Raw genomic sequence first — 57,671 nt, 5'->3', positions numbered from 1 at the left:
CAGGACGAAGAGGCAGAGGTACCGCCATCATACCTGGACGAAGAGCCATTTGAGTTACATACCCATCAGTTGGAGCTCTAACGGTTGTTTCATCTAAATTGAATTGTGCTTGTTCTAACTCCGCACGCATACGAGCAACCATCGTATTTTCACCATTTATCTCAGACTCTAGTGCCAGTTTGGCCTGTTGCTCTTGAGCTTGAACAGATTCAACCGTTGCCTGAGTTGCTTTGTAAGTTTGTTTGCGTGTATCTAATTGTTGTGCAGTAAAAGCGCCTTTTTTAAAGCCTTTTTCATAACGTTTAAATTCACGATACGCTTTATCTTTGTCTGCGATTGCTTTGATCGTGTTTGCTTGCGCTGATTTATAAATAGATTCTAATTGAAGAGCGGCTTGTTCTGCTTCATATAATGCAGCCTGTTTACGGACGACTTCAGCTCGAAATGGAATAGGGTCTATTTTGAAAAGGATATCGTCTTTTTTAAGGAGTTGGTTTGCCTCAATGTTAACTTCAATTACTTTACCTTTTACACTTGGAACAATCGGTGTAGTTACATAAAACTGCCCGCCAAATTGAGTAAAAGGGTGGTTATAATTCATTAATAAAACAAGTGTACCAACGAGAACGACACCACCTAATCCGGCAGTTGGGACTGTCCATTTATTCAACGGAATATTAAAGATTTTAAACACAGCAATACATAATGCGGTGTACGTAAGAATAAGCAATAAATCCATTATATTTGCTCCTCTTTAGTTGATTGCTGAGGTGGTTGCTTTGTTTGATTAACTTCCATTTGAGAAATTTTTTCGGTCAGTAATTCAACTTGGTCATTAAGATGGTTAACACGAGTTTGAAGCTCTAATTGATTATTTTCAATTTTATGGAATCCCCAACCACGGTCTTCACGCCATAATGTTGCCCAAATCCAAAGAAAAGGCCATAAAACATGTAGCGTAAATAAACTAACCCAACCAGCAATGTGTATCGCGTCTGAATGTGGGTGGTCACGCTTGTGAGCAATCTCATAGGGGATATCATGGATGACAATAATCCCGTAGAAAATAACCAATGCTACAAACACTAATAAACCAAGAGCAAAATAATCTAAAAACATAAACGCATCCTTGTGTACAACTATGAAAATTAACAAATTACCTATTTTTTAGTAACTTGAGTGTGACATTGGTTAGGTTAATACGCAAGATATAATCAAAGATTGAAATGAAAAAGCCGATATAACATTAACTAAAAAGTTATATCGGCTAGTTTTATATTTTTTAGGAAGGCTTTATTTATTGGCGAACACAATTCCGTCCGCCATCTTTAGCTCGATATAAAGCTTTATCTGAAGCTTTGATAACTTCTTGTGGCTTTTTGTATTCTGTATTATCAGCAACGCCAATACTAATGGTTACATTCACCACTTTGGTTTTGTTTGCTTTTCCTCTTTTTGCTTCGCCTTCCTTTTTGTCTTTAGGTCGTGTATTTGTATCTCTAATAATTAAATCGTAATTTGCAATATCTTCACGTAATTCTTCTAGATACTCTAAGCTCTGTTCAGCCGTTTTACCTTTAAATAGTACGGTAAATTCTTCACCACCATAACGGTAGACTTTTGCATTACCGCCAGTTTGCGCCATGATACTAGCCACCAGTTTCAATACATCATCACCAGTATCATGGCCATAGTTGTCATTGAATTTTTTGAAATGATCAACATCAAGCATTGCAATCGTGTAACGACGGCCTAAATGCTTCATTTCTGATTCAAGAGCGCGACGGCCAGGTATGCCTGTTAACTGATCAATAAAGGCCAATTCATGGCTGGCTGAGATTATATAAAGTAGTAATAACAAGCCAGCAATAGAGAACATTGTACTAGAGATAAATTCAACGCTAAAAAGAGCAAAAGTTAACGAAGAATAGAGTAAACAGGTGTAAGACGCTAAATCTGTATTGTTACTACGAGTTAAGACAAAAATGGCAGAAAGCCCGCACATAACTAAACTATAAAGAACGATAATAATAGGAAGAGGAGATACTTCAGGGATCGTAAGTAAATAAGTTTCCCAAATTTCAGTCATATCGTTGTCGGCAAAATGGGAAACAATAATCCAGCACCAAAAAAACATGAAAAGAAGGATGCCTAGATAACCAGCGCCATATTTGGAAAAAATCCGACGTTCAGGAAAGATAAAAGTGGCCATCATTGAGATGGGTAATAAAAAAGCGGTTAATGTAAATTCAATTCGGGTACTGCCATAAGAGAGAGGGACTTGTAATCGTTCTTGAATGATCCAATAAGCAATTGCCATTGTAATCGCTATCATCCCTATTCGGCCTTGATTGAAAGGTTGACTTAAAAGCAAAACAATAGAAAGTACGATGTATGGCAGTATGTATGAGAATCCTTGATTTTCAGATGATAATTGGATAATGCCATCCATACCGGTTATTACCGAAACAACAATAATGATAGGCAATAGAAGTTTAAATAGTGGATGGCTCAGAAGGCTAAAAGGCATTGTTTTTTAACGGATCCTTATTAATCTAAAAAAAGAAAGAGTTTGTCACTGAATTGCTAGGACAAGACGCTATTCTATCAATAACATGACTCTATTCATACGGTTGTAACGACACTTAGATGTATTTAATAACAATAAGGCCTTTTTATGGAATCAAGCATTAATAACTATATGGAAGCTCTGGTGGATAAGCGGTTTATTGAACTCGATTTCTACCAAAACTATACACATGATCAAATCACAGATATGAAGTGCATCAGCTTAAATCAACTTCCAACACTCTATATTCGTCATCGCTTAGATATGCTATCGGCAACATCTCAGAAAAGATTAATGGAATATAACAAAATGGTTTCAGTAGCAGTCGAAAATGCAGAAAAAATGGTTTTAAATGATAGGCGGCAGCGAGAAGAAGATGCAGAAAGTATCGTTGTTTATATGTCTAAAGATCGTTTTGAACTAGAGGATGAAGAGTTACCATTTTCAGGTGTGATAAAACTAGATTAAACAATCCCACACAATGCGTATTATTATGTGGGACGTCTAATGTTCAGATTAAGTGCTAAGCCTTAGTATCAGCATTAATCGCGTCAGTGTTTTCTGTTTGTGTTACTTCTGGATCAGGAAAGGCTTGTAATGGCTTTGCCACCATATTACGAGTATCTTCTTTCACTTCAGCAAGAATTACAGTCAGATGGTCACCTAGCTTAAATGTTTCGTGTTTATCAATTGAAACAGACCCTTGATCTGCATTGCATTCAATGCGTTCTTTATTATCTACGATAAGAGATCCAGGAATAAAAGCAGCAGCACCGTTTTCAATTAGGCGAACACGCATACCAGCACGGTTAATATCGAAAATTTCGGCCGTAAATTGTGTTTCTTTTGCTACTTCAGACGCTAATGTTCTGCAGTATAACCAATCACTAACATTACGTTCCGCCATACGGTGGTAACGACGACTTAGTGCTAACTCTTCACCCACGATATCGTCAGGGCGTTGTACTGGCTCTTTACCAAGGATGTGCGCCTTTAGCATTCGATGGTTAATCATGTCGCTGTATTTACGGATAGGAGAGGTCCATGTCGCGTAAATGTCTAAACCCATCGCATAATGAGGTAATGGTTCATTGCCTGTTTCGCTGTAAGTTTGGAATTTACGAATACGAGCATCAAGATATGATGTTGGTTGTTTACCAAGTAGACGACGCAGTTCACTGAACCCCTCAAGTGTTGCAATATGCTCTTCAGTAAATTCAGTATCATTAAGTTGATTTACAATCTCAACGACGTCTTTTAATTTTTCTGACTTGATCCCTGCATGAGAGTTAAATACACCCATGTTAAAAGTATTACGCAATGTTTTACCGGCACAAATATTTGCCGTTACCATTGCTTCTTCAACTAATTTATTTGCGCAACGACGCATATCCGCATGAATAGCAACAACGTCATTTTCAGCGTCTAATTCAAAGCGGTAATCTGGGCGGTCAGGGAAGATAACAGCATGAGTTTGACGCCATAAGGTACGTGCTTGCGCAAATTCGTGCAGCTCCGTAACCACTTGAGCGATAGTTTCGTTTGGTTGCCATTTGTCACATGACCCTGTTTCTAGGAAATCAGAGACATTTTCGTACGCTAAACGGGCATGAGACTTCATTGTTGCCGCAAAGAAATTGATAGATTCTTCATCAATCGTGCCATCAGAAGCTACGCTTACTGTACAACAAAGCGCTGGGCGGACTTCATTTTCGATCAGAGAGCATAATTGGTCACTTAAATCACGAGGCAGCATTGGAATGTTGCGGCCCGGTAAGTAGATAGTATAGCCACGTTTACGAGCGACTTTATCCATCTCATCATCTGGTGTGATGTAAGCGGTTGGATCTGCGATAGCGATTGTTAGCTCAAAAGAACCATCTTCTTGTTTTTTAATGTATAGAGCATCATCCATATCTTTAGTCGATTCACCATCAATAGTTACAAATGGTGTTTCTGTCATATCGATACGAACTAAATCAGCATCATCTTTGATTTCCCAGTTATCAATGCCATCAGGCTCTGAGTTTGGTAAATCGTTTTGAGCTAGTGTTACCCACCATGGCGCTATTTTGTCATCGCTATCAGTGATTTTATGGGTGACTTCGCATAGGAAGCTTTGATCACCTTTTAAAGGGTGTTGCGTAAGCTCTGCAACAACCCAGTCACCTTCTTTTAAAGTTTCTGGGTTTACACCTTTACGGGCCTTTGCTTTTATAGCGTTTTTTAGGCTAGGGTGATCGGGCATCACTTGCAGACGTTTTTTGAACATTTGAATGCGGCCGATGAATCGAGTAATTGACTGCTCAATTAATTGATCGGGTTCGGCTTGCTCTTTGTCATTTTCAGTGCGGATTAAAGCAATGATCTTGTCACCATGCATGACTTTTTTCATTTGTGCAGGTGCGATGAAGATACTTTTCTTCTTATCGTCTGATTCTAAAAAGCCAAAACCGCGGTCGGTTGCTTTTACTGTGCCTTCTTTTTTAGGAAGCTTATCTTGTATTTGTTGCTTTAATTGCGCTAGTAGTGGGTTATCTTGAAACATGAGCCTTCATACTATAAATAGGGAAATAACTCGTTAACTTTACTATTGCCCTTAATCTATTGCTAGAAAAGACCGATGAAATATGTAAAAAAGCATGCGTAATGTACGAAAAACTACCAAAAATAAGAAAATAGAGCTAAATTTGTGAAGTTGCTCAATTTTTTCTGGTAATTCTTGACGTATTAGGGCATCATCCGCGCCCTGAGTTAATCATCTTCTACTATATTAATTAATGAAGTGATAAACCGTCCTGTCCCGAGTGCTTGTGTGTGTGTATGGAACTTGCTGAGCAAATGGGACCTTTTTTATATGTTTAATTATTGGGATCCCAATGTCAGAAACTATTACTGAATTCCGCCAACTGGCTTTAGAAGAAACTTTATTATCTGCACTTGACGAAATGGGCTTTATTGCACCAACGCCTATCCAAGCAGAATCAATTCCTCTATTGTTAGCTGGACGTGATGCACTTGGTAAAGCTCAAACAGGTACTGGTAAAACAGCTGCTTTCTCTTTACCTCTTCTAAATAAAATCAACCTTAAGCAACATAACCCACAAGCAATCATCATGGCTCCAACGCGTGAACTTGCTATTCAGGTTGCTGCTGAAGTTAAAAACCTTGGTCGTAACATCAATGGCCTTAAAGTTTTAGAGATCTACGGTGGTGCATCTATCGTTGATCAAATGCGTGCTCTAAGCCGCGGTGCTCATATCATCGTTGGTACTCCTGGCCGTGTTAAAGATTTACTTAACCGTGACCGTCTAAATCTAGGCGAAGTTCATACGTTCATCCTAGATGAAGCTGATGAAATGCTAAAAATGGGTTTTGTTGATGATGTAACTTGGATTCTTGAAAAAGCGCCAGAAACAGCTCAACGTATCCTGTTCTCAGCTACTATGCCTCCAATGGTTAAGACTATTGTTGACCGTTACTTACGTGATCCTGCTCGTGTTGATGTTGCTGGTACTAACAATACTGTTGAACAAGTAACTCAAAACTTCTGGATTGTTAAAGGCGTAGAAAAAGACGAAGCAATGTCTCGTCTTCTTGAAACTGAAGAAACTGATGCATCAATCGTATTCGTTCGTACTCGTCAAGATACAGAGCGTCTAGCTGATTGGTTATCTGCTCGTGGCTTTAAAGCTGCTGCATTGCACGGTGATATTCCTCAGTCTCTACGTGAGCGTACTGTAGATCACATTAAACGTGGTGTTATCGATATCCTAGTTGCAACTGACGTTGTTGCTCGTGGTCTTGATGTTCCTCGTATTACACACGTATTTAACTACGACATCCCATTCGATGTTGAATCTTACATCCACCGTATCGGCCGTACTGGTCGTGCTGGACGTAAAGGTAAAGCGATTCTTTTAGTTCGCACAAACCAAATTCGTATGCTTCGTACGATTGAGCGTGTAACTAAATCTTCAATGATCGAAATTGAATTGCCACATCGTGATCAAGTTGCAGAAGCTCGTCTAGCGGTTCTTGGTGCTGAATTAGCAGCAGATAAAGAATTCGTTGCATTAGAAGCATTCTCTGACTTAATTACTAAGCTTCAAGAAACACTAGAAGTTGATGCAGCAACAATTGCAGCAATGCTTCTTAAGCGTCAACAAGGTAAGCGTCCTTTATTCTATAAAGGTCCAGATCCTATGATCGCAGCAATGGACCGTGCTAAACGTCGTCCAGAGCGTAGTGATCGTGGTGACCGTCCTGATCGTGGCGAGCGTCGTGATCGTGGTGACCGTGGTGACCGTCCAGAGCGTGGCGAACGTCGTCAATACAACAATGACGATTTCGATACGTACCAATTAGAAGTTGGTCGTGAGCAAGGTGTTCAAGTTAAAGACATCGTAGGTGCTCTAGCTAACGAACTTGGCTTCACTAAAGGTGCTATCGGTGCAATCAAACTTGCTCCGGGTCACACATACGTACAGTTACCTAAGAAAATGTCTGCAGACGTTGCAAGCAAACTTAAGCAACTACGTATTCGTCAAAACGAAGTTAAAGCGGTTGTTGTTGAAGGCGTAGACCTAACAATTGATCGTCGTCCTCGTTCTGGTGGTGCTGACGAAAACCGTGGTGGAAATAGCCGTGGTGGTTACCGTGGTAATCGTGAAGGCGGTAACCGTGAAGGTAACCGTGGTGGCGAACGTCGTTTTGACCGCAACAAAGGTGGCGACCACCGTGGCAGTCACCGTGGCGAGCGTGCTCCAGGCGCAAGCCGTGCTCCACGCACACCTCGTGAAGACTAATCAATAAGATTCAATAATAAAAACCGAGCTCATGTAGCTCGGTTTTTTTATGCCTGTTATTTGTGTTTTATGTGCATTTATTTATTTCTGTTTTTATTGAATAGTGGTATTTTCTGATAATCGCAATATGGATAATCTCGTTTGCGATGACTATTATTTTATTAGTTAATGGATAACTATAATGAACAATGAAATTCGATTACGAGCACTTGAACAAACTGATTTGCGTTTTATTCATCAGTTAAATAATAACAGATCGATAATGTCTTACTGGTTTGAAGAACCTTACGAGTCTTATTATGAGCTTGAAGATTTATTTCGTAAACATATTCATGACAGTACAGAGCGCCGTTTTATTGCTGAAAATAATGACCAACAGTCTATTGGTTTAGTTGAATTGGTTGAAATTAATAGCATTCACCGCAGTGCTGAGTTCCAAATTATTATAGCTCCTGATTTTCAGGGTAATGGTTATGCAAGAGGCCTCATCCATCGTGCTTTAAACTATGCATTTACAATCTTGAATCTTCATAAGGTATATCTGCATGTTGCTGTTAATAATGATAAAGCGATTCACTTATATGAAAAATGTGGGTTTGCTGAAGAAGGGCATTTAGTTCAAGAGATTTTTGTTAATGGGGAGTATTGCGATATTAAGCGTATGTATATTCTTCAAGATCATTATTTAGAAAGCAGAAAATAAGATAGGTTGTAGTAACAATTCTAAATTGAATACAATAAATCGTGTCACATTTTATTAGTAAATGGACTTCTACTCTAAGGAGTCCTTTCATTCTCTAGCCTATTGTCCTATGTTGGTATTTCTTTATGAAAATCGACTTTTTAGTTGGTTTGATATTTGTTATTCTCATAATAATAGAGACTTTTAGTTTAAAAAATATATTTAGGGATAAAAAGAGATGCCAGCGTTATCAGTTTTATTGATGGATAGCTTTAATTACTTCAAAAAGCATATTGTCGCTTTTTGTATTCTTGTTCTACCATTTGCCTTGCTTACAAATGGGATTGCATTGAGCTTTAACGAAGAGGATGGTTCAGGTAAATTTTTACTTTACATGCTATTTATCTTAACTATTTATCCATTTTATAAAGGTGCAATTCTTTACTATATTGCTTATTCGTTTGATGGACGTCGTGTACCATTTAGTCAGCTATATCAAATCCCTGCAACAACGTGGTTTTCATTTGTATTGATGAATATTATTTTGGGAGCCGCTGTTTTAACTGGTTTTATAGCGTTAATTTTACCGGGCTTATATTTAATGGCTCGTTTTTCTTTTACCGAGATTTATTGCGTTCTTTATAAAGAAAAAGCCTTAGATGCAATTAAATTAGGTTGGAATGAAACAAAAGACAATTATTGGATCCTGTTTAAAGGGTTAGTTATTATTTTTGGTTTTACAACCGGGTTGATGTGGGTAATTGAAGCGAGTTTTACTTCTATTGGTCTTGAATCTACCGCCTTATCTTTCTTTTTCTCAGTGTGTGAAGTGGTTTTATCGATGATGAATACTATCTTCATGTTTAGAGTATTTACTGTTAAAGAAAAACGACTGGAAGAAATTCAAAAAATTGACTAAACCTTACTGAATAAGTTAATCACGTAAAAAAGCTCAGAAGTGATTCTGAGCTTTTTTATTGTGTATGAATGGTGTCATGACATAGAGTAAGGCTATGATATTGATGTTTTATCTTTTTCCCAATATGCAAAAAGGCGAGATAGACTAAAGCAAAGAATAAAATAGCAGAGTGCCACAATAATCCAAATTTCAAATATCATTCCGCTAGAGTTTGCAATCTCGGTACCAACAAAGGTGAGTTCTTGTATTGATATTAAAGAGATAATTGACGAATCTTTAACTAAAGAAATACATTGACCAGCCAAAGAAGGAATAATTATTTTAAACACTTGAGGAGCAATGATATAACGGTAGCGGTCCCAAGTAGATAGCCCTAAGCTTCTTGCTGCTTCATGTTGCCCTTGTGGAATAGTATCAAGGCCAGAACGCACCACTTCACCTATATAGGCCGCAGAAATCATTCCTATGCAAAGTACCCCTGCAATTAAATTTTCCCATAAATTGGCAGAACCAAATAGAAAGTATTGCACTGCATTAATATCGCCATTGTGGTCTCGAAGCAATGACTCAAGACCAAATAGGGGAACGAGTTGATTGGCAATGAAGAAGTAAAAGATAAAAATAAACACTAACGGTGGAATATTACGAATAAGCTGAATATAACTGTTTGATATCGCTCTAAAGATAGCAAGAGGTGAACGGCGACCTAAGCCCAGTAGAATACCGAACACCAAAGCAAAGAGCATTCCCCAAAACGTTAGACGTAGTGTTGAGAATATACCATCGAAAAAATAGGGCAGGGAACCGTCGGCTTTACGTGTAAAAAGAAGATCAAGAGCGCGAGACCATTGCCAATGATAAGCAAGGCTACCGCTCTCTTTCACACATAACCAAGTAATAAAACTGACGATAATCGCCAGCAATATTAAATCTAATCGATTTAGTTTTAAAAATACTCTTTGCTGCATTATGTTTAGTTCGCTGTTTGTGATTGCCAATCTAGGCTAGTAAACCAATAATCATAGCGGTCTTGTAACCAACCATCGGCAGTACGAGCTTCAATCCATTCGTCAAAATAGGCTTTCTTATCGTCTTCGCCTAAACGAACAGCAAAGGCTTCATTTCCTTGAGACAAACGTTCTTTGAAAGGAAGGTATAAGATATCCGAGTATTTGATGGTATCGAACTCTGGTTTTGGAGTAGAAGCGGCAACCGCATGAGCATTGCCGTTTAATACTTCTTGGAATGCTTGTGCATCGTCATCAAACTGAAGAACCTTTGCTTTTGGGAAGTGTTCTTTAATTGCCGCTACAGTAATAGAACCACGGCGTGCAGCAAATTTCACACGACGAGAGTTGAATTGCTCACGCGTAAAGCCTTCCGTCATTTTTTTATTTGCAGCAACTTGAACGCCAGAATGAGAATAAGGAATAGTAAATAAAACACTTTTAGAACGTTCATCAGTAATCGTTAAACCACCGATGATGACATCAAATTTTCCTGAAATAAGAGACGGAATAATGCCATCCCAAGCGGTTGGAATAAATTCAATTTTTAAACCAGAATCTTTTGCTAAACGCTTGGCTACATCTACTTCAAAGCCAATAAGTTCCCCTTGTTTGTCTCTCATTGCCCAAGGTACGAAAGTACTTAAGCCGACTTTAAGCGTACCTCTGTCTTTGATTTTATCAACATTTGACGTGCTATCTGATGAGGTAGTCGAAAATACTGAGCTACTAAACAGCAGGCTCAAGCTAAGAAATGACAGTAGTAATTGCTTCATGCGTATGTTTCTCCCTTAATGTGCATTATGCATTCGATGTTCTAACCAGGCTGATAGCCCAGAAAGTGTTAATGTGATAACTAAATAGATAGCCGCGACACTAAACCAAATTTCAAATGGCATCGCTGTATCTGAGACAATATTTCGTCCCTCAGTGGTTAAATCAAAAATAGCCATCACACTGACTATAGAAGAGTTTTTTACTAAAGAAACTAATTCGTTAGTTAAAGATGGAAGTGTATTTCGGATCACTTGAGGCAATACCACATATCGATAGCTATTGAATGGCGATAAACCTAAAGTGTTGCAGGCCTCTAGTTGCCCTTTTGGGAGGTTTACTAGACCGGAACGTAATATTTCAGCGGTATAGGCACCTTGAAATAAAGCCAAAGCAAGAATTGCCGTTGTCGTTCTATCTAGCCCTAAAAATGGGCCGAATACAAAGTACAAAAGATAAATTTGCACTAATAGCGGCGTATTTCTAATTAATTCAATGTAAAACGTAGCGATGCTGCGGCCCACGATAGAATCGGATAAGCGCAGTAGTGCGGTAATGAGAGCAATGAAAAGAGTTGCAATGGCACTAATCGCTGAGATATTGAGAGTGACTAATAACCCTTCGATAAGTTCGGCAGGGAACCACTCTCCATCTTCATAGAAAAATAGATAATCAGGAACGCGATCCCATTGCCATTGATAGTTCATGGCTTGTGCACCGCTGTCTAATATCCAATAAAGAGCAATGCCCAATAAAGTAATTTGCAGTAGTGCTGAAAAAATAGGGGATAAAACAGTTATCAAACGGCGCATAATATTAATAGCTTAAAATTTGATTTAAAAAATGTTGAGTTCGTTGATGTTGTGGGTTTTCAAAGAATTGTTGAGGTTTTGCAATTTCAACGATTTCTCCTTCATCCATAAATACGACTCGATCAGCCACTTTTTTAGCAAAGCCCATCTCATGAGTTACGCATACCATTGTCATTCCATCTTTAGCAAGGTCTGACATAACATCTAACACTTCACTGATCATTTCAGGGTCAAGTGCGGATGTCGGCTCATCAAAAAGCAAAACCTGAGGTTCCATACAAAGTGAGCGAGCAATAGCAACACGCTGCTGTTGTCCACCAGAAAGTTGAGATGGGTACTTATCTGCTTGCTCAGCAATGTTTACTCGGTGTAAATAAGTTAACGCACGTTGGTGTGCTTCTTTTTTTGACAGTTTTAAGGTTTTCATCGGAGCAAGGGTTAGATTTTCTAATACCGTGAGATGCGGAAATAAATTGAAGTGTTGAAAAACCATACCTACTTGTCCCTTCATTAATTGTTTAGAAGAGAGAGGTTGATTAAAAAGAGTAAGAGTCCCGTTTTGGGTTGATTCTAGTGTGTTAATACAGCGAATTAATGTTGATTTTCCAGAGCCTGATGGACCACAAATAACCACCTTTTCTCCTTCTGAGATAGAGAGGTTAATGTTTTTTAAGGCATGAAATTGGCCGTAATATTTATCCACTTTTTCAAAACTAATGATATTGGTTTTTTTAGTATTATTATTAGTCACAATACATCCTCGTACTTAGTTACTAAACTTACTGTAACATATTCATAAAGCTAGAAAAGTGATTATTAATGAGTTGGTTTATTTTTAAGCTAAATTTGTGCTTATGTGTGGTTAAAGTCAAATAAGGGGTGAGATAGATATTTATATTAAATTAACCGTTGCACAACATCACAAGACACGTTACGTTAACAGTATGGAGAATAAACATGCAATATATAGAGTATATGTTGCATAAATAGATGGAAGCATAAAGATGTATCAAACTGATGATGTACGAATTAACAAAGTAAAAGAACTATTACCGCCTGTCGCTGTTTTAGAAAAATTTCCAGCTACTGAGGTTGCGGCAAAAACCGTATTTCAATCTCGTCAAGCTATCCATAATATTTTACAAGGTGATGATGATCGTCTTCTTGTTATCATTGGTCCATGTTCAATTCATGACACTAAAGCAGCATTAGAGTATGGTACAAAACTTAATACATTACGTAATGAGTTAGGTGATCGTCTTGAAGTTGTTATGCGTGTATATTTTGAAAAACCACGCACAACGGTTGGTTGGAAAGGTTTGATTAATGACCCGTATATGGACGATTCATTTAAATTAAATGATGGCTTGCGTATGGGCCGTAAATTGCTTCTTGATCTGACAGATATGGGTCTACCAACGGCTGGTGAATTCTTAGATATGATCACACCCCAATACATGGGCGATCTAATCAGCTGGGGTGCGATTGGCGCTCGTACTACAGAATCACAAGTTCACCGTGAATTATCTTCAGGTTTATCTTGTCCTGTAGGATTTAAGAACGGAACAGATGGTAATATTAAGATTGCAACGGACGCGATTCGTTCAGCAGGTTCTTCGCACCATTTCTTATCTGTGACTAAATACGGTCACTCTGCAATTATTGAAACGGCAGGTAACCCTGATTGTCATATCATCCTTCGTGGTGGTAAAGAGCCAAACTACAGTGCAGAACATGTTAAACCAGTGAAAGAGCAACTTGCCGCTTCTGGATTACCAGAGAAAGTGATGATTGATTTTAGTCACGCAAATAGCTCAAAAGACTTTAAACGTCAGGTAATTGTTTCTGATGACGTATGTGGTCAAATTTCGGGCGGTGAAGATGCTGTATTTGGTGTGATGATTGAGAGCCACCTAGTTGAAGGTCGCCAAGATCTTGTTAATGGCAAAGCTGAAACTTACGGCCAATCAATTACAGATGCGTGTATTGGTTGGGATGATACTGAAAAAGTACTTCGTCAGCTAGCAGACGCAGTAAGCGCTCGTCGAAATAAATAATAATACCAACGTGCTATTAACAAAAAACGCCAGTGACGTAATGTGACTGGCGTTTTTCTTTTATCCTATTGTAGAGTGGTTATCCTTGTCCTTTTGCCATCGTAACCGTTCGTTTTAGTGTCCAACGTAATAGAACAGGGATGCTTTCAGGCCCTAATTCTTCGCTGTGTTGCACTATCGCTAACGCTAGATCGGGTTTAGCGAATTTCTTTAGTGCTTTCATAATGATTTTTTTTGGTGGTACGGGTTGATCTTTTGTTATGTTAGTTAGGGATCTAAATAACGCCTCAAATCCATTATGATAAAGGTAATGTTCAATATCTTTATGAGGCAATTCCGTTAGTCTATGACGTTCATGTTCATTATCGAGCTGATTTTTTACTATAAATGCGTATTTTTTACCTGCAGGATCGCCATCTGTGACGACATGCCATTCAATATGGAGAGCCTTGGCTATTTTGATTAGTGATTTTAAACCCGATTGAGCAAATTCAATGATTTGTACGCCTTCTGCAGCAAGGTTATAACCAAGCATTCGCGCCATTTCATTAAATAACCACACCTCAGTTTCTCCCTCAACAAGTAACCAACAACGTGCAAATAAAGCATTGGTTCTTTGAAAGCGAATGTGAAATGTAATTCTACGTAAGTCATCTCGAGATAAACTGGTTGGTGAGACTGAATAACAAGACGTCGAATCAGATTCTCTTACTAGACGGCGTATAGAACACAATGGAACGGCACTCAGTAATTCACTGCTATTTGTGGTGAGTATTTTTTGCATCGGTATATGGTTGAGTAAAGACCATGCTTGAATCAATTGTGTTGGGTGTAAACGGCCTTCAGGATCTTCAATGATCATTAATGGTCTAGCGGATTTTTTTAATGTATTTGGCCCTTTTGCTCTTAAATAGGTATTTAATAACCCAAGCAAAAGTAGTTTGGTTTGTTTGTTTTTATTTTGGTTAATAAATTGGGATAAAGAGACGCCATCGGTTTTCTGACCAAAAAAGAGGTCATCATGAATTCTATGAGTGGTATTTCTTTTATGATGTTTAAAAGCAAAGTAATGCTCGACCAATGATTGCATTGAATGGAGAGCACTTTTTATTTCACCACTATTTACTTGCCCTGGCGCTGTCATTAAACGGCGACAGGTGTTATTTATTCGTCTCTCAACTCTATCATTCGGAAGTGATTCAATCATTTCCTCGAAGTTAAGACGTCGAGAATCTCTAATCCGAATTACTGGATGGAGTCGCATTAATTCAGTGATGAGATATTCAATTTTATGATAACGGAGAATCTCTCCATCACTGCTTAAGAATGAACTAGATGACGTTATTTTTCCCTCATTATTTGTTGCACTAATACGATAATAAATTCGTTGATAGTCATCATCGGCAGAGCTTTGCCATAAGCTTGATAGTTTTCTATAACGACCAGCCTTGTGTTCATTTTTTTCAGTGGTTTTCCAGCTAATGATGATTTGAATATGTTGGTCTTGAGTATAAGAAATAGAGTGATCTTGGTGGAAGTCTTTTAGAGTAAATTGATGAAGCTCACCAGAAACAGGGAGCGCAATTGATAAAGCATCAAGCAATGATGACTTACCCCACGTATTTTCACCAATTAACGTTGTTAATTGTTCAAAAGAAAGGGATAAGCGCTTAATACCTCTAAATCCTGACACTTCTATTCGTTCTAAGAGCATAATACTTCCTCATTAGAGACACTTATTATAAATAACTATATAGCAACTAAATTAAGTAAAGCATTGTAGGAGTCACATTTATCAATGATTCTCTTATTAAGACATGTCGTTTGAAATGTAAATACTTCGTAAAATCGAACCCTATTAATGAGTTAACTGATAATGAATTCGTTTTAGGTACCGTTTAATAACTTGTTTGATGTGGTTTTAGTTGTAGTTTACTGGTATCGTTTTCAACGTTATATTTGTTTGCTCTAGGAAGGAAAGAGACAATGAAAAACCAAAAGAGCAATAGATTGAGAGTAATGCATATCAATGACACCCATTCTTATTTTGATGAATCAGTAATAGCATTGAACAGTGATGGTTTAGATAAATTTTATATCAAATGTGGTGGTTTTTCTCGTTTATCTCATCAAATTACACTTCTTTCAGAAGAACAAAAACAGCAAGAAGGTGAGGTTGCGTTATTCCATGCTGGAGACTGTTTTCAAGGAACCTTATATTTCTCCTTGTATAAGGGAAAAGCTAATGCTGATTTGCTTAACCAACTTCCTCTCGATGGTATGGTACTAGGTAATCACGAATTTGACTTAGGCAATGATTTGGTCAGTGACTTTATTGCAAATACACAATTTCCTATTTTAATGGGAAACTGGGATCTAAGCCAAGAAGAAGAATCTAAAGGTCATGGCTTAAAACACCAAGAACGGATTTTAGATTTTGATGCAGAGTTACGAATCGCTAATTACATGATTAAAAAAATTGGTTCTGTGGATGTCGCTATTTTTGGCTTAACGATTGATCAAATGGAAGTGCTTGCAAGCCCAGATCCAGATACTCCATTTATGAACGCAGTAGAAACAGCAAAAAATACAATGGCATATCTAGCCGGGAAAGGTATAAATAATGCTATTGTTATCAGCCACCTAGGTTATGAGTCGGATAAAAAATTAGCAATGTCGGTTGATGGAATTGATCTTATCATAGGTGGCCATAGTCATGTTCTTCAAGGAGATTTTACGGAGATAGGTTTAGAAGAGCGGGATAACTACGGTGAAAACATTAATGATACCTATATTGTTCAAGCTGGGTGCCATGCATTAGCTCTAGGATATTGTGATTTAGACTATACAGATGATGGGCAGCTGATTTCTTTTAACGGGAAAAATATTCTTCTGCTAGATGATCTAGCCTATAAAGATAAGGCCTGTTCTCAATTGGTTGAAGAACCTGAATTATCTAAAGTTATTGATAAACTTAACTCTTTTGAATATGCGGTTTTCTGTCAAAAAGATCCGAAGATAGAAACGTTACTTATTACTAAATACAGAAAAGAAGTAGAGCGTTTATCTCAGCAAGTGATTGGCTACAGTATTGAAGATTTATCTCACCGTAGGATCCCAGATGAAAAAGGACAAAGTGATATAGCACCTTGGGTTGTAGAGTCTTTTTACTCCAAAGCGCATCAAATTGATAATCGAGTTCAATTTGCTATGCATAATGCCGGAGGAGTAAGATCCGGGCTTAATCAAGGCGACATTACCTATGCAGACATTGCCGGAAAAGTATTGCCATTCGCGATCCCAATAGTCATTTATAGCCTTAAAGGAAAATATTTAAAGGCGGCGATAGAAGGGGCGATTGATAACGCAACAGATAATGGGGTCATTGGCAGTGGCTCAGGCAGTTTTCCCTACGTATCTCAACTGCGTTATTGTTATGAAGCTTCGAAACCAAGTGGTCAACGTATCACAGAACTTAGTATTTATAGCTCGATAATGGGGTGGCTACCTGTCATTGATGAACAAATATATTATGGAACGTCAACAGCCTATACCATTAAAGGAAAGGAAGGGTATGCCCCTTTAACTCATCGTGAAGAGATGCTGATAACGACCCCTTTTTCGATGGCAGATTGCTTTATTGATTATTTAACGCATTATCCTAATTTAGCCAAACCAACAGAGTGCTTGAATAAATATAAGCGAAATGAAGCGGTGATCTTCTAGTTGGCATAAAATTTGCTAAATCTTGTATGGATTGTTAATTAAGTTAATAGGTTAGTTATGAGTAGTGATTGGTCTGATCGACTTTTAGTCGTGATTTGGTTTTTTGCTTGGGCTGTTATTGCATATTTTGTTCAGTTTTCTGGATAACAAAAAGCTCTCTGATTAGTTAGAGAGCTTGTTATATTATGCTGAATATAGCAATAGTAAAACTTATCTTACTTTTTTGTTAGTGGGTTATATTAAAAAGTTATATGCAGATCTCTAGTGTTAAATATATGTTATTTTGGTTTTTTATTCACCTCGTGTAGCGCTATATGAATAGATAGTTATTTAATTTGCTTAAAGTAAAGCGAAGCATTAGCATTAGAAAAACTAATGTTAGTTTGGAGAAAAAGTCATTTTTTGAGCCGTAAATTTAGTTTTATTATCTCGGCATCAAACATTAAATGACTTTTTAAGTGAGGCAATCATGGCACAAGCAGCAATGAACGTTAATAACATCGCTACTTCTTCTTTGGAAAAGAAGGCCTATTCAGTAACTATCAAAGGATTGATTGCTCATTTTGTTGATGTTTTATTTGGTAAAGGCCAAGTAAATTCGACATATTACTCTTCAGAATTATCAGAACATTTACAAAAAGATCTAGGTCTATATCGTTAAGTGTTTATAAAGTAAAAGCCAGCATTTATGCTGGCTTTTTTTATGATTACGACATTTTAGTAAATACACACTTTATTTTTTCCTGAGCGTTTTGCTTGATATAGTGCTTTATCAGCTCGCAAGAATGTCGCTTTGTAATCTTCATTTTTTATGCTTTTCGTTAGGCCGATGCTTATTGTTAACATTCGGTCATTCAGCGTATTTTTCCAATTATAATCGGCAATGGCAACTCGACAGAATTCAGCAATTTCTTTGCCATTTTCGTCATTATTAGAGTCGATAATAATGATAAATTCTTCACCACCATAACGAGCTATATAGTGTGACGGGTCTATACTCTCTTTTAAAATTTGACCAACTATTTTTAAAACCACATCTCCCGTTAAGTGTGAATATTCATCATTTATTGATTTGAAATCATCAATATCAATCACTAATAATTGATATTTTTTAAGAAATGGTTTTATTTCTTTAATGAAGGTCGTTTCAAACCAGCGACGATTAAATAGTTTTGTAAGGCTATCATGAAAGACATCTTGTTGTAGCTTAGCTACAGTGTCTTTTTGCTGGTCAGATACTTTTTTTAATTTGATATTTTCAGATTCAGAAATATTTAAACGTAACTGCAACTCTAAACGAGTTAAACGCCTTAATGACTGGCTACCTAGCTCGTTAATAGGAAAGTTTCTTATTATATTTACAGTCAGTGTGTGTGCTTCTTTTTCGCAATGTAATGCCTCCGAGAAATTGTTACAACTAGCCAGAGCATCACTTTTCACATCAAGTAATTGACGAATATAATAACCTTGTGAATATTTTTGGGTGATTTTTAATTGATGTGAAATTATAACATCAGCCAATTCACCCCGTTGCAGTTGTATTAAGCAATACGCAGTTTCAATTGAAAATAGCTTATTTAACCACGGATAATTATGGATGTTGGATTGCTCTCTGCGAAATGTAACCAATTGATTTAAAGCGCTTTGTGGTGATTTTTTTAATCTTAATAGTTTTGCTGAATACAGCTTAACTTGAGCGATAAGTTGCCAATCATCTGAAACAGATTGAATGAGTTGGCACTCTGCTAATATCTCTTTAGCTTTTGATAAACGGTTTAAATCTAATAGGCATGCAACGGTATAGAGTCTATAACGTAAAGATAGGTTATTGCTTTTAATACTTGAACTAAGCGCGTCTAATTTTTGGTAGTAACGTAAGGCTTTGAGATGGTCGCCATAAATAGAACATAAATTACCGAGACCTAAAATGGACTGAATATAAAATTCATTATCGCCATATTCAACGGCTAATTTGGATAAAGAATATAAATGCTCAAAAGCCTTCTGATATTCTCCGATGTCGGTGTATCGATAGCTAAGTGCCGAGTATATCTTTAACATTAACTCAAAATCTTGCGGTAAAGATAAAAGTAACAAAGCTCGTTGTAAGTGCAAGATACTGTTTTTTATTTGATTAGATTGCACTTCAAATTCAGAACACATCAAAAGAGCATAGGCTTTCTCTGTGTCTGATTGAGCAAAATGTTCAGCTACGAAACACCAAACGGTTAAAGACTGTTGAGGATTTAACTCTATCAGATTGATATTTTCTTCCGCTATGCGAGCTAAAAGGTTATCCATAAGGGGTCTCTATATGCATGTGAGATAAAATAGGGTGGGTTGATATGTCATGCAAACTAAAATTACGGATTGTTGGTACTGATGCATTTAATGAATATCGATACCATGGATAAGAAGTAAATAAAGCAGATAAAGAGTGTGAAATGTCTTTTGTTCTTTGCTCGTTTTCATTAATTAATAGAACGATTTCTGTATTACTTAAACGAGTAATACTATCGCCGTGCTTGCAGTAATGATGACCGAGTAGAAGAAGATTGTTTATTTTGTCTTCAGAAGGATCCATTATCGTTATCAAGTGATAATCACTGTTTAGAGAGTTAGACAATATAGATTGAATATTTTGGGTCCATTTATCTAAAGGCAGTAAATAGGTCAGCGAAGATATGCTGTTAAACTCTAATTGAATTTCGATACGGTTGATTAATTTTTGGGCACGCAAATCTAATTGTTCTTTAGAGCTGCTTGTTTTGTCGCGACCTAAGCAATTTGATTGCTCTTGAAGTAACATTATTTCGTATTGACGATAACGCTTATAGGAATATAACGCGTGTTCATAATCTTTTGTTAGCTCAGCAATTCGTGATTGCTCAAGGCATATTTGAGATCGAAGTTCACCGTTATCAAATTGTTGAGCGATGACTTCAGCGTCTGTTAATAAATCATAAGCATTATCAAAATGCGATTGCGCAGAAGAAATTCGGGCTAAGCTAATTGCCGAATGGGCCTTCATCCAAATAAGATTATGTTGCAGTGCAATTTGATGAGCAAAACTGCAACATTGTAGGGCTGAGTTTAAATCGTTTAAGCCAAGAAAGGCTAGCCCTCTAAAATCATAAATTTCAGCTTTCCAAGTCAGGTTTGTATTATGAGTAAGTAACTGTTCTGCTTTCAATAGTATAGGTAGCATTGCTTGAAAATCATGTAATAAATAATTATCCCATGCTTGTAAAATGTATGCTTTCGCTTCTAAGTGAGAGATCCGATAATAGTTAGCTCTTTGTGCTGCTATTGAATGAGTTGAATTGGCTTCTGAAAGACGATTCGTCATTCGCCAGATGTTACCAAGACCAATAAGAGATTCAATTTCAATCTCGTTATCACCTAATAGAGAAGCCTGCTCTAATGCTCTTATCCAAAATTGCTGAGCTGAAAATAGCTTTGCCTGTCCCCATGAATGAAGAGCTAGCGTGTGTAAAATTGTAGGGAGTAAATCGTCATTTTCAAGCTCTTGATGGAGATGCAATAACTCTTTGGCTATTTTAAAGCCAGCATGGTATTGCATTAAATGCCAATGTGCTGTTGAGATAATGAGTTTTGAGTAGGCAATACCATCTTTGAAATGAATTTTTTCTGAAAGCAATAAAAATTGCTCGGCATCTTGTTTTACTTTTTCTGTATCAACTTCAATGATTAACTCTAATGCTTTGAGTTGGGAGATGATTTGATCTTTCGATTGTTTCACTATGACTCTTCCTTGTTAGTGACATCAATATAATATGGCTAATCTATTGATGTCACGAACTATTTTCTAGATGTGCGATCTAGTTAATAAGAGAAGTGCCGATAAATATTAAAAGAGGGACTATTCGTTTTCAGCGAGGTTAAGTAACGCCATTGCACAACTTACGCTGGTAGCAAGCACATCGATAACCCCTGTTCGTAATGCCCCCATAATAGAGAGTGCCTTACGACTCTCACTTGCCATTGCAATAACATTAGATATTTGGCGTAGGTCTTCCATTTCAAGCCCAATAACTCGGCCACGCATCAGCGTATCTGCGTTTGTTCCGTCTAACTTAAAGAAATCAAAACCACCAATATCACCCACAATGCCATCATTTAAGCGAGCTTCAACAAATTCTTTTGGTGTAAAAAATCCCAGCTTAACCATATGGCTGTTTTCATCCATATCACCAATTCCAACGAGTGCAAATTCCGCTTTACGAGCTTGGTTTAAGGTTTCTTTTATTGTGCTATGTTCCATAAAAGCAGAGCGTAAACTTGGGTCATTAACATAAGCAGGAGCATATAAGGTTTCACTGCTGCCACCGTATTTTTTTGCTAATCTACGACAAATGTGATCAGCATTAATAATGTCACCGCTGCGGTGAGTTCCACCAATAGCAGAAACAAAACGAGCATTACGGTGAGAGACAATACCTGCATGGTCTGCAACCGCAGCCACATTTTGTCCCTGACCTACAGCGACCGCCATGTCGTCTTGTAAGTTATTGTTTAAATAAGAACTGACTAATGCGGCAACTTGTTTACGTTGTTCGTTAGTATTGGGTTGATCTAAGGTAATAAGAGCTCGTTTTAAATTAAACTTCTCAACCAGTTTTTGCTCTAGTTGAGCACTGTAAACGGGATGGAATTTTACTGTTATTTCTACAATGCCTTCTTCTCGTGCTTTTCTTAACATACGACCGACTTTGGCACGAGATAAACCAAATTTCTTTGATATCTCTTCCTGAGTCGCTCCTTCTTGATAATAAAGGATCGCTATTTCAGTGAGCATATCTGTATTTTCGGTTTGATCTTGAGAAGGCAATAGGGTCATAGCTTGTCCTAACTTAATAATTCTGCAAGAGTGATTGGTTTAGAAATCAACCCTAATTTTTGTGCTGGCGTGATGCCAAATTTATCTTGATGGCATAGATTATGCCATGATCTGAATATATCGAGTAGTGGAAGTAAACTCGCTGGACGTAATTTTCGTCTAGGCTCATCAACTAAACTCGTAAATTGGGTATAGAAGCGGTCTTGATAGTCTTTTGCTGTTGTTGCAGAAGCACGTTTTAACCAATAAACCTCATTGTTCTCAGCCCCATTAAGATGGCAGATCCCTTTATGTTGTTCGTTAACTTCAGTAAATGCCCAACGATCACGCCACCAACCAACTAAATGGATATCAATTTTCTTTCCACTCTCTTCAAGAGGAAATGCGCTATCTTGAGTTACGTATAATAAGTCAATGCTATTTTCTTGAATGCGTTTTAAAAAGACAGACATTGCTGCAGAGCGCAGCATGGGTTCTTGTGGCATATAAATTTCAATAGAATCACAATGTGAGAATGCTTGCTGTATTTCTAAAAAATGAGCGTATGAAGTATAAGGAGGTCGAATTATCGCTCCTTTTGATGGGTAATTTAAAGAAACATAATTGCCAAGAGGATCTTCTACATTTGCTCTGGCTAAAATTTCTTGATACTTATTATCTACTCGTTTAAAGATTGAATTTGAAGCGAGTGTTGGCTGTGAGTTAGCCTCACCAATGAAGGTATTAGGTAAGAATTGAGCTTCATCATTAAAAGGGTCGTGATCCGATTGAGTGCCTGGATTATCGCATTCAGAATAATTAATATGCTGAGCGATAACATAACCCGAATTCATTTCCACTGTCGTATACCAAAAAACACCGTTATTACTTAACGGTTGTAATGGGGTGGCATTGGACGCCAGTTGTATTTCTGTTCTGTCGTGCTGCAATCTTGTGTCAAACAAAGACATATGACGGCGACAACGATTAGCGATTTGATTTATATGATCGTAAAAGGTCTTAGGATTTATATGTAATCGTCGGCAAATTTCACGTACCGAATAACCCGTAAATAAAAAACCTAAAATCTTTTGTTGGATGAGACTTTTTTGATTCTCTCCTGACCACTTGTCAACAAAGGTTGATGCACAAGACTTACAACGATAACGTTGACGGTCACCACTGTAACCAAACGCATGGTAAAGTTCGCGATGAGTTAATACATCAAGACCAAGATGGTCGCAGGCAGGGTTATTACAAGAAGGTAACGAGTGAGACTGCACAGTACGCTGACGTGCCAGTTCATTCAATACTTCATTATTATTGATTAAGGGAGGAAAAGCGCCACATTTCCGGCAAACTAATGCAGGTCGCTTAGGGTTAGTACGTTGAACTAAATAATGTTGTTCATCGCTATTACCAAAATTGTCACACGCCAATGTTTTACAAAAATTGAGTTGTAACCCTTTAGCAGCCAACGGCAGTTTTTCGGTCGGCACTAGACACCCCTTATAGATTTTAAGCGCCAGTTTTATATACTGGCGCAAACATGATTACAATTTAATCGCTGTTTCTAATGCAACCGTCATCATGTCATTGAATGATTTTTGACGATCTTCAGAGCTTAGTTTTTCACCACGTTTAATATGGTCTGAAACCGTTAGAATTGTTAGGGCTTTTGCGCCTAAATCAGCGGCTACACCATAAATCCCTGCGGCTTCCATATCAACACCAAGAATGCCTAATTTTTCCATTTTGTCGAACAGATCAGCTTCTGGAGAGTAGAAAAGGTCAGCAGAGAATACATTACCTACTTTTACAGGTACGTTTAACTCACGTGCTTGAGCAACAGCCGTTTCTAACAAACCGAAATCAGCGATAGCTGCGAAGTCGTGGTTGTTGAAACGAATACGGTTTACTTTTGAATCAGTCGATGCACCCATACCAATAACGACGTCCATTAATTTAACGTCATCATGCACTGCGCCACAGCTACCAACACGAATTACGTTTTTCACGCCGAATTCTGCGATTAGCTCATGAACATAGATACAACAAGATGGAATCCCCATGCCGTGACCCATTACCGACACTTTTTTTCCTTTGTAAGTACCAGTGTAACCAAACATATTACGAACATCACATACTTGCGTAACGTCTTCTAAGAAGTTTTCAGCAATGAATTTTGCGCGTAATGGGTCTCCAGGCATTAAAACTGTTTCTGCGAAATCACCAACTTGTGCATTAATGTGTGGGGTAGCCATAATAAGGTCTCCAGTCTAAAAGTTGAAATTAAATTCAGTATAACTAAAATTGTTGAACGGTTTTGTTCGATATGTAGCTATTTTAAGCCTATATTTTAAGGTGTCATGAGATTAATGTCACATTTTCTTGTTGGAACTACATTATTTTCAATATTGATAACTAAAATTGTTGAAAGTGATTGGGCAATCGCAACCTTTTGTAAGTGGTCTTAGCTTTAATACATAGGTTTAGTTTCCTTATCCTTAATTCTCAATTAGATTGAACTTATTACCTTCTAGGGGGATGATGCCAAAGGTAATTTATTATCATAATAAATAAGTGAGTGAATTTGATGAAAGCAAAAAATAAACAATACGCAGTAATAGGCTTAGGCCGTTTTGGATTAACCGTTTGTGAAGAGTTGCATCAATATGGTTCACAAGTGCTTGCTATTGATATAAATGAAGAGCGAGTAAAAAAGGCCACTGACTTTGTTTCTACTGCAATCGTGGCTAATTGCGCTAATGAAGAAACCATCTCAGAATTAAAGCTTGATGAGTACGATATGGTCATGGTTGCCATTGGTTCTGATATTAACGCGAGTATATTGACGACGTTAGTATTAAAAGAAGCCGGTGTTAAAACGGTATGGGTAAAAGCGAACGATAAATTTCACGCTAAGATTTTAACTAAAATTGGCGCAGACCATATAATTTTGCCAGAAAGAGACATGGGCATCCGTGTTGCAAGAAAAATGTTGGATAAGCGTGTATTTGAATTTCACCAACTGGGTAGCGGCCTTGCAATGACTGAAATTGTGGTTGGTGGTAAGAACATGGGGAAATCGCTCGATCAACTAGATTTCTGCCAAATGTCGGATGTGAAGATTTTAGCCCTTAAACGAGGTCCTGAAATAGAGAGTGCACCAGAGCACAGTAAAGTGTTAGAGATAGGAGACATTCTAATTATTGTTGGCCCTGAAGATAAATTAGCTAAAAAAATTAGAAGCTTATGAGTTATTTACCTAAACGCGGTTTATTTCCAATAAAGAATAGTCAAAAAGCAAAGGAATGGTCTGAACCAAAGATTATTCTTTTTTCATTTTTAGCTATTTTATTACCATCTGCGGTATTACTGACCTTGCCTGTATTTTCAGTGTCAGGATTAAGTTTTATGGATGCGCTATTTACAGCAACTTCTGCTATTAGTGTGACTGGCCTAGGCGTTGTAGATACAGGTACTCACTTTACGATAAGTGGTAAAATTGTCTTAATGTTCTTGATGCAAATTGGTGGCTTAGGGCAGATGACATTATCAGCAGTCTTGCTTTATGTATTTGGTTTACGCTTGAGCTTACGTCAGCAAGCCTTAGCGAAAGAAGCATTAGGACAAGAGAAAAAAGTAAACTTACGCAAATTAATTAAAAGCATTATTTGTTTTGCTTTAGTTGCTGAATTGATAGGTATGATTATCTTATCTTTTCGTTGGATTCCAGATCTTGGTATCGCTAAAGGGTTATTTTATGCGGCGTTTCATTCTATTTCAGCCTTCAATAATGCGGGTTTTTCATTATTTTCAGACAGTCTAATGAGTTATGTCGGTGATCCTTTGGTTATCTTGACGTTATCCTTGCTGTTTATTGGTGGAGGATTAGGTTTTACGGTTATTGTCGATTTAGTAAAAAACAGTTCAAAGGGATTCAGTCGTTTGCAACTGCATACAAAAATAATGATCATAGCGACACCAACCTTGTTAGTCATAGGTACATTATTTTTCTATGTTCTTGAATACAATAACCCAAATACACTCGCAGCCTTATCGACCGGAGATAAGTGGTTAGCGGCATTTTTTCAATCAGCAAGTGCTCGAACTGCGGGTTTTAATAGTGTCGATTTAACTCAGTTCACGCAGCCTGCATTATTTATCATGATTATTTTAATGTTGATAGGTGCCGGATCTACTTCAACGGGTGGGGGCTTAAAAGTATCAACGATTACCGTTGCCGCAGTAGCTACATGGACATTCTTGCGTCAAAAGAAAAACGTAGTCATGTTTAAACGTACGATTGGTTGGCCGATTGTAACTAAATCATTAGCCATTATCGTTGTTAGTGGTGTATTGCTTTCTATTGCAATGTTTTCTTTAATGATCACAGAGAAAGCAGGGTTTGATAAAGTTATGTTTGAGGTTATTTCAGCGTTCGCTACGGTAGGGTTAACAGCGGGCTTAACTGCGGATTTATCTGAGGCAGGTAAGTTTATTATGGTTATTGTGATGGTCATTGGTCGTATTGGTCCACTCACATTGGCTTATATGTTAGCAAGACCGGAGAAATCTTGTGTGAAATACCCTGAAGAGAGTGTGTTAACCGGTTGATTGTCTATCGCGTTTTTCATAGACAAAGGGCATACATATAATGTGATGCCCTTTTTTATATTTGATTATTTGTTATTAACCGTGAGTGGCGTGATTACTCAACGGGTAATTGCTCAATTTTAAGGGATTGAGTAGGGAAGGCGATTTCAGCATCGTGTCGTGCAATGATATCTCCAATCTTAATTAAGACATCTTGCTTTACCTTATGATATTCAATCCAATTGACGGTTTTAGTAAAGGTATACACCAATAAATCTAATGACGAAGGACCAAAGCCATTAAAGTTTACAATTAACGTTTGGTTTGAATCAATATCATTATGTTCAATCAACATTGTTTTAATGTCAGTTACAATAAGTTCTATATTTTTAAGATCATTATAACGAATGCCAATATCTTCTTTAATACGTCGGTTTAGCATTCTTGATGGATTCTCTACAACGATGCTACTAAATACTGAATTAGGAACATAAAGAGGGCGTTTATCAAAGGTTCTTATCACCGTCATGCGCCAACCAATGTGTTCAACTGTGCCTTCTAAAGAACGGTCTGGAGATCGGATCCAATCACCAACTTTAAAGGGGCGATCAAAATAGATCATCATGCCACCAAAGAAGTTAGACAATAAATCTTTTGCGGCTAAACCAACAACTAAGCCGCCGACGCCACCAAAAGTTAATAAGCCAGATAAGCTTAACCCCATCCCTTGCATTAAAGACAGAAGACCTAATGAGATAAATATAAGTCGGCTGACTTTACCTAGAGCAAGTACGGTTGTCTCATCATGTTTAGGATTAGTTAAAACTTGCTTCTCTACTAGCGTGGTTAGTCTTAATGCAGACCAAATAAAACTCCAAACTAGAATGAATACTTGTAATTCAGGTAACCAAGTAATGCTGAAGCGCGTATGGACGGTAAGAAGGATCTTCAATGAAGCAGTTGCCGGCCATAACCAAATAATGAGCGTAATTGGTGAGGAGATGGCTGTAATGACTGCGTCATCCCAAGGGAGTTTGGTTTTAACTGCGATACGATGCAGGCGTTGAACAATAATACGCCAAGATAACCAAAGAAAAGCACTGAATAAAGAGATCACGATTATATTTTGTGCCCAATCGTGATCTTTAAATTCTAATAGGGTATTCCACCAATCAAGGAAACGAGTCATTGATAGTTCTCTTTTATTTAAAAAAGATAGCTTATCACTTCGCTTGCCCAAAAAAAGTAGATAATAAGAAATATCACCGTAAAAATAAGCCATGCAAAAATAGAGTGTTTCATTTTTGGGCTATTTCCAGTGAGTTCAGCATTACCCGTGAGCATGGGTTTGATTAAATTAATGCCTTTGAGTCTATAAAAAAATACCGCGGCAATGTGTAAACCAATAAAGCCAAGAAGAACATCAAAGTTTTGATGGTGTATTTGAGTTAAAAACCCACTTGTATCATAACTAACTAATGAAGCCAAAGGGCCTTCAGAGAGAATGTCATCATTGCTGAATAACCCAGTGATTAATTGTAATGATAGTAGGAAGAATAATCCTAGCACCATGTAACCACCCGCAGGGTTATGTCCAACAGAATGAGATAATGTTCCTTTTTTCTCTATTGATAAGTAATTAATTGCTTTTTTAGGTGACGTAACAAAATGAGAAAATTTAGCAGTATCACTGCCAATCACACCCCAAATAATTCGTGTACCTAATAAGGCCATTAGAAGGTAGGCGAGTGTAAAGTGCCACTCCATCAATCCTTCGTCTGCGGTATACCAAAGAGAGCCAAGTAATACCACTTGGCTCCAATGATAAACCCGGATAAAACCATCCCAGATTTTCATGAAAGTCCTTTATGGCTACTTCGCTTTATAATCAGTATGACACGCTTTACAGTTCTTAACTGTTTTCCCAAAAGCCTTACGAATTGCGGCTTTGTCACCTTTATCTGAAATACTTGCTAGTGCAGCAGCATCTTCTTGAAATTGAGTTAAGCGAGCTTCAAAATCAGGGAAATTCTTCCATACTTCTGGTAGTGCGTTTGTTTTTCCTTTATCTGAGCCTTCAACATAAAATGCATCTAACGGCATTAATGTTAGTTGAGATAATTGATTTGCTCGTTTAGCAAAAATAACATCACTCCATTCTGTTTTGCCTTTTACCATTTCACCCATTTCACTGACATTACCAGCAATCATAGTAAAAGCGGCTTGACGATATTTAATGGCTTTGTTTGCTTCATTAAAAGTATGCGCTAAAACAGAGGTTGAAGCGAAAAGAGTAGAAGCAATAACCAGTGCTTGGATTTTTTTCATGTTGAGACTTCCTTGAATTGTAATTATTTTAAGTCTTTATTATATTAAATGATCGATAAAAGAAGTAGTTAAGTAGCGCAACATTTACACTTTATTTACATTCTGTGCAAAGACGCACAAAAAAAGTGGATAATTTGAGGGCTGCATCAAAAAACAAAGTGCGTATAATGGCGTGGTTATTCTTATAAGTAGGCTTGTTCGTTTTTATGCGCATTTTAAATATTACAACGCATCCAGATATAGATCATTTAGACAATCAAAAAATTCTTCAACGTAATGCAACTCGCGCTATCATATTGAAAGGCGAAGATATTCTTCTCTTATATACAGAGCGTTACCATGATTATTCGTTACCTGGTGGTGGAATAGATGATGGTGAAGATGTCATTGCAGGATTAGTCAGAGAAATAAAAGAAGAAACGGGTGCTAAGAATATTTCGAGTATTGAACCATTCGGTATTTATGAAGAATTTCGTCCTTGGTATAAGCATGAGTGTAACGTATTACACATGATATCTTATTGCTATACGTGTGATGCAGACAAAGAGTTAGGGGACACCAATTACGAAAGTTATGAAATTCGTAATGGAATGAAACCAGTCTGGATCAATATTCATGAAGCGATAGCTCATAATGAAAATATTATTGCTCATAGTGAGAAAAAAGGAATGAGTATAGAGCGTGAAACCTTTCTACTTCATCTTATTGTAAAAGAGCGTCTGCATGTTCAATAAAGAACAAATCCTTAAATTAACTCAAATGAAAATGCCGTTTGGTAAATATGCTGGCCGTGTACTTATTGATCTTCCTGATGAATATCTTTTATGGTTTGAACGAAAAGATGGTTTTCCAAAAGGGGAGTTAGGAGAGTTAATGGCACTGTGCTTAGCAATGAAAATTGAAGGGTTAGATGAGGTTATTCGACCTTTGAAATATAAGCGATAGTGATAATAAAGCATGATTGAATACACTCATGCTTTATTTATATTGTTATTTGAATTGAGATTCACCTGATTTAGCTCGTTGAAAATCGTTAAGAAGTTCATCAGAATCTTTATTGTTTAAGTAACTTAAAGCAGAGCAAAAGCTGAGTGTTTCGTTGTATATTTCGCGAGAATGGTCTATATGACGTTCAGCTGTTCTTCTAACTTGTTCTGTGTTTTGAGAGTTACTGTATTGCACTTGTTGGTCGAAAATTTCTCTTACGTATTTTTGTTTGCAGATATCTTCATTGTCCGGAGTGACAACAACATCTGAAACAGAACTGAATGAAACCAATACGAGTAATAAGGCATAAAAATTTAGCTTTATCATCATGTTATAAACCTTGTATTCAATTTTTATTATTTACGATAAAAGGGATTATAAGAAAATAAAGGTACCTTGTCTTTGAGTAATTACTTTATTTTTATATTTAATACCAAGAGGAATTTAATTGAATCTGTCTTGATAACTTACTCATTATGTTTATTTCTGGATCTATATCACTGTAACTCTAAGTATTGCCCCCTAAGATAGGGGAATACAACGGAGAATATAATGATCAATAAAACAACGATTGCACCACAAGGCCCAGAATTTTCAGAGCTTGTTCAAGGTTATTGGAGACTTTCTGATTGGGGAATGAGCCCACAGCAACGATTAGATTTCTTAAAACAACATGTTGAATTGGGGATCACTACGGTAGACCATGCTGATATTTACGGTGGTTACCAGTGCGAAAGTTTATTTGGGGAAGCCCTTGCGTTAGAGCCTTCTATTCGCGATCAAATAGAAATAATTACCAAGTGTGATATTAATCTATGCACTCCTGACTTCCCAAATAGAAAGATTAATCATTACGATACATCGAAAGAACACATAATTAACTCTGTAAATAACTCTCTTACTCGTCTTAATATTTCAGAAATCGATGTGTTATTGATTCATCGTTTAGATGTGTTAATGAATGCCGATGAAGTCGCTGACACGTTTAATCAATTACAGAAAGAAGGCAAAGTGAAGCATTTTGGGGTATCTAATTTTACGCCAAGTCATTTTGATTTATTACAGTCGCGTCTTGATAAACCGCTCGTGACGAACCAAGTTGAAATTAATCCATTGAACTTTGATGTTGCACACGATGGTACGCTTGACCAATTACAGATGAACCGCATTAAACCAATGGCATGGTCGTGTTTAGCTGGCGGGGAGATCTTCTCTGGCCAATCAGAACAAGCGATCCGAGTAAGAAAAGTGCTAGAAGAGTTGAAAGAAGAGGTTGGTGCGCAAAGTCTTGATCAAGTGATCTATGCGTGGGTACGTAAATTGCCATCAAGTCCATTACCTATTATTGGCTCTGGTAAAATTGAACGTGTTAAATCAGCCATTGATGCGATGAGTATCGAATTGACGCGTGAGCAATGGTATCGCGTATGGGTTGAATCAAAAGGCCACGGTGTGCCATAGAGATGACAGGATCTCAATTCAGCTGATAAAATAGAAACAAAAATGGGATGCTAATTGGCATCCCATTTTTTATCGTAACGAGTTATACAAATAGGGACGTTATTTTACTAACCATTCCACCGCTTCACCCGCACGAATTGGCACAACAAAGTCATTACCAAATGTCATTGTTTCAGGAGCGATCCATGCTTCTTTTACTAACGTGATTGTATCTGTGTTGCGAGGAAGGTTATAAAAATCTGGACCATTAAAGCTTGCGAATGCTTCAAGGTTTTCTAATTTACCTTCGTTCTCAAATACTTCAGCATAAAGCTCGATAGAAGCGTGCGCAGTATACGAACCAGCACAACCACAAGCGGCTTCTTTCTTATCTTTAGCGTGTGGCGCAGAGTCAGTACCAATGAAGAATTTAGCATTGCCACTTGTTGCCGCTTCAATTAATGCTTGTTGATGCGTGTTACGCTTTAGGATTGGTAAGCAATAGAAGTGTGGTTTAATGCCGCCAACTAACATGTGGTTGCGGTTAAACAATAAATGGTGAGCCGTAATAGTTGCTGCTACATTTGGACCTGCGTTTTTAACAAACTCAGCCGCATCTTTTGTAGTGATGTGTTCAAGAACGATTTTTAACTCAGGGAAATCATTAACGATAGGTGCTAATACGGTATCAAGGAACGTCTTTTCACGATCAAAAATATCAACATCGTGCGTTGTCACTTCACCATGAATTAGAAGTAACATACCTTCTTCTTGCATCGTTTTTAAAATAGGATAAACCTTACTTACATCACTAACACCAGAGTCAGAGTTAGTTGTTGCACCCGCAGGATACAATTTTGCAGCAACGATATGACCTGTTGCTTTTGCTTTGCGGATCTCATCTGATGTCGTTTTCTCTGTTAGATACAAAGACATAATAGGAGAGAAGGTATCAGAGTGATTTTCTGCTTGAATGCGGTCGCGGTAGCTAAGGGCTAACTCTGTGGTTGTTACTGGTGGAACTAGGTTTGGCATAATTAATGCGCGGCCATTATAACGGCCTGAATCACGTACAGTATCTGTAAGTACGTCACCATCACGTAGATGTAAATGCCAATCATCAGGACGAGTAATTGTTAAAGTTGTCATTTGCTGCTCCCACCAGAAAAAGAAATAAGAGCCTAAGAATTATCGAGTTAATCGTTTGCTTAGGCGAAAGGATTCTAAAGCAAAACGAATAAAACAAATAGGATTAAGTCAAAATTAGTAACAAATTTGACTTAAAAGACATAAAGAAAACAGAATATGATTGTTTTTTATACTGTAATAAGATGCATATCTAAGCCATTTTAGTTTCGTGATGTAACTTGAGCTGTTTTTAGAGAGGATTGAAACTTCGCGGTGAAATCCCTTGAAATATCAATGCTCCCTTGTTGATTTTATACTCATTCGAGTCAGTAAGAGTGATCACATATTGATTTGGAATGAGGCTCTACTTTCTTTTATTTGATCAAGCGTACGACAAGTGATCCTGGAGCTCGAATGGATTCAATGTTGTGGCTCAGTACGGTTCCATTTGTTGGCGCAGTATAACGATGGATTTCATCACCAAAGCTGTCGTATTGAATTGCGACTAGGTCACCTTCTTCGACGGTATCCATCATAGCAACTTGCGGTAGCACAAAACCCCCAAGCTCGGCTCGGATGCTAATAATGTCAGATCCTTCGATGCATGGGATTATTGTGTCAACATCACCAACCAGTATTTGCTCATCATTCAATATATTTGTAATACCATTTACGGTGCGATTAATGAGATCTTGTTCAGTGTAACGACCCATTCCCACTTCAATGGTAATACTTGGAATGCCGTTGGCGTTCCACACGGTCTCTAGTACCCCAGGGTCACCAGCATCATTCAAAATTGCATCAGGATTGATTAAGCGAGCCATACGCAGAGCGGATTCTAATCTAAAATCAGCAAAAACATACAGAGGATAAACAGTGCCACTGGTTTGGGTATGAAGATCGATGGCAAAATCGGCATTGGGCTGTAATAGGTTATGCCACAATGCATGTAAATAGCGCTGTCCTTCGTTGCCGTTAGCATCGCCTGGGAAGAAACGGTTTAGGTTTGCAGGAGAGCAATCAGGATCGGCTGAGAAAAAGTCACGACTGTGATTAAGCATACCAGTTAGATTTACCGTTGGGACAATTGTCACTGTACCAGCTAACGATTGACCAACGAGTGAACGTGCCGTTTGTTGTGCTGCGAGTACACCGTTGTATTCGTCACCATGAACCCCTGCGGTAATCATCACTTTTTTCCCTGGTTGATCACCTTTGAAAACCAGTACTGGTAAGTATTGCCATTGTGATAGGGCATTAGTGGCTATACGAAACCAAAATTTATGTTCACCAGCAGTAAGATCGCTGACATCAAGAGAGTGAACTACTTGGTGACTTTGAATCACGTCATCTAAGAATTGGGTAGCCATAACGTATTTCTCCAATCGGGAAAATGAAAAAAGGCGAGAAATTATCTCGCCTTGAAAATAAGTGACTTAGGGTATTGTTATGAAAAGCCTAACAGTTGTGCTAGCACAATAACAATACTTGATAAGATAAAGAGTAATAGCATGAAGCGCCAGCAGAATTTCGCCCAGTCACCCCAATCGATACGACACACGCCCAATGTTGCCATTAACGGAGCAGACGTTGGAACGATAACGTTAGTGAAACCATCACCTAATTGGAACGCAAGTACAGCGACTTGACGTGTTACCCCTGCTATGTCTGATAACGGAGCCAGTAGTGGCATCGTGAGAGCTGCCTGGCCTGAACCTGAAGTCACAAAGAAGTTGAATATAGATTGGAATACGTACATCACCCAAGCTGATGCGACAGAAGGCATACCACTGATAAGGCCGCCAGCGCTGTTTAGAATCGAGTTTAGAACGCTTGCTTCTTCTGTTGATCCTCCGCCTAAGATAAGCAGAACCCCTTTAGCACAACCCACAAGTATCGCAGGTGGTAGCATAACGCTCGCCCCGTCTTTGAATGCCGCCGCTGCATCATTTAGTGTCATGTTGTTTAAACGGAAGATAGCCCCGATAATCGCAACAATAAAGCCCATAGTGAAGAATTGAGACGCGATTTCAGGAATGTACCAAGCGTGCATTACCACACCCCATACAACCCAAAGAGTTGAGGCTATAACAGTAAGAATAACAAGAGTATCACCAAGCCCCCAACGTGATTGAGTATCATCCAGCTTTTGTTGACGGAAGTGAGCATCGCTACGATGGCAGTAAGAGAACTCAGGGTTCGCTTTTACTTTTGCAGCGTACATCATGGTAAATGCGATACCAATTAAGGTAAAGAAAGCCCAAAGCCCCATACGAACTGTCATACCTGATAACACAGGAACACCAGCAATACCTTGTGCGATAGCGACAGAGAATGGGTTCATCCAAGATGTGCCGAAACCAATCTGCGTTGCAATATAGGTGACCATTACAGTCGTGATGCTATCGTAACCAAGGCGAACCATTAGAGGGGCAATGATAATAGCAAAAGCAACGGCTTCTTCACCCATGCCGAATACAGCACCGCCAAGTGAGAATAATAGGAAAATAACCGGAATAAATAGTGATTCGTTGCCTTTGGTTTTATCGATAAGACGTAAGATACCGTTGTCGATTGTACCTGTGCGCATAACTACGCCAAATGCACCACCGATAACCAGCATAAACATGATAACGCCAACAGCGCTGCCCCATTTTGAACCTGATACCAAACCTTCAAATGGGAAGTTCATTAGGCCAATGCCACCACCAGATGCAAAGAAGCCAACAGAGTTGTATACTAATTCGCCTTTTTCATCTGTTGCGTAAGCAAAAGAGTTCGGATCAATAACGGTACGCGCTTTTTCTACGCCTTCCATCATGTAAGTCACTTGTTGGCTATCAAACTGACCTGCAGGGATTAAATAAGTTAAGATAGCCGCGAAAATACCCACAATGAAAATGAGAATTAGGGTATCGGGCATCTGCCACGTTTTTTTTGTCGTAGATGGATCTGTTGTGTGAGATTGTGTTTGAGACATAGTAGAAATTTAAGGTTAACGGAAATTGCATGTAATTTCACTAATTTGGCATAAACAATCAAGTGTTTTATTTGGTTAAATCATAATTTTATAGAATGATCACATAGTATGTTGGATTATTGTTGGTATTGTGTCTGTATTTGATTCGTTGTTTAATGAAATGATACGTTAAGAAGGGGGGATTTATACTGTATTCAACGTAAGAGACCAGTATGCAAAAACAGGAAATATCCAATATATTGCTTTTATAATTTAAAATCGTCTCTTGATTAATCATTTTCTGTGGTTTTAGAATTAACACCTTGTATATAAACTTAATTATTATTACTGAACTACGCGTCTCTGGGTGACTTGGCTAGAGGCCTTAATAATCCAGATTAATAAGCGGTTAGTTGCTGTCATATTGATCGATTTGTTTGTATTTCATGCACTTAAATCCATTAATGAAAGAAAATGCTTTTCATTTTTTTAAATTATGGCATATTAGCTAGGTCTTCAAGACATAGCGTACTTCGTATAATGGCTATTACCTCAGCCTTCCAAGCTGATGATGCGGGTTCGATTCCCGCAGTACGCTCCAATCTCTTTTTATCTTCCTCAAGAGATTGTTCCTGTTTATATTCATAAATGCTTATTAAAAACAAACGACTTAGTTGTATTTTCCTTATTTGGAAAATGATTTTTAATCAATAGCTTATTTCCCTCACTTATCTTTAGCTCTATAACTAAAAGTTTGCTTTTCACTCCATACAGCGATAATTTACTCAGAACGTAGTTGATTATAAGTTCATAAAAAATAGTTACCTAAGATAGGTAGGTTCGCACTGTCTATTAGGATAAATTAAAGGTAATTTTAGCATTACATCCGCGTTCGGCATTATTTTCAAGGGTAAAGTCCCAGTCATAGCGATGACACAAATCGCTTACGATCAGTAAGCCAAGTCCATGTCCATCCATATTGGGCTCAGAAGATAACCCTGGACCTTCATCTTTAATTTGCACATCATTCTGAGTCATCTCAATATCAATGTTGCCTTGTTCGGTAACGGCAATGGCATTACGCAGCAAATTACCAATGATCATATTCATTACTGCTTCAGAGGCTTTAACTTTGGGTTCAGAATGAGTGTGTAGATTAATCGTAACCTCTTTTTCATGCGCTTGAGTTGAATTCTGCTTAATAATAGAGGAAAGCTCTTGTTGAGAAAAATCCCTCACAGGAGAGTAATCTTGATTTTTCTCATATTTTACTAAGCTAAGCAGTGCGTCAATGATGGTCGACATTTGATAGGTTGCATGGTTAATTCGATTTAACTGTCGAGTATCAAAGGCATTTTTCTCTGTTTTTTGCAGTAACGTGTTAGATCCTTTAATCACGGTTAATGGTGTTCGTAGTTCATGACTTGTATAGCGAGCAAAAGCTTGTTCTCTTTTTATTAGGTCATTAATTTCATGTCGATAGTGGTTGAGTTGTTGTGACAGTTGGTGAAATTCAGTCGCAGAATGATCTGAAATAATAAAATCTTGATGAGTATTACGTGTGTTTTGATTTAACTGTATTGATAATTGGTTGATGGGTTCAATTAAGCGTTGAGAAAGCCTTGATAAAACCGAACCAAAACTGAAGAGTAAGATAGCCAATAAACTAAATACAAGAGCACTAACAATAACAACCTCTTCTGAGGTTAACTCGAGTTCATCGACTTTTGTTTCGACAACGATAGGGTATTTTTTACCATTTAAAAGGTATTCACTTTTCATCACTAATCGACTATTCGGGTATTCCCCTATCTCATTTAAGAAGGTGTCTTTTTCTGAGATTTCATTGTTAATAAAATCGGGAAGTAAAGAAAGATCATTGTATGCGTTACTTAATGTATCCAACGTAATTTTACCATTTTCTCCTGCCATAAAGCGATGGCTCGCCGCATTAAGGTCAATTCTAATGCGCTGAGCGCTTAATCTATCCTCAGAAACATGCAATGCGGCGAAAAAAATAAGATAAGAATATACTGCCACCACAGTGGATAGTGATATAAAAAATAGGGCCAATCGGCCGGTTAAACTTTTTGTGTTATTTAAAAATGGAGTCATCATATCTTTTGCTCCAACCGAAAGCCGATTTTTGGAACGGTAACCAATAATGGCGAAGCGAACGGTTTATCAAGTTGAGCTCTTAGTTGATAAATATGACTGCGAAGTACGTCATTATCCGGTTCATTCTCTTGCCATAATTTATAAGAAATCTCTTCTCTTGTGACGACCTCAGGCGCCTTTATACAAAGCAGTTCTAATATGGAGTATGTTTTAGGGTTAAGTAATAGGGTTTTACCTTGGCGAGTGGCTGTGCGTTTTTTTTGATCTATTTCTATATCAGCATAAGTGATGGTTGTTGACGTCACGGTTCCACGATAGCGTCGAGTCAGCGCATTCATTCGAGCTTCAAGGATATCTAAATCAAATGGTTTAGTTAGATAATCATCAGCACCATGACTGAATCCATTAAGCATGTCTTCTCGGTTGTCGAGTGCGGTGAGCATTAAAATAGGGGTATTGTTACCTTGTTCTCGCAACTTATTACAGACGGTTAATCCATCCATTCTAGGAAGCATTAAATCGAGTAAAATCACATCAAATGTATGTTCTAAAGCTAACTTTAAACCAAGCTCTCCATTATCTGCGTAATCTAGATCAACGCCTAAACACTCAAAATAATCAAACAGCATGTTTGCGATGTCACGGTTATCCTCTACCAGTAATACACGTTTCATTGTCAGCCTCTAGTATATGAAGATGTTGATTATCAATAAGTCATGTCGAAAAAATGTCAATTTAATAAAACAGGGTAAATTCTAACATTGACAACTTTTTCACATGATAAGAAATACCATACTCAGTATTGAAATACTAATAAAGAGTAACGTGTATGACAACTTCTTCGCCTGTTTCAGTGATATCTAACCGGTTACATTGTATTGATGATGCAGTGCCATTGACCCTTTCTGTCATTATCCCTTTTTATAACGAAGCCTCTGTCATTACTGAGTGTCATGAACGATTGATTGCGGTACTTAATACCATTAAAGGACATTGTGAGATTATCTATGTTGATGATGGGAGCACTGATGGAAGCCGTCAATTGGTTGAGCAATTTTCAGAGGATAACGTTAGCTTAAGATACATTGGACTTAGTCGTAATTTTGGTAAGGAAGCAGCGATGAGTGCAGGATTAGAGTATGCACAAGGAAGCGCGGTTATTTTACTTGATGCGGATTTGCAAGACCCACCAGAGTTAATTCCTAGCATGTTAGATAAATGGCAGGAAGGCTACGATGTGGTCAATATGCAAAGAATAAAGCGACAAGGAGAAACGTGGGTTAAACGTTTTTCTGCGAAGTGTTTTTATAAAGTATTAAATGCCCTTAGTGATATAGACGTGCCTAGTAATGTGGGTGATTTCCGATTATTAAGTCGTGAAGTCGTTTTACATATTAATCAAATGCCAGAAAGAAATAGATACATGAAAGGTATTTTTTCATGGCCAGGATTTAATCAAACCACATTACCGTTTGTTCGCGATGCGAGATTCAGCGGTGAAACGAAATGGAATTACGTTAAATTATTTGGGTTAGCGGTGGATGGAATAACCTCTTTTTCAATAAAACCATTACGCATAGCGACCATTCTAGGATGTGCAATTGCGTTGTGGGCGTTTATTTATGGAATGGTCATTATTATAAAAACCATGATCTTTAGTGAGGTGGTCAGTGGTTACCCGTCAATGATGGTGGTGCAGTTAGCGTTGGGGGGGATTCAGCTCCTTTGTATGGGCGTCATGGGGGAATACATAGGACGGATCTTCATAGAAGCAAAGCATAGACCATTATATCTAATTCAAACCGTTATTGACCAACCTGCAGTTCAGGCTGCTCAAATTTATGAGAAATCAGCATGATCATGAAACGACATCATTTATGGCTATTACTTGGCTTTGCTTTGGTTATCAGACTGGTCTCATTGGCTGCATATCCTTTAATGGACACAACAGAAGCACGGTATGGGGAGATGGCGCGCCTCATGGTTGAAACGGGTAATTGGTTAACTCCGCAATTTGACTATGGTATTCCATTTTGGGGGAAGCCTCCGATGTTTACTTGGATGAGTGCTTATGGACTAATCTTATTCGGGTTTAATGAGTTTGCAGTAAGAGCCCCACATTGGCTTGCGGGTGTATTAACTTTAGTGCTAATCGGATTTATGGCAAAGCGTGCTGGATTCAACCCATTAATTGCTTCTATTGTACTAGCAACGTGTGGGATTTTTTCTATTTCAGCAGGGGCCGTAATGACGGACATGGCTCTGACGTTAACGTTCACCGTGGCAATGATGGGGTTTTATTACGCTTGGTTACATCATGAAAACAAGTATAAAGGCCGCTTATGGGGTTACCTTGGTTTTGTGGGATTAGGACTTGCGTTATTAGCTAAAGGTCCTGTCGCGATTGTTCTGATGGGTATTGCTGTATTCCCTTGGTTGGTTTTACAGCATGGATTGATTGGCGCTTTTCGTGTTTTATGGCAGAGATTCCCTTTAATTACAGGCTCAATGTTAATGCTATTGATTGCGCTTCCTTGGTACATCATGGCAGAAATAGCAACGCCTAATTTTTTAAATTATTTCATTATTGGCGAGCATTTTAATCGATTTTTTGTCAGTGGATGGGAAGGGGATTTGTATGGTTCGGCGCATGATCAGCCTAAAGGAATGATCTGGATTTTTTGGTTACAAGCTGCCGCACCTTGGTCTGTAGTATTGCCTCTTTTAGCGTGGTTTAGAAGAGACCGAATTAAAGAAGTGAATCAAGATAATGTAGGGCTAATTTCCTTCTTTGTTTGTTGGTTACTTTCGCCTTTATTCTTATTTACAGTGGCAGGTAATATCCTCCCTGCTTATGTTTTACCTGGCATACCAGCATTGGGCATGTTAGTGGCTATTTGTACGACAGAAAAAGACTATAAATGGTTTGCGGGTGTATCTATGATTTTACCCGTGGTGCTATTAATTGTTTTATTGGTTCTAAATTTAGGGAAAGCAGATGAAAAAAGTGATCGTATTATTTTTGAATCAATAACCCAAGATTTACCAATGTATTACGTAGGTAAACGTCCATTTTCAGGGCAATTTTATAGTCAAGGTAAAGCAAAAAAAATAGAAGATAGAAGCAATATAACGGCGACATCTGATTTTTATTTGATAGGAAAAAAACAAGACATTGAAGCGTTTGTCGATAAAGAAAATGATCTGTGTGCCTTAATATTATCGGCGCCCTCAAAAAGAGAACTTTATCATTGTTCCATTAAATCGTAATGATTAAGTTAATCAAGTTCGCTTGTGTGGGTGGGGTGGGTTTTGTCGTGGATAGTACGGTATTTATGCTGTGCTTTCATCTCTTTGATGCTCCTATTGCGGAGTCTAGAGTGATCGCCTTTTTCTTTGCCGCTACGACAACGTGGTTAGGAAATCATTGGTTTACGTTTGGCTCTACACATAATACGGCCTTTACTTTACTTAAAGAGTGGCAAAAATCGATGTTATCAGCATGCATTTCAGCGATACCTAACTTTATTATTTTTATGTCAGTGGTATCCGTATTAGGGAAAGAAACAGTATTTCTATATAGCGGATTATTATTAGGTGTTATCGGTGGAATGCTTAGTAACTATTGGTTTAATTTAAAATGGGTATTCAATAAATAAAACTATATTTCAAATTAAAAATTAACATTCATATATTAACCATATTTTTATGGTTACAAAATAAAAAATACAGGCTGAATAAATGAAAAAAATACTGTTTTTATCGTTATTTATGATGACATCTTATTCTTTTGCAGACAATTATATTGTAGGTAAACTTGCACCAGAAAAAATGGTGACCATACGCAGTGAAGTGAATGGGGTTGTTGATTCTTTCAATGTTGATAATGGAGACAATGTGTCACTAAGATCACCCTTGCTTTCTATTTCAGAAAAGGATTATTTATTAAATATTAATTTGGCTAAGTATGACTTAGATGTCAAAAAAGCAGAGTTAGAGATGCAAGAAAAGCAGCTGCAACGTTACCAATCTTTATTTAAAAAGAAAGGTATTTCTGAAGGCGATTTTGAAAATCAATTCCGCCTTACTCAGATTGGCCGAGCGCAACACAACATGAGCAAAACACAATATGAGATTGCCAAGCGTGTTTTAAATAAATCGACACCTGATGCTCCATTTGATGGGGTTGTCACGCTTCGTTCTGTTGAGGTTGGTCAATTTATTTCTATTGGTGATCCACTATACGCTATCGCAGACCTATCTAAACTCAAAGTGCGTTTTCATCTTCTTGAAAGTGATTTTGAACAGTTTCAAAAAGGGGATAGCGTCAAAGTAACGATACCGTCATTAGAAAAAAGCCTTACAGGTATCGTGACATTATTCTCACCATTAATGCAGGAAAATGATCCCGGATTTTTAGTGGAAGTCACATTAGATAATACCGGTAATCTTCATCCTGGAATGGAAGCATATGTGTACTTCAATCAGAGTGAGGACGGTTTATGAACCTGATGCTTTCTTTTCTTTTTACTCGTAAATTTGCCGCTAAGCTACTGACACTGATGATTATTTGTATCGGTGCATGGACGGCATACAATTTACCACTAGCAGAAAAGCCACGTTTTGATATGAGGCAAGGCGACATTGTGACTCATTATCCTGGAGCAACGGCATTAGATGTAGAAAGTAATGTCACCAGTAAATTAGAAAAAGAACTCCTATCTATCTCTGGCATAAAACAATTTACATCAACATCAGAAAATGGTGTGTCAAACATTAGCTTTGAATTAAATAGTGATGTTTCTGTACCGAGTGTCACGTACCAAGATATTCGAGATGCGATTACTCGTGTTTCAGATTTACCCGCAGGGGTAACTGAAGCCCCAACCTTGTCGATTAAAAAATCCTACAGTCTTGATTTTATGGTCGTTGGTATTTCAGGTGATGTGCCTTATGCCACGCTTAGGGATAAAGCTAAAAATTTAGAATTAGCGTTGAGACGATTGGATGGGATAGGGGAAGTTCACCCTATTGATTTACGTAATCCTGAATTTATCATTCAGCTTGAGCCGATTTCACTAAAACGATATGGCTTAACGATTGATGAGGTAGCCTCGATTATCGCGGAACGAAATGCGCTGATCAGCGGGGGGCGTTTAGAAGAGCTAAAAGATAACCCAGAATTAATTACCACAGCAGAGCTAAATAATATTAAAGATTTACAGGAAATGTTTATCTCTTTTAACCCTAGCTTACAGTTAAAGAATGTAGCGGGTGATATCGTTAATGGATTTGAAAAAGGGTCGTCTTATGGCTCAATTAATGGCAAACAAAGCATCCTTTTTGATTTACGTACTAGTGAAAGTGCGGATGTTATCAAAACCTCTCAAGCCGTTAAAGCCTTACTTGAACAAGAAGAAAAGCGAGTTGGAGATCAGTATACGCTAGCCATTGGTTCGGATCTGTCTGCGGATATAAAAGAAAAAGCGAATATAGTTCAAAATAATGGCTTAATTGGGTTGGCGTTAGTATTAGCGACATTAGCTTTATTCTTAAACAAACGCATTGCCTTTTGGGTTGCCGTTTCTATTCCTGTTTGTATTTTTGGAACGTTGGCAGCGTTGCCACTATTTGGTCAAATTTTAGATGTGTTCACATTGTCGGCATTGATTTTGATTATCGGTATTATTGTCGATGATGCGGTGGTTGTGAGTGACAAGATAGTCTCGTTAGTCGAAGAAGGGCATGACGTTGATAGTGCCGTAATTGAAGGCGTTAAGCGTGTTTTTCCTGCAGTATTGGCAAGTATCGTATCGACCATGGTCGCTTTTATTCCATTGTTATTTTTCCCAGGAAATACAGGAAAAATGATGTTTGTGATCCCACTTACGGTGATCATCGCATTGTGCTTCTCTTTTATTGATGCGCTGTTTTTTATTCCAGCTCACTTAAAAGGAGTATTAAAGAAAGGGCACTCTTTAACTAAAAAGAAGAGTAGCCAATTTGTTGCGGTTAATAAATTAATCGGAGGAATGATTTCGCGTTATAAGATGGTCTTACCTTGTTCGATAATCATTGCGGTTGCTATCAGTGTGTTGTCATTTAAAAACATCAGTTATTTATTTTTCCCAACGGATGGTGCTTATTTAATTGAAGTTAGCGCAGAAGCCAATTCAGAATTATCGCTAGATGAAGTGTGGGAACAAACCCAACAAGTGGAAGCCATGTTTGAAGCCACACCAGAGGTAGCGTATTGGTTTGGTGAAGTCGGCTCTCCAAGCAGTATATGGGCAATATCATTGACTCCACCGAATGACAGAACACGATCTGCAGAAGATATTGTAGAAGAATGGGAAGGTAACCTCTCTAATATCAAAGGATTAAATCAGGTTGAGTTTGATATTGATGGTGGTGGACCTCCTGTTGGGCGTCCAGTTGACTTACGAATTGTAGGCGGAACAGACGAAGGGCGTGAGCGATTAGCAGATGAATTAGTGATCTACCTGGCCTCTTTAGAGGGGACGAATCGAGTGAAGCGAGACGTGAATGATTTAGCGCCTCAGATTAATGTCGCGCTTCAACATCGTTGGTTACAGTATTATGGGATTAGTGCAACTCAAGTGGGTGAAACCATAAAATATGCGATTGAAGGTCAGCGTGTTACCCGTATTTTTAACGGAAGAGAAGAAGTGTATTTTCGAGTGACCCTAGAAGATAATGATAAATTATTAAAAGATCTTGAAAATATCACACTACGTGCAAAAAATGGCCGTTTGGTGCCATTGAAAGAATTAGTACGTTGGGAGCACAGCGAAATGGCGGCTAAGTTAGCGCACTTCAACGGCGAGCGAGTTATTCGAGTCTCTGCTGGAATTGATTCTGTGATTACCGATCCTATTGCGGTGTTTGAACAAGTACAAAGTGAGTTTACCGGTAAGGATTATCAGGGCGCAAAAATTGTACCTATGGGACAAATATTAGAGACACAACAAGCGCAGACGAGTTTTGCAATCGCAATCGCTATTGCCTTGATTGGTATTGCCGTTATTTTATTGTTGTTGTTTGATAATATTGTGGAATCGTTGATTGTACTGTCTGTTATTCCTTTTGGTATTGGTGGTGCATTATTTATTTTGTTTATTCATAATCAAGTGCTTAGTTTCTTTTCTATTATCGGAATGATCGCCTTAATTGGTATTATGGTAAACAATAGCGTAGTTTTGATTTGGCATTTTAAAGAAACGAAGCAAGAGATTGAAACATTAGGATTAGTTGATTTTGTTATTAAAGGCACATTAAGTCGTGTTAGGGCAATTAGCTTAACAACGATTACAACTGTTGCAGGTCTTATTCCACTGGCTTATGGGCTGGGGGGGTATGATAATTACATGTCACCAATGGCGCTTGTGGTTGGTTGGGGTTGTGTTATCTCCCTTATTGTGACTTTAACCATTGTGCCGTCAATTTACCTTGTGACAATGAAAATAATGCATCGTCGATATTAATAAATGTGGTTTGATATTCTTTATTTCATAGTAAATTAACCCCATAAAAAAGCCCCCAGCGTCGAAAACTGGGGGCTTTTTATTTTAGTTAATGTAACTTAACTGATTTTTATCTAGAGCCATTCACCACGTATTATTGTGGGTTAAGACCTAGTTGTTCTAGTACTAGTTTAAAGTTAGCACGACGTTCTTTAATGTTATGAACTTCACCAGTAGAACAAACTAAATCAGGGCAACCACGGTTTACAATACCAGATACATCATCAATAAATGACGTGCCTTTCATACCGTTATCAACATACTGCTTAAGTTCGTTGTGGTAGTTCCAGTTACCGTATTGACCAGACTCATCAGGGTAAGCTTGAACTGAAGTAACCCAGTAGAACAGACCTGCAATCCACTTGATTTCTTTATTCTCTTCAGAGCTACAAATTAGGCCTGGATTCGAACAGAAATCTAAGTCAGCGTATAGTGGATTTTCTGGTGGAGCTTGAACAACGATACCATCAATTGTTTTACCAATTGTCTCAGGGTCAACGTGTGAACGACCTAAGTAATGGTTAAGCGTACCGAAGTTTTGACGGCCAGTCGTTTGAATTACACCACGACCCCACCAACCACAACCTTCCACGTCTGCTTGGCTGCTGCCATCCCAGATGAATTTACCTGCTTTTTGGTCAACGTAAGTTTTACACTCGTCACGTTCCCATACTTGCTTAGAGCCATCTACAGATGTAGGTACATCATTACAGTGACCGCTGTTTGTCCAACGACCAACGCTACCGTTAACAAGTAAACCACGTTCTTCTAGTACTGCATTTGGTGCTGCGAATACAGGAGCAGGAGCGCCATACCATTTAGCATGAGTTAGTGCACTTACTTCCATTTTGTTATCACGAGGACAAGAGTAAGCGTGATCTAAACCAGACTCAGGGTTAACACCGTAATCTGCATATTTTTGACCAAGTTGACCACAGCTTGCAGACATTGGGTAATCTGTCGCTGCGCCGTATTTAATCTCAGCCCAGTTGTTCTCATCACATGCATTGTAGCGAATCGTTTCTTGCATACTTTGTGCTAAGAACGCAGCAATCGCAACTTTTGCATATTTGATGTTTGTTGCATCATCCACATTTTCATCAAGTAACCAGAACTTATTGCCGGCAACACCAACGTTATGCATTGCATTCAAGCCTTTCATGAAGTCAGTCCACTTATAAACAGTAGACGGAACCCATTGTGATTGAGGCGTTTCGTACAAAAATGCAGTGTTGTTCATTGTATCTTCAGCATTCATTAATTCGTTGTTTAACGCATCAATGATAGTTAACTTGCCATTTTCTGTTGATTCACCAACATAGTACAGTGGCATTTTAGCGTCTTGGTAATGCTCAATTTCACTTGTTAATGCAGCGGTGTTTTTGTCAAACAGAATAGCAAATACGTTGCTGAATGCCGCTTTACGAATTTGCGGTTTGTTTGCTTTATCACCCATAAAGTAAGCAGAAGCTTGCTCTGTTGGGATATTGCTCAGCATTGCAGGTGTTTTAACAAAATCAGTTACTTGCTTAACGTACTCTAGCGCGTTGTGCCATTGCTCACTAGATAACGCTTCTGTTGAGTTTGATTTAGTGAAAGCAACGAAATCAGCTTTAGTTGCTGCTTCTGCTTTGTAAAGCTCTAATTTATCAAGCAAATCAGCAGTGTAGTTAGAAGCTTTATCCCAAACAGATTGTCTGCCAGAGTGAGTATCAAAAGCAAAATCACCAATGCTTAGAGACCAACCGTAGTTTGCTTCTGGTGCTAGCGTAGAAATGATTAGGTGATGAGCTTGAGCCCAACCTTTCAAGTCATTGCTAAGTGCGTTGATATCATCAATGTCAATCTTGTTGCCAGTGATATCCATTGCTTGAATTAGTGCTTCTTTAACCGCAATGCTGCTTGAAGATAATGCGTTATCTTGTGTCGCTGCATCAAGAACATCACTGTTGATGATGATTGATGCAGAACCTGCTTGTGCAGCTGCTTCAATGATTGATACAAACGTGCTTGTTAGCTTATCTAAATTAGCTAAATCAGCGCTGTTGCTCGCATTAATTGTCAACATTTTTGGTGCTGCTGACGATGGGCTTGCAACAACTAGTGTGTTTGGCCAGCCAGCAACTTCTAGACGAACTGGGTCCATCGGGTTTGGTAGAGAAAGAAGTGGCGCAGTGCCTGGTTCTGTACCATCACAATTTAGGTGAAGAGCCCATGAGCTATCACTGCCTGGAAGCGTTTGAGTCCAGTAAATTGCAGAGTAAGCGATGTTGTTATGAACCATAATGTCGCCGCCAGTAGCGTGATCGCCATTTGTCCAGTCAGGGTAAACATTAAAGTCTTTACATAAATCGCCAGGTGGCGTTACAGGTGGTTCAATTGGCGGGTCAATTGTTTCTTCTTCAACGGTGATTTTCACACTTGTTGTAGATGAAAGGTCTTGAGCATCAGTAGCGATAGCGTTAAAAGTAACGTTACCTGCTTGAGTTGATTGCCACTCACATGTAAATGCTTCTGTGTTAGTTGCATCAAACGAACAGATTTGCCTATTGTTTGCTTTAACCACTAGTGCTGTTAAATCGTTATCAGCATCTGTCGCGTTCACAGAAATAGAAACAGTATCATTCACTTTAATTGTTGAGCCATTTGTTGGCGTCACAAAAGTGACCACTGGTGCTACAAAGTCTTCGTTAGCATCAGCTTCTACAGTAACAGAGACTGATTTTTGTTCGATTTTTTGGTTATTTTTATCGAAAACGAATACGTTAACTGTTGCACTACCTTCTTCACTTGGTGTCCAAGATTGGGAGTACTGTGTATTGTTTTGGTTAACTGTTTTTTCAGCAAGTTTCGCGTTATTAGCCCAAAACTCAACTTTAGCAGCTAGGTTACCATCAACGTGAGCGTTGATCGTGATCGTTTCATTTGCTTGTAGCACTTGGCCAGTAACAGGAGAAAGGATCGATAATTCAGTTACTTCTGGTTCTGGCTCAGGATCAGGATTTACTGGTTCGTCAGAACATTCAGTTAGTGCCCAGAACCAAGAACTCGCACTTGGCGTTTCCCATACACCCGGATTATTTTGCGCAATAAAACACTGGTTGTCATAAGAAACAACGTCGCCATTTGAAACCTGAGTTTTACCAGGAATAAAAGGAATAACGTCGCCCAAATCAGGATCTGGGGTTGGTTCAGGGTCTGGTGTCGGATCTGGGTCCGGCGTTGGCTCTGGATTAGGCTCACCAGAACATACTGCTGTATCCCAGAACCATGAGTCTGCTGTTGGAGATTCCCACACGCCTGGATTATTTTTTGCAATAAAACAGTCGCCATTAAAAGAAACAATATCGCCATTTTGAACTTTTGTTTCACCAGGAACAAAGGTAGTCATGTTAGACGTCGCGCTTACATCAGCGGCATATAGATACCCACTGAACATAACGCTAGTAATAGCGGCTGTTATTTTATTTATTTTTATCACTGCTTTTTCTTCTTTGTATTTATCTTATCGAGATAAATTTATTAGTTATTAAAGGTGCATAATGGATGAATAATTCATCATAAATATCCAAACCAAATTACACAAAACGCACATATCAATATTTGTTTAATATTCAAATCTGAATTTTCGAGCATTCTAACGACAAGAAAAATCATGGATATTAATATTTATCATTTATGTGATCTTGCTTCTGATTTTAATCTTGGCTTTACACTCTCAATATGTTATACGGTCAATTTTTTGGCTGTTTTACTGGTTTTGGCGCTCTTTATTAACAAATTAACCCGATGAATTTGTTTTATATCAAGAGTGTTGATGTTTCTATTTTGAGACTCGAGAGTGGTTAGTGTCTTTTTTCTGAAGTATCATAGCGAAAAGTGAAATGTATATTGAAGCTCTTATGATTAAGAGGTATTTATTTTCTATATTTATAGTTAATTTAAAAAACTTAAATTTTTCAAATAGTTAAACTTAGGTCACTTAATTGTTGTTTTTTTCAATCTATACTGATGAAAATCATAACAAAATAAGAGGTCGCCTTATGTCTACTTTACCTCTCACACATAAGCAAGTTTATCGTTCCGCTAACCTTGATGAGAACATCTGCAAATCAACCAAAAACATTACACCCATCGATGAAATCGTAGGACAAGATAGAGCACAGCAAGCGGTTGAGTTTGCGATGTCTATTCCTGACCGTGGTTATAATATTTATGCCGTAGGTCAAAATGGTCTAGGTAAGAGAACGATGGTGTTACGTTATTTAAAGCGGCATAAGCCAGTTGGAAATGGTTTATGTGATTGGTGCTACGTGACTAATTTTGATGACACGCGAACGCCAAAAGTATTAATGTTGCCTGTTGGTAGCGGCTTAAGCTTCAAAAAAGAAATTGAAAAAATAACCTTAAAACTGGCAAAGGCTATTCCTCTTGCGTTTGATAATGAACTTTATTATTCACGAACAGGCACATTAAAGAATCAATTAGTAGATAAGCAAGAATCTTTACTTGGCACATTAACTAAAGAAGCCAAAACTAAAGGTATTAGCTTAGCGGTAACTACCCAAGGTGATTATCAGTTTATCGCAATGAACGGTGAAGAACTGCATACAGAAGACAGCTTTGATGCATTGGATAGACAAGAACAACGTCAGCTTGAATCTATTATTGACGAATTAGAGATAAAGTTGCGTAGCTTAGTTAGACAGTTAACCGAGTGGGAAGATAAATACTCTGACAAAATTGAAAAACTGAATGAAGAAGTCGTATCTCAAGTATTAACGGTTAACTTTGAAGCGATCAAAACTAAGTATCAAGAATCAAAAGTAGTAACTCAACATTTAAAAGAAATGGAAAAGGACATCTTAGAAAATTTTGATGTCTTCATTCAAGAGGGGAATGAGGATGCAGAACTTGCTTATGCTTCTTTAGAGAAAAAATTGCCACGTCGTTATCAAATTAATCTTATTGTTAGCCAAAAAGATGAGCATTTTCCGTTAATCGTAGAGGAAAGCCCAAGCTATCATAACTTATTTGGTTATATAGAAAATGCGACGTTTAAAGGTACTGTATTTACTGATTTTTCTTTAATTCGACCAGGAAGCTTACATAAAGCTAATGGTGGTGTCTTATTAATGGATGCTGTAAAGGTATTAGAGCGCCCATATGTTTGGGATGGTTTAAAGCGAGCGTTACGATCTCAAAATCTAAATTTAAGTTCATTAGAAAAAGAAGTAACGCTTTCTGGTACGGTTTCTCTAGAGCCAGAACCTATTCCATTGAATGTTAAAATTATCTTGTTTGGTGATTATCAAACGTACCAATTATTACAACATTATGATTCAGAGTTTGGTGAGTTATTTAAAGTAACGGCTGATTTTGAAGACGATATGCTACGAACAGACGCCTCAGAGTTTCATTATGCTCAATTTATCTCCAGCATTGTCCAAGACGGTAATATGTTGCAGTGTGATAAAAGAGCGATTGAACGAATTATAGAATATAGCTCTCGTCAGACCGGTGATCAAAATCGATTGTCACTGCATTCGGCTGATATTTCTAATTTATTGAAAGAAACAAATTATATTGCCAGAGCAGCGAACTCTAACATGATACGTTTAAAACACGTAGAACAAGCATTAGCGAATAAAGAGCATCGAGTGAATCGAGTGCAAGATGGCGTAATGCAAAGCTTTGTTAACGGTACAACTTTACTGGAAACCGAAGGGGGAGTTGTTGGGCAAGTAAATGCATTATCGGTATTATCAACATCCAATCACCAATTTGGTATGCCAAATAGAATTACGGCAACGACGTCTTTCGGGAAAGGTGAAGTGTTTGATATTGAAAGAAAAGTTGAGCTAGGTGGTAGTATCCACTCAAAAGGTGTATTTATTCTTAGTGCTTATTTAGCATCGCTATTTGGAAACGAGAAGACGATACCGTTAAAAACGTGTTTAGCTTTTGAACAATCCTACGGCGGGGTCGATGGAGACAGTGCTTCTATGGCTGAGTTCTGTTCTATTATCTCTGCGTTTTCAAATATGCCGATCAGACAAGATCTTGCGATTACTGGTTCAATGAATCAATTTGGTGAAGCTCAACCTATTGGTGGGGTAAATGAGAAAATAGAAGGTTTCTATCAAGTATGTAAAATTAAAGGATTGAAACCGACACAAGGTGTCATTATTCCTCAATCTAATGTTCAAAATTTAATGCTAAATAGGGAAATAGTTCAAGCAATAGAAAAAGGGTCATTTACTATTTGGCCAGTGAAGCATGTGAGTGAGGCGATTGAGTTATTTACAGGGCTTTCGGTTGAACTTGAAACCGGTGATGGTATCTATAATATAATACGTTCAAAATTAAACGCTTAATTCATTTTTTATAAAAGGCATAGGATCAATTCTATGCCTTTTTTTATATTGTTATGAAGATAATTGAATTAATATAACAAACGGTGATATAATCACCAATAGATAACAATAAAATAAAAGGCTCTTTCTCCAAGAGTTTTCTTTCTTTGTAGCTTGTTTCACTTACTCTATGTACCCAGAGGTTTTATATGTACCACCCTTTATCGCCACGACTCGATTTTAGTACATTTCAAATTGTACGTGGAAAGAAAACGTATATTGAAGAAAACCTATTATTACGCGTAAAACTGGTTGATATATCAGGCACTGAATATTGGATCCCTATTGGTATTAACTGGAACGATGGTCAATCAACGAAGCGTCGTAGAATGGAGTTTGCACAAGTACGCTTTGCTCGTAAAGGTCAACCTTATTACAGTAAAGCTTATTACGCTGATTTTGAAAATGAAGAAAGTGATGTTGATGCCCGTTCCGAAGCGATAATTGAAGCGGCGTGGTCTATTGCTGAACTTGTTGAGCAAGATGAATATGAAACTGCAGATGCCGCAAGAAAAACCAAAACGTTTACGGCTAAATCTGCTTATAAAGGCCTACATCCTAACATACAATTAAAGTTATCAATGATAAATGGGACGCCTTACGTTAATAGCCATTTTGAACGACATGAAAGTAAATCTTGCTACCGTTCTCATAATTTTTCTCGTAGTTTATATAATATAGATTTTAATGATCTGGGCCGTTTTCTAGCAGAATTAAATGCAATCGGCGAGGTATTGGATACTTATTTAAAAACCAAAGACGCAGATATAAAAGAATTTAAGCCAAGTAAAACGTTAACGACAACGGCATTATCTAAATTTGAGATGCGTGAAATTTGTGACCAGCTGGTTCAAAAAGCGATGGATGGTTGTCAGGCCGAATTTGAAAAAACATGGTTTGAATTTAAACGTAAACCAAAACAAATTCTAATGATTGAAGCAGAAGATAAGTCTCATTTTATTGTTAGAAAAGAGTTTGTTAAAACAGGTTCAACAATTAATTTAAGTAAATTTGAAGCCTGTACGCATCCAACGCATGTAGTAAGAAAAGTGGCGTTAATGAAGGCAAATTATAATTGGGCGAATTATAAAACAGAGCGTAAAGCCGAATCAGCTAAAGGAAAATACTTTATGGCTGCCCATCCATCATCTAATGTTGTGGGCGTAGTGGCCAAAGTGATGGAAGATGAGGTTATCTTTAAAGGCATTATTGGCCAAACGCCTCGAAGTAGTTATAAGTTCAAAACGTTCTCAACGAAAAAAATGAGTGAAAAGATGGCCTTTATTGAAGCTAAAAAAGCATTTTTAGAGGCGATGGAAGAAAATGAATGGTCCGATTATAAGTTAAGTAAAGAGTTTTCAATTTACCAATCTAAATAATATAGACTTAATATTTATTTTTTACTCCTTATTGCTTTAATTAGGTCATAAGGAGTATAGATAAATTCAATCTAATTGTTTGTTGTAAAAATACTGAGATCTAATTTTATTGGTTGCCCTAACCATATCGCTGATGTTGTATGATCAATATATTCATCATCAGTGAGTGGATGTATAAGTATTGAAAGATCTTCTCTATTCATTTTAAGCCATGATATAACTGCATCATAATCACTATGCTTAAAAGAAACTTGACGACTCCAGATTGGATGCGGACCTACGGGTTTTTTATTTATATTGCCTAACTCATATCCAAACTTTTCATATAATTCTTCTGTTAAATTAACCGCTAAATCAATACTGTTCTCATCGAAATAAATATGAACGTGATAACCATGAATTTCTAACTGGGACATATAATACTCTAAAAATGGTACAAAAAAGGCCAAACCGAAGTTTAGCCTTTATTTAATTCATTGTGAAATGAGAATTATTATTCCCAATCGAGAATAACTTTACCTGACATACCTGAGCGCATCATATCGAAGCCTGCTTGGAAGTCATCAATTTTGTAGTGGTGAGTAATGATTGGCGTTAGGTCTAAGCCTGATTGGATCAAGCTTGCCATTTTATACCAAGTTTCAAACATCTCACGACCGTAGATACCTTTAATAACTAAGCCTTTGAAGATCACTTGAGTCCAGTCTACAGTCATGTCTGATGGTGGAATACCTAATAGAGATATTTTACCGCCATGATTCATGTTAGTTAGCATACTGTTGAATGCCGATGGCACTCCTGACATTTCTAAACCAACATCAAAGCCTTCAGTCATACCAAGATCGGCCATTACGTCTTCTAGTTTCTCGTTCATTACGTTTACTGCACGTGTTACGCCCATCTTTTTAGCAAGATCTAAGCGGTATTCGTTTACATCAGTAATTACAACGTGACGAGCACCAACGTGTTTAGCAACTGCAGCTGCCATGATACCAATTGGACCAGCACCTGTGATAAGAACGTCTTCACCCACTAAGTCAAATGATAGGGCAGTGTGAACCGCATTACCAAATGGGTCAAAGATTGATGCAAGATCATCAGAGATTCCAGCGGGGATCTTAAATGCATTAAATGCAGGAATAACTAAGAACTCAGAGAATGCGCCTGTGCGGTTTACACCAACACCTGTTGTATTACGACAAAGGTGGGTACGGCCGCCACGACAGTTACGACAGTGACCACAAGTAATGTGACCTTCGCCAGAAACACGGTCGCCAATCTCAAAACCACGAACTTCTTGGCCAATACCAACCACTTCACCTACGTATTCGTGACCAACAACCATAGGAACAGGAATGGTTTTTTGTGACCACTCATCCCAATTGTAGATATGTACATCAGTACCACAAATTGCGGTTTTCTTAATACGGATAAGAATATCGTTATGACCCATTTCAGGTTTTTCAACCTCGGTCATCCAAATGCCTTCTTCAGGTTTTAGTTTTGATAGTGCTTTAATTTTCATTATTTGATGATCTCCATGTCTTTACCTACAGCGATAAAGGCATCAATTGCGCGATCTAGTTGCTCACGAGAATGAGCAGCAGACATTTGTGTACGAATACGAGCTTGACCTTTAGGCACGACTGGGAAAGAGAAAGCAACAACATAGATGCCTTTTTCTAACGCACGCTCTGCGAATTCAGCAGCTAGTTTTGCATCGCCTAGCATGATTGGGATGATAGCGTGGTCAGCACCACCCATTGTGAAACCAGCGGCTTCCATGCGAGTACGGAAATGAGCAGAGTTTTCCCATAAACTTGTACGTAAATCACCTGACTCAGCCAGTAAATCAAGAACACGAATAGAGGCAGAAACAATCGCAGGAGCAACAGAGTTCGAGAATAGGTACGGACGAGAACGTTGACGTAACCAATCAATGACTTCTTTTTTACCAGAAGTATAACCGCCTGATGCACCACCCATTGCTTTACCTAGCGTACCAGTAATGATATCGATGCGGTCAATAACGTCGTGATGCTCATGAGTACCCGCGCCGTTTTCGCCCATAAAGCCAACAGCGTGAGAGTCATCAACCATAACAAGTGCTTCGTATTTATCAGCTAAATCACAGATAGCAGGAAGATTTGCAACTACGCCGTCCATTGAGAACACACCATCTGTAACGATAAGTGTATGACGAGCACCAGCTTCTTTTGCTGCAATTAGTTGTTCTTCTAACTCAGCCATATTGTTGTTTGCGTAACGGAAACGCATTGCTTTACAAAGACGAACACCATCAATGATTGATGCGTGATTTAGGGCATCAGAGATGATGGCATCTTCGGCACCTAAAATTGTTTCGAATAAACCTGCGTTTGCATCAAAGCATGAGGTATAAAGGATAGTGTCTTCTTTACCTAAGAAAGTAGATAGTTTTTCTTCCAGTACTTTATGTGAGTCTTGAGTACCGCAGATAAAACGAACTGATGCCATACCAAAGCCATGTTCATCCATGCCATCTTTTGCTGATTGGATAAGTGCAGGATGATTAGCTAAACCTAAATAGTTGTTTGCACAGAAGTTTAGTACTTCTTGGCCTGTAGAAATAGAAACAGATGCTTTTTGAGCTGAAGTAATGATGCGTTCAGATTTGTATAATCCTTCACTTTTTACTTCTTCAATTTGATTTTGGATTTGAGTGTAGAATGCAGAAGACATTGTGTTCCCTTCTTTTAGTTATGATTATTACGTATTGAGTGTAATTAAAATCCGATAAATAGATTCTAATTCAAATCAATTACGACTATTATCCCTAAAAATGGAAAAGCATTAGTGAATCATGGTCACAAATAAACTGATTACCTTATTACCCGATCTAGCTACGTATATTGTAGTCGTTAATGAAGGCAGTTTTACTGCTGCGGCTAAAAAACTGGGCGTAACTCCGTCGGCGTTGAGTAAGCTTATTACTCGGTTGGAAAATGCACTCTCTGTTAAGTTGTTTGAGCGAACAACACGCAGTTTACTGATCACTGAATCTGGTAAAAAAATATACCAACAATCAGTCATTATGGTTGAGGCAGCGCAACAGGCGATTGATATTTCGAGTTCAGAGCATATTGTTCCGTCTGGAAGTTTAACGGTTGCGGCACCAAAAGCATTCTTAACGATAGTACTTCAACCGCTAATCACGCCATTCCTGAACAAATATCCTAAAATACAATTAAAGCTAAGAGCCTCCGATGGTGATATCGATATGATAGCTCAAGGGATTGATGTGGTTTTTCGTTTAACCGATAAACCAACGGAAGGGTTAATCATGAAAGAAATAGGGAAGGTGAATCTCAGTTTATGTGCCAGCCCTACTTATATAAAGGAGAGAGGGTTACCCATTAATCCACATGATCTTACCGATCACGACTGTCTTTATTTAGGAGAGACAACAACGGATCATATTTGGGAGTTTGTAAAAGGAGAAGAAAGCCATGTTATAGCAGTAACTGGACGTTACGCTGTTAACCATTCGCAAATGAGATTAAATGGCGTTAAGGATGGTTTTGGTATCGGGATTTTCCCTGATTTTGTTATTAAAGAGGCGTTAGATAATAACGAGGTTGTTCCTGTTCTTTCTGAATGGCAGATAAAAGGAAATTATCATGGTGTTATCGCGATGCAGTATGCACAGAATAAATACATGCCATCAAGAATAAAAGTATTTACTGAGTTTGTAAGGCAGAATTTAATGAAAGAACAGAGCTAGTTATGAATAAATTAGAATTGCGGTTATTGAGAGGTTTACCTGGTAGTGGAAAATCAACATTGGCAAAAACACTGGATTTGGTACATATAGAGGCGGATCAGTTTTTTGTGAATGATGATAATGAATATTACTTTGAAGGATCATTATTAAGTTCGGCTCATCAATGGTGCCAATCTCAATGTGAATTTAATCTTTATCATGGTAGAAGTGTGGTGGTGGCGAATACGTTCGTTAAACAGTGGGAAATGGATGCATATAGAAAAATTGCTCAACAATATAATGCAGAATTAATAATAGATATCTGCAGGGGGAAGTTTAAGAGCATACATAATGTGCCTGAAAATGTAATCAAACGAATGAAAAAGGATTGGGAAGTATAATTAAAGGACGAAGCTGATTGTTTTTATACCGACTTGATTGTTTTTTGAACGCTTAATCTTTTTATTAAATAAATGGCTTGCAACTCATAATTAAATCTCTATACTTCGCTTCCGTTGTCACAGCAAACCTTTATTAGTAAGGGGTAGCGAGATAGCAAGAAGTGAAACGTTGACGCGAACGGAGTTTTCAAAAGTTGCTTGCAACTTACTTTTAGTAATTTAAATGACACTTCAAGCAAGACAAAGCGAAAGCCTAGTTTTGAGCTCTTTAATAATTAGACCTTAGCAATCTGTGTGGACACTTATGGATTGATAGTCAAAATAGCTTAACTTATTTATAAGTGAGCAACTATCAATGAACTGAGTGACTACACAAAATTACTTTTATGTAAGAAATCAGTATTAATCATTGAGTCAAAAACTTTAATTGAAGAGT

Annotated in this window: 48 protein-coding genes and 1 tRNA gene (1 of these 49 running past the window's edge); 22 read left to right on the top strand and 27 right to left on the bottom strand. The window is 37.9% G+C overall.

Translation table 11 applies throughout. The annotated features are described in order from the left end of the window. From A6E03_RS16745 to A6E03_RS16735, 3 genes are all read right to left on the bottom strand, one after another. Positions 1-739: the 5' portion of an HlyD family secretion protein gene (locus A6E03_RS16745; RefSeq protein WP_065601338.1), read on the bottom strand. The gene continues 392 nt to the left of window position 1, outside the view; 739 of the gene's 1,131 nt are visible here — the first part of the coding sequence; it begins with the start codon at positions 737-739; its stop codon lies off the left edge, out of view. Beyond that, positions 739-1,119: a DUF3302 domain-containing protein gene (locus A6E03_RS16740; RefSeq protein ID WP_065601337.1), complete on the bottom strand. Its 381-nt coding sequence runs from the start codon at positions 1,117-1,119 to the stop codon at positions 739-741. Before A6E03_RS16740 ends, A6E03_RS16745 begins: the two co-directional genes overlap by 1 nt. Positions 1,120-1,297: 178 nt before the next feature. Next, positions 1,298-2,530: a GGDEF domain-containing protein gene (locus A6E03_RS16735; protein WP_065601336.1), complete on the bottom strand. Its 1,233-nt coding sequence runs from the start codon at positions 2,528-2,530 to the stop codon at positions 1,298-1,300. Between the two features lie 147 nt (positions 2,531-2,677). Between A6E03_RS16735 and A6E03_RS16730 the strand changes: the two genes are divergently transcribed. Next, positions 2,678-3,037, top strand: a complete 360-nt coding sequence (locus A6E03_RS16730; protein ID WP_065592564.1) for a late competence development ComFB family protein — start codon at positions 2,678-2,680, stop codon at positions 3,035-3,037. Positions 3,038-3,092: 55 nt separating this feature from the next. Here the strand turns inward: A6E03_RS16730 and A6E03_RS16725 are convergent, their stop codons facing one another. Further along, positions 3,093-5,117: an exoribonuclease II gene (locus A6E03_RS16725; RefSeq protein WP_065601335.1), complete on the bottom strand. Its 2,025-nt coding sequence runs from the start codon at positions 5,115-5,117 to the stop codon at positions 3,093-3,095. 331 nt (positions 5,118-5,448) lie between these two features. On the opposite strand from A6E03_RS16725, the gene A6E03_RS16720 reads away from it, so the two are divergent. The 3 genes from A6E03_RS16720 to A6E03_RS16710 all read left to right on the top strand — a co-directional run bounded on the left by A6E03_RS16720 (position 5,449) and on the right by A6E03_RS16710 (position 8,978). Next, positions 5,449-7,377 carry a DEAD/DEAH box helicase gene (locus A6E03_RS16720; protein ID WP_065601334.1) on the top strand — a complete coding sequence of 643 codons (1,929 nt, stop codon included), beginning with the start codon at positions 5,449-5,451 and terminating at the stop codon, positions 7,375-7,377. Between the two features lie 181 nt (positions 7,378-7,558). Further along, positions 7,559-8,080, top strand: a complete 522-nt coding sequence (gene speG, locus A6E03_RS16715) for a spermidine N1-acetyltransferase (protein WP_065592561.1) — start codon at positions 7,559-7,561, stop codon at positions 8,078-8,080. A 217-nt stretch (positions 8,081-8,297) separates the two neighbouring features. Beyond that, positions 8,298-8,978 carry a hypothetical protein gene (locus A6E03_RS16710; protein ID WP_065592560.1) on the top strand — a complete coding sequence of 227 codons (681 nt, stop codon included), beginning with the start codon at positions 8,298-8,300 and terminating at the stop codon, positions 8,976-8,978. Positions 8,979-9,070: 92 nt separating this feature from the next. Here A6E03_RS16710 and A6E03_RS16705 read toward each other — a convergent pair whose 3' ends face one another. From A6E03_RS16705 to A6E03_RS16690, 4 genes are read right to left on the bottom strand one after another with little or no spacing between them, the layout of a single operon-like run. After that, positions 9,071-9,946: an amino acid ABC transporter permease gene (locus A6E03_RS16705; RefSeq protein WP_065592559.1), complete on the bottom strand. Its 876-nt coding sequence runs from the start codon at positions 9,944-9,946 to the stop codon at positions 9,071-9,073. 5 nt (positions 9,947-9,951) lie between these two features. Then, positions 9,952-10,761: a transporter substrate-binding domain-containing protein gene (locus A6E03_RS16700; protein ID WP_065601333.1), complete on the bottom strand. Its 810-nt coding sequence runs from the start codon at positions 10,759-10,761 to the stop codon at positions 9,952-9,954. Positions 10,762-10,776: 15 nt separating this feature from the next. Continuing rightward, positions 10,777-11,571, bottom strand: a complete 795-nt coding sequence (locus tag A6E03_RS16695; protein WP_065601332.1) for an amino acid ABC transporter permease — start codon at positions 11,569-11,571, stop codon at positions 10,777-10,779. Between the two features lie 4 nt (positions 11,572-11,575). Beyond that, positions 11,576-12,322: an amino acid ABC transporter ATP-binding protein gene (locus A6E03_RS16690; protein ID WP_065601331.1), complete on the bottom strand. Its 747-nt coding sequence runs from the start codon at positions 12,320-12,322 to the stop codon at positions 11,576-11,578. A gap of 253 nt (positions 12,323-12,575) precedes the next feature. Here A6E03_RS16690 and aroG point away from each other — a divergent pair, with 253 nt between their 5' ends. Then, complete coding sequence (aroG, locus tag A6E03_RS16685; protein WP_065592555.1) at positions 12,576-13,628, top strand: 3-deoxy-7-phosphoheptulonate synthase AroG; 1,053 nt, start codon at positions 12,576-12,578, stop codon at positions 13,626-13,628. Positions 13,629-13,707: 79 nt separating this feature from the next. On the opposite strand, the gene A6E03_RS16680 is transcribed toward aroG, so the two are convergent. After that, positions 13,708-15,342 carry an ATP-dependent endonuclease gene (locus A6E03_RS16680; protein ID WP_065601330.1) on the bottom strand — a complete coding sequence of 545 codons (1,635 nt, stop codon included), beginning with the start codon at positions 15,340-15,342 and terminating at the stop codon, positions 13,708-13,710. Between the two features lie 272 nt (positions 15,343-15,614). On the opposite strand from A6E03_RS16680, the gene A6E03_RS16675 reads away from it, so the two are divergent. Next, positions 15,615-17,354: a bifunctional UDP-sugar hydrolase/5'-nucleotidase gene (locus A6E03_RS16675; protein ID WP_065601329.1), complete on the top strand. Its 1,740-nt coding sequence runs from the start codon at positions 15,615-15,617 to the stop codon at positions 17,352-17,354. 469 nt (positions 17,355-17,823) lie between these two features. Beyond that, entirely contained in the window at positions 17,824-18,015 is a 192-nt protein-coding gene (locus A6E03_RS16670; RefSeq protein ID WP_065592552.1) for a hypothetical protein, read from the top strand. Positions 18,016-18,071: 56 nt separating this feature from the next. Here A6E03_RS16670 and A6E03_RS16665 read toward each other — a convergent pair whose 3' ends face one another. The 5 genes from A6E03_RS16665 to deoD all read right to left on the bottom strand — a co-directional run bounded on the left by A6E03_RS16665 (position 18,072) and on the right by deoD (position 24,458). Then, complete coding sequence (locus A6E03_RS16665) at positions 18,072-19,655, bottom strand: diguanylate cyclase domain-containing protein (RefSeq protein WP_065592551.1); 1,584 nt, start codon at positions 19,653-19,655, stop codon at positions 18,072-18,074. Beyond that, positions 19,648-21,117 carry an ATP-dependent transcriptional regulator gene (locus A6E03_RS16660; RefSeq protein ID WP_065592550.1) on the bottom strand — a complete coding sequence of 490 codons (1,470 nt, stop codon included), beginning with the start codon at positions 21,115-21,117 and terminating at the stop codon, positions 19,648-19,650. The genes A6E03_RS16665 and A6E03_RS16660 overlap by 8 nt, the downstream gene beginning before the upstream one ends. 120 nt (positions 21,118-21,237) lie before the next feature. Beyond that, positions 21,238-22,215, bottom strand: a complete 978-nt coding sequence (locus A6E03_RS16655; RefSeq protein WP_065592549.1) for a sugar-binding transcriptional regulator — start codon at positions 22,213-22,215, stop codon at positions 21,238-21,240. A gap of 8 nt (positions 22,216-22,223) precedes the next feature. Then, positions 22,224-23,693: a lactate dehydrogenase gene (locus tag A6E03_RS16650; protein ID WP_065592548.1), complete on the bottom strand. Its 1,470-nt coding sequence runs from the start codon at positions 23,691-23,693 to the stop codon at positions 22,224-22,226. A gap of 54 nt (positions 23,694-23,747) precedes the next feature. Further along, entirely contained in the window at positions 23,748-24,458 is a 711-nt protein-coding gene (gene deoD / locus A6E03_RS16645) for a purine-nucleoside phosphorylase (protein WP_065592547.1), read from the bottom strand. A 332-nt stretch (positions 24,459-24,790) separates the two neighbouring features. Here deoD and A6E03_RS16640 point away from each other — a divergent pair, with 332 nt between their 5' ends. After that, positions 24,791-25,453 carry a TrkA family potassium uptake protein gene (locus tag A6E03_RS16640; protein WP_060992348.1) on the top strand — a complete coding sequence of 221 codons (663 nt, stop codon included), beginning with the start codon at positions 24,791-24,793 and terminating at the stop codon, positions 25,451-25,453. Then, positions 25,450-26,814: a TrkH family potassium uptake protein gene (locus tag A6E03_RS16635; protein WP_065601328.1), complete on the top strand. Its 1,365-nt coding sequence runs from the start codon at positions 25,450-25,452 to the stop codon at positions 26,812-26,814. The genes A6E03_RS16640 and A6E03_RS16635 overlap by 4 nt, the downstream gene beginning before the upstream one ends. Before the next feature lie 94 nt (positions 26,815-26,908). Here A6E03_RS16635 and A6E03_RS16630 read toward each other — a convergent pair whose 3' ends face one another. From A6E03_RS16630 to A6E03_RS16620, 3 genes are read right to left on the bottom strand one after another with little or no spacing between them, the layout of a single operon-like run. Next, a complete protein-coding gene (locus tag A6E03_RS16630; protein ID WP_065601327.1) occupies positions 26,909-27,982 on the bottom strand; it encodes a mechanosensitive ion channel family protein in 1,074 nt (357 codons plus the stop codon). Between the two features lie 17 nt (positions 27,983-27,999). Next, positions 28,000-28,650, bottom strand: coding sequence for a cytochrome b/b6 domain-containing protein (locus A6E03_RS16625; RefSeq protein ID WP_065601326.1), 651 nt, complete (start codon positions 28,648-28,650; stop codon positions 28,000-28,002). A gap of 15 nt (positions 28,651-28,665) precedes the next feature. Next, a complete protein-coding gene (locus A6E03_RS16620; protein WP_065592543.1) occupies positions 28,666-29,121 on the bottom strand; it encodes a cytochrome c in 456 nt (151 codons plus the stop codon). A gap of 206 nt (positions 29,122-29,327) precedes the next feature. Here A6E03_RS16620 and A6E03_RS16615 point away from each other — a divergent pair, with 206 nt between their 5' ends. Beyond that, positions 29,328-29,855, top strand: a complete 528-nt coding sequence (locus tag A6E03_RS16615) for an NUDIX hydrolase (protein WP_065592542.1) — start codon at positions 29,328-29,330, stop codon at positions 29,853-29,855. Beyond that, complete coding sequence (locus A6E03_RS16610) at positions 29,845-30,066, top strand: DUF3820 family protein (protein WP_065592541.1); 222 nt, start codon at positions 29,845-29,847, stop codon at positions 30,064-30,066. Before A6E03_RS16615 ends, A6E03_RS16610 begins: the two co-directional genes overlap by 11 nt. Before the next feature lie 45 nt (positions 30,067-30,111). Here the strand turns inward: A6E03_RS16610 and A6E03_RS16605 are convergent, their stop codons facing one another. Then, positions 30,112-30,438: a hypothetical protein gene (locus A6E03_RS16605; protein ID WP_255310658.1), complete on the bottom strand. Its 327-nt coding sequence runs from the start codon at positions 30,436-30,438 to the stop codon at positions 30,112-30,114. 222 nt (positions 30,439-30,660) lie between these two features. Here A6E03_RS16605 and A6E03_RS16600 point away from each other — a divergent pair, with 222 nt between their 5' ends. After that, positions 30,661-31,569, top strand: coding sequence for an aldo/keto reductase family oxidoreductase (locus tag A6E03_RS16600; RefSeq protein ID WP_065592540.1), 909 nt, complete (start codon positions 30,661-30,663; stop codon positions 31,567-31,569). Positions 31,570-31,668: 99 nt separating this feature from the next. On the opposite strand, the gene pyrC is transcribed toward A6E03_RS16600, so the two are convergent. From pyrC to yfcC, 3 genes are all read right to left on the bottom strand, one after another. Next, the gene (pyrC, locus tag A6E03_RS16595) at positions 31,669-32,697 is read right to left on the bottom strand and encodes a dihydroorotase (protein ID WP_065592539.1); all 1,029 of its coding nucleotides are present in this window, start codon (positions 32,695-32,697) and stop codon (positions 31,669-31,671) included. Positions 32,698-33,050: 353 nt separating this feature from the next. After that, the gene (locus A6E03_RS16590; RefSeq protein WP_065592538.1) at positions 33,051-34,046 is read right to left on the bottom strand and encodes a succinylglutamate desuccinylase/aspartoacylase family protein; all 996 of its coding nucleotides are present in this window, start codon (positions 34,044-34,046) and stop codon (positions 33,051-33,053) included. 77 nt (positions 34,047-34,123) lie between these two features. Then, the gene (yfcC, locus tag A6E03_RS16585) at positions 34,124-35,656 is read right to left on the bottom strand and encodes a putative basic amino acid antiporter YfcC (protein ID WP_083190305.1); all 1,533 of its coding nucleotides are present in this window, start codon (positions 35,654-35,656) and stop codon (positions 34,124-34,126) included. A 505-nt stretch (positions 35,657-36,161) separates the two neighbouring features. On the opposite strand from yfcC, the gene A6E03_RS16580 reads away from it, so the two are divergent. Further along, a tRNA-Gly gene (locus A6E03_RS16580) sits at positions 36,162-36,236 on the top strand. 251 nt (positions 36,237-36,487) lie between these two features. Here the strand turns inward: A6E03_RS16580 and A6E03_RS16575 are convergent. Next, on the bottom strand, positions 36,488-37,753 hold the full coding sequence (locus tag A6E03_RS16575; protein ID WP_065601325.1) for a HAMP domain-containing sensor histidine kinase: 1,266 nt from the start codon (positions 37,751-37,753) through the stop codon (positions 36,488-36,490). Continuing rightward, entirely contained in the window at positions 37,750-38,427 is a 678-nt protein-coding gene (locus A6E03_RS16570; RefSeq protein WP_065601324.1) for a response regulator transcription factor, read from the bottom strand. The genes A6E03_RS16575 and A6E03_RS16570 overlap by 4 nt, the downstream gene beginning before the upstream one ends. A 155-nt stretch (positions 38,428-38,582) precedes the next feature. On the opposite strand from A6E03_RS16570, the gene A6E03_RS16565 reads away from it, so the two are divergent. The 5 genes from A6E03_RS16565 to A6E03_RS16545 all read left to right on the top strand — a co-directional run bounded on the left by A6E03_RS16565 (position 38,583) and on the right by A6E03_RS16545 (position 45,258). Then, positions 38,583-39,611 (top strand): glycosyltransferase family 2 protein, encoded by a 1,029-nt coding sequence (locus tag A6E03_RS16565; protein ID WP_065601323.1) that lies wholly within the window; start codon positions 38,583-38,585, stop codon positions 39,609-39,611. Beyond that, complete coding sequence (locus tag A6E03_RS16560) at positions 39,608-41,023, top strand: glycosyltransferase family 39 protein (RefSeq protein WP_065601322.1); 1,416 nt, start codon at positions 39,608-39,610, stop codon at positions 41,021-41,023. Before A6E03_RS16565 ends, A6E03_RS16560 begins: the two co-directional genes overlap by 4 nt. Further along, a complete protein-coding gene (locus tag A6E03_RS16555; protein WP_065601321.1) occupies positions 41,023-41,412 on the top strand; it encodes a GtrA family protein in 390 nt (129 codons plus the stop codon). Before A6E03_RS16560 ends, A6E03_RS16555 begins: the two co-directional genes overlap by 1 nt. An 82-nt stretch (positions 41,413-41,494) precedes the next feature. Continuing rightward, positions 41,495-42,259, top strand: a complete 765-nt coding sequence (locus A6E03_RS16550; RefSeq protein WP_065601320.1) for an efflux RND transporter periplasmic adaptor subunit — start codon at positions 41,495-41,497, stop codon at positions 42,257-42,259. Further along, a complete protein-coding gene (locus A6E03_RS16545) occupies positions 42,256-45,258 on the top strand; it encodes an efflux RND transporter permease subunit (RefSeq protein WP_065601319.1) in 3,003 nt (1,000 codons plus the stop codon). Before A6E03_RS16550 ends, A6E03_RS16545 begins: the two co-directional genes overlap by 4 nt. A gap of 133 nt (positions 45,259-45,391) precedes the next feature. On the opposite strand, the gene A6E03_RS16540 is transcribed toward A6E03_RS16545, so the two are convergent. Further along, entirely contained in the window at positions 45,392-48,778 is a 3,387-nt protein-coding gene (locus A6E03_RS16540) for an Ig-like domain-containing protein (RefSeq protein WP_065601318.1), read from the bottom strand. A gap of 562 nt (positions 48,779-49,340) precedes the next feature. On the opposite strand from A6E03_RS16540, the gene A6E03_RS16535 reads away from it, so the two are divergent. After that, entirely contained in the window at positions 49,341-51,674 is a 2,334-nt protein-coding gene (locus A6E03_RS16535; protein WP_065601317.1) for a Lon protease family protein, read from the top strand. Between the two features lie 188 nt (positions 51,675-51,862). Beyond that, the gene (locus A6E03_RS16530) at positions 51,863-53,092 is read left to right on the top strand and encodes a hypothetical protein (protein ID WP_065601316.1); all 1,230 of its coding nucleotides are present in this window, start codon (positions 51,863-51,865) and stop codon (positions 53,090-53,092) included. 71 nt (positions 53,093-53,163) lie between these two features. Here A6E03_RS16530 and A6E03_RS16525 read toward each other — a convergent pair whose 3' ends face one another. From A6E03_RS16525 to A6E03_RS16515, 3 genes are all read right to left on the bottom strand, one after another. Beyond that, positions 53,164-53,508, bottom strand: coding sequence for a DOPA 4,5-dioxygenase family protein (locus tag A6E03_RS16525; RefSeq protein ID WP_065601315.1), 345 nt, complete (start codon positions 53,506-53,508; stop codon positions 53,164-53,166). A gap of 77 nt (positions 53,509-53,585) precedes the next feature. Beyond that, a complete protein-coding gene (gene tdh, locus A6E03_RS16520) occupies positions 53,586-54,617 on the bottom strand; it encodes an L-threonine 3-dehydrogenase (protein ID WP_065601314.1) in 1,032 nt (343 codons plus the stop codon). Continuing rightward, entirely contained in the window at positions 54,617-55,813 is a 1,197-nt protein-coding gene (locus A6E03_RS16515; protein ID WP_065601313.1) for a glycine C-acetyltransferase, read from the bottom strand. Before A6E03_RS16515 ends, tdh begins: the two co-directional genes overlap by 1 nt. A gap of 121 nt (positions 55,814-55,934) precedes the next feature. Here A6E03_RS16515 and A6E03_RS16510 point away from each other — a divergent pair, with 121 nt between their 5' ends. Further along, positions 55,935-56,855 (top strand): LysR family transcriptional regulator, encoded by a 921-nt coding sequence (locus A6E03_RS16510; protein WP_065592510.1) that lies wholly within the window; start codon positions 55,935-55,937, stop codon positions 56,853-56,855. A gap of 2 nt (positions 56,856-56,857) precedes the next feature. Then, positions 56,858-57,235, top strand: coding sequence for an ATP-binding protein (locus A6E03_RS16505; RefSeq protein WP_065592509.1), 378 nt, complete (start codon positions 56,858-56,860; stop codon positions 57,233-57,235). Positions 57,236-57,671: the final 436 nt, after the last annotated feature.

The sequence above is a fragment of the Aliivibrio sp. 1S128 genome, assembly GCF_001691065.1.
Lineage (GTDB): Bacteria > Pseudomonadota > Gammaproteobacteria > Enterobacterales > Vibrionaceae > Aliivibrio.
This window is presented reverse-complemented; position numbering and strand designations above follow the sequence as displayed.

What these genes read in the sequence shown, in the direction of transcription:
- A6E03_RS16635 (WP_065601328.1), top strand. Translation starts at nt 25,450, where the DNA reads ATGAGTTATTTACCTAAACGCGGTTTATTTCCAATAAAGAATAGTCAA.
- A6E03_RS16630 (WP_065601327.1), bottom strand. Translation starts at nt 27,982, where the DNA reads ATGACTCGTTTCCTTGATTGGTGGAATACCCTATTAGAATTTAAAGAT.
- A6E03_RS16570 (WP_065601324.1), bottom strand. Translation starts at nt 38,427, where the DNA reads ATGAAACGTGTATTACTGGTAGAGGATAACCGTGACATCGCAAACATG.
- A6E03_RS16525 (WP_065601315.1), bottom strand. Translation starts at nt 53,508, where the DNA reads ATGTCCCAGTTAGAAATTCATGGTTATCACGTTCATATTTATTTCGAT.
- A6E03_RS16555 (WP_065601321.1), top strand. Translation starts at nt 41,023, where the DNA reads ATGATTAAGTTAATCAAGTTCGCTTGTGTGGGTGGGGTGGGTTTTGTC.
- aroG (WP_065592555.1), top strand. Translation starts at nt 12,576, where the DNA reads ATGTATCAAACTGATGATGTACGAATTAACAAAGTAAAAGAACTATTA.
- A6E03_RS16515 (WP_065601313.1), bottom strand. Translation starts at nt 55,813, where the DNA reads ATGTCTTCTGCATTCTACACTCAAATCCAAAATCAAATTGAAGAAGTA.
- A6E03_RS16705 (WP_065592559.1), bottom strand. Translation starts at nt 9,946, where the DNA reads ATGCAGCAAAGAGTATTTTTAAAACTAAATCGATTAGATTTAATATTG.
- A6E03_RS16590 (WP_065592538.1), bottom strand. Translation starts at nt 34,046, where the DNA reads ATGGCTACCCAATTCTTAGATGACGTGATTCAAAGTCACCAAGTAGTT.
- A6E03_RS16680 (WP_065601330.1), bottom strand. Translation starts at nt 15,342, where the DNA reads ATGCTCTTAGAACGAATAGAAGTGTCAGGATTTAGAGGTATTAAGCGC.
- pyrC (WP_065592539.1), bottom strand. Translation starts at nt 32,697, where the DNA reads ATGACAACTTTAACAATTACTCGTCCTGATGATTGGCATTTACATCTA.
- A6E03_RS16545 (WP_065601319.1), top strand. Translation starts at nt 42,256, where the DNA reads ATGAACCTGATGCTTTCTTTTCTTTTTACTCGTAAATTTGCCGCTAAG.
- A6E03_RS16530 (WP_065601316.1), top strand. Translation starts at nt 51,863, where the DNA reads ATGTACCACCCTTTATCGCCACGACTCGATTTTAGTACATTTCAAATT.
- A6E03_RS16740 (WP_065601337.1), bottom strand. Translation starts at nt 1,119, where the DNA reads ATGTTTTTAGATTATTTTGCTCTTGGTTTATTAGTGTTTGTAGCATTG.
- A6E03_RS16605 (WP_255310658.1), bottom strand. Translation starts at nt 30,438, where the DNA reads ATGATGATAAAGCTAAATTTTTATGCCTTATTACTCGTATTGGTTTCA.
- A6E03_RS16615 (WP_065592542.1), top strand. Translation starts at nt 29,328, where the DNA reads ATGCGCATTTTAAATATTACAACGCATCCAGATATAGATCATTTAGAC.
- speG (WP_065592561.1), top strand. Translation starts at nt 7,559, where the DNA reads ATGAACAATGAAATTCGATTACGAGCACTTGAACAAACTGATTTGCGT.
- A6E03_RS16565 (WP_065601323.1), top strand. Translation starts at nt 38,583, where the DNA reads ATGACAACTTCTTCGCCTGTTTCAGTGATATCTAACCGGTTACATTGT.
- A6E03_RS16710 (WP_065592560.1), top strand. Translation starts at nt 8,298, where the DNA reads ATGCCAGCGTTATCAGTTTTATTGATGGATAGCTTTAATTACTTCAAA.
- A6E03_RS16510 (WP_065592510.1), top strand. Translation starts at nt 55,935, where the DNA reads ATGGTCACAAATAAACTGATTACCTTATTACCCGATCTAGCTACGTAT.
- A6E03_RS16550 (WP_065601320.1), top strand. Translation starts at nt 41,495, where the DNA reads ATGAAAAAAATACTGTTTTTATCGTTATTTATGATGACATCTTATTCT.
- A6E03_RS16600 (WP_065592540.1), top strand. Translation starts at nt 30,661, where the DNA reads ATGATCAATAAAACAACGATTGCACCACAAGGCCCAGAATTTTCAGAG.
- A6E03_RS16665 (WP_065592551.1), bottom strand. Translation starts at nt 19,655, where the DNA reads ATGGATAACCTTTTAGCTCGCATAGCGGAAGAAAATATCAATCTGATA.
- A6E03_RS16620 (WP_065592543.1), bottom strand. Translation starts at nt 29,121, where the DNA reads ATGAAAAAAATCCAAGCACTGGTTATTGCTTCTACTCTTTTCGCTTCA.
- A6E03_RS16560 (WP_065601322.1), top strand. Translation starts at nt 39,608, where the DNA reads ATGATCATGAAACGACATCATTTATGGCTATTACTTGGCTTTGCTTTG.
- A6E03_RS16720 (WP_065601334.1), top strand. Translation starts at nt 5,449, where the DNA reads ATGTCAGAAACTATTACTGAATTCCGCCAACTGGCTTTAGAAGAAACT.
- A6E03_RS16535 (WP_065601317.1), top strand. Translation starts at nt 49,341, where the DNA reads ATGTCTACTTTACCTCTCACACATAAGCAAGTTTATCGTTCCGCTAAC.
- A6E03_RS16625 (WP_065601326.1), bottom strand. Translation starts at nt 28,650, where the DNA reads ATGAAAATCTGGGATGGTTTTATCCGGGTTTATCATTGGAGCCAAGTG.
- A6E03_RS16675 (WP_065601329.1), top strand. Translation starts at nt 15,615, where the DNA reads ATGAAAAACCAAAAGAGCAATAGATTGAGAGTAATGCATATCAATGAC.
- A6E03_RS16695 (WP_065601332.1), bottom strand. Translation starts at nt 11,571, where the DNA reads ATGCGCCGTTTGATAACTGTTTTATCCCCTATTTTTTCAGCACTACTG.
- A6E03_RS16670 (WP_065592552.1), top strand. Translation starts at nt 17,824, where the DNA reads ATGGCACAAGCAGCAATGAACGTTAATAACATCGCTACTTCTTCTTTG.
- A6E03_RS16730 (WP_065592564.1), top strand. Translation starts at nt 2,678, where the DNA reads ATGGAATCAAGCATTAATAACTATATGGAAGCTCTGGTGGATAAGCGG.
- A6E03_RS16725 (WP_065601335.1), bottom strand. Translation starts at nt 5,117, where the DNA reads ATGTTTCAAGATAACCCACTACTAGCGCAATTAAAGCAACAAATACAA.
- A6E03_RS16610 (WP_065592541.1), top strand. Translation starts at nt 29,845, where the DNA reads ATGTTCAATAAAGAACAAATCCTTAAATTAACTCAAATGAAAATGCCG.
- deoD (WP_065592547.1), bottom strand. Translation starts at nt 24,458, where the DNA reads ATGGCTACCCCACACATTAATGCACAAGTTGGTGATTTCGCAGAAACA.
- yfcC (WP_083190305.1), bottom strand. Translation starts at nt 35,656, where the DNA reads ATGTCTCAAACACAATCTCACACAACAGATCCATCTACGACAAAAAAA.
- A6E03_RS16735 (WP_065601336.1), bottom strand. Translation starts at nt 2,530, where the DNA reads ATGCCTTTTAGCCTTCTGAGCCATCCACTATTTAAACTTCTATTGCCT.
- A6E03_RS16655 (WP_065592549.1), bottom strand. Translation starts at nt 22,215, where the DNA reads ATGACCCTATTGCCTTCTCAAGATCAAACCGAAAATACAGATATGCTC.
- A6E03_RS16505 (WP_065592509.1), top strand. Translation starts at nt 56,858, where the DNA reads ATGAATAAATTAGAATTGCGGTTATTGAGAGGTTTACCTGGTAGTGGA.
- A6E03_RS16700 (WP_065601333.1), bottom strand. Translation starts at nt 10,761, where the DNA reads ATGAAGCAATTACTACTGTCATTTCTTAGCTTGAGCCTGCTGTTTAGT.
- A6E03_RS16575 (WP_065601325.1), bottom strand. Translation starts at nt 37,753, where the DNA reads ATGATGACTCCATTTTTAAATAACACAAAAAGTTTAACCGGCCGATTG.
- A6E03_RS16640 (WP_060992348.1), top strand. Translation starts at nt 24,791, where the DNA reads ATGAAAGCAAAAAATAAACAATACGCAGTAATAGGCTTAGGCCGTTTT.
- tdh (WP_065601314.1), bottom strand. Translation starts at nt 54,617, where the DNA reads ATGAAAATTAAAGCACTATCAAAACTAAAACCTGAAGAAGGCATTTGG.